This window comes from Methylovulum sp. (assembly GCF_028687615.1).
In the GTDB taxonomy this organism is placed as follows: Bacteria; Pseudomonadota; Gammaproteobacteria; order Methylococcales; family Methylomonadaceae; genus Methylovulum.
Genome location: NZ_JAQTZU010000008.1, coordinates 1 through 56,957 on the forward strand (window position 1 = coordinate 1; position 56,957 = coordinate 56,957).

Consider the following 56,957-nt stretch of genomic DNA (forward strand, 5'->3'; position numbering starts at 1 on the left):
ATGGTGTTCTTGAGTGGGGGAATGGACGATGCGGTAAACTGCTGCACATTGTAGCGTGTTGTCAACGGCGATGCTTCCAGGTCTTGCATGGCAACGTTGCTACGATACTGCGTGGCTCCAACCCAACACAACACAACACAACACGAAAATAAATCCCACAAAACATGAATTACCTTTATCCCGATGCCGTTTTAATGTTGTTTTGCAAAGCCCCTGTCCCAGGCCAGGTAAAAACCCGCCTAATGGCAACGTCAACCGCCCGGCAAGCCGCCGATGTGCATTGTGAACTCAGCATCCACACTTTAGAGCTAGTCACCAAACATCCATTTTGTCCAGTGCAATTGTGGTGTACGCCATCAACAGGGCATCCGTTTTTTCACGCGGCGGCGACCAATTATAAAGTCACGCTTAAACAGCAACAGGGAGGGGATTTAGGGGAGAGGATGTACCAGGCTTTTGGTGAGGCATTGCAAGATTATGCCCACGCCCTGATTATCGGTTGTGGTTGCCCGTCATTGACTGGCGAAGATTTGGAACAGGCGTTGACCGCCCTGAGTGGTGGCTATGGCAGCGTGTTGGCTCCTACCGAAGACGGGGGTATAGTCTACTCGGCCTCAAGCAAGCGCATTCTGGCTTGTTCCAAAACATAAACTGGAGCACATCGCAAGTGTTGCCACAAACCCGTGGGGTGATCGCAAATTTGCAACTTGGACATTATGAATTGCCTCTGCAATGGGACGTGGACACGCCAGACGATCAGGCAAGGTATCGGCACCAAAAAACGCTAGGGTAGATAAATTAATCGTTTCATAAGTGCTTGCACAAAAGATGTGCAAATTTTCACTCAAATCATTTCGGCAAGCACTTATGAAACGATTAATAACTTATTGAATAGGCGTATGTGTGTCCAATATGTTCTTGCATAGTACACTCGATACGACTGTGCGAGAACATATTGCACAATTACTATTAGGTGCAGAGTCGCAGGTGAAGCGGCTCTGCAAGTTTGGGAGAAGGCTATTAGAATTTGAAATTGCCAAAAAAGATGGTGAAAAACATGATAGTCACCACCACCAGTCCAAATATCCAATAAAACCTTAACTCATCAAACGGTTTTTTTAGTTGTTTCATTATCGAGTACCTCCCGACGTCATCAGATCCTGGGAGCCATCCGACCGGGTGAGGCTAAAATCCACTAGCCATCCTTTTCCTCAGGCTTTGATTCCCTGTGCATTTCAGTCAACTCATCCGGTGTTAGTGCCGCCTGCTCTTCAATAACTGTTTCAGTCACACCATCAAGCAAGAGTGTTGTTAATGCCGTCAATTTTTCAGCATCAACATGACCTGTTTTATAGTGCTTTTTCAATAGTTTAACGAAAGGGTGCAGCACGGGGTTAATCTTTATCGTCGGTTGCGGAGGTTTCTTCTGCTCCGGCGGCAAAGCCTTGCGTCCACGTTTGTCTTTTTTCTTAGTCATATCCATTCACAATTATTAAAAAGTAACCCTAGTATATCAAGCATGGGTCGATATGCAACAAATAAAAGTAACCTTTTAAAAAATATCTGATGGACATGGAAGCAGTGATTTGCACGAAGGGTGGATACTTGTCAAATGGATTGTAGTGTAGCGGCTACTACCAAATCGGAAAAACTGTTGAAACCCGTCTTAGTTTTTTTGAATTAACTATTGTAGGTAGGGAATGTTTTTGTTTTACACTATCAGTCCTACTCCCATCTTACTTTGAAAACGTACAACTTTGAAATAACTGGACACCTTGTAAGTCAAGGGTTGCAGTCATACAAAAGCATACGATTTTTCACTCAGATGGGAGTAATTACATGAATTCATGATGCCCCATAATTCTTCTTTAAGGTAAGTAAAAAATGAAAGCAAATAACATCTTGGAAACCATCGGCAATACCCCGCATGTGCGTATCAATAAATTGTTTGATAACAAACATGAAGTCTGGATCAAACTGGAAAAGACCAATCCCGGTTCCAGCATCAAAGACCGTATTGCCTTGTCGATGATAGAAGACGCGGAACAAAAAGGCCTACTGGACAAAGACAGTGTCATCATTGAGCCAACCTCCGGCAATACCGGAATAGGCTTGGCATTGGTTGCCGCCGTAAAAGGCTACAAAATTATTTTGGTCATGCCTGAAAGCATGAGCATTGAACGCAGGCGTTTAATGTCATTGTATGGTGCCGAATTTGTCTTGACCCCGCGTGAAAAAGGCATGAAAGGCGCGATTGAAAAAGCCGCCGAACTGGTTGCACAAACCCCCAATGCCTGGATGCCGCAACAATTTGATAACCCGGCAAACACCCAAGTCCATAGGCAAACCTCGGCAGTGGAGATATTGAATGATTTTCCCGATGGTTTGGATTATTTAATCACCGGTGTCGGCACAGGCGGTCATATCACCGGCGTTGCCGAAGTGTTAAAGCAGCATTTCCATAACTTGAAAGTATTTGCCGTGGAACCGGATTTGTCGCCAGTATTAAGTGGCGGCGCCCCAGGCCCACATCCATTGCAAGGCATAGGCGCGGGATTTATCCCTTCCATCTTGAATAAAGAAATATTGGATGGCGTAATACAAGTAAGCAAAGACGATGCCTTTGCCTATGCCCAAAGGATTGCTAAAGAAGAAGGTATTTTAGTCGGTATATCAACAGGCGCGGCCCTTGCCGCCGTGGCAAAAAAACTGGCGGAGCTTCAGGAAGGCGCGAAAGTGCTGACTTATAACTACGATACTGGTGAAAGATATTTATCTATCGAAGGTTTGTTTTAAGCCGCACAACAATGGCTGGGTTCTTGCGGAATCAGGAGGGATGTGGCTTTAATATTCCGGGTTCCGCAAGCCTAGTGCTTGGGAATGGGCATGGAACAGGTTAGTCAATGTAATTTTTCGGATACTACGACTGCCCATCCTTCAAGGACGCGCAGTCAACGTGTACCCTATAGCGTACCCAAAATGGATGTTAAAATATAATAAATATATTATTCAGTAGCTTATTATAACAAGCCATGTTCGGCGAACGAATAAGGCAGGCCGTCGCCGATGATGAAATGGTCAAGCACCCGTATATCAAACAAGGCCAGGGCTTGTTTGAGCTTGTCGGTGATGTGCCGGTCGGCTTGGCTGGGTTCGGCGATGCCGGAGGGATGGTTGTGTGCGAAAATGATGGCGGCGGCGTTGTGGTGCAAGGCGCGTTTGGCGACTTCCCTAGGATAAACGCTGGCCCCGTCTATTGTGCCACGGAACAGCTCTTCCAGTTGGATGACACGGTTTTGGTTGTCGAGGAACAGGCAGGCGAACACCTCGAAATCATATCCGCGCAACTGTGCACTTAAATACGCACGGGTGATGTCCGGGCTGGTCAGGGCGTTGCCGCGTTGCAGGATTTCCTTGAAATGCCGTTTCGCCATTTCCAACACGGCTTGCAATTGCGCGTATTTGGCTGATCCTAAACCGTGGGCTTGGCAAAAACGGCTTTGGTCGGCGTCCAGCAAGGCTTTTAAGGAACCGAAATCCGCCAATAATTCCCTAGCCAAATCAACCGCCGATTTGCCCGGTGTGCCGGTACGCAAAAAAATCGCCAGCAATTCCGCATCGGTCAACGCACCCGCCCCACGCTGCAATAGCTTTTCGCGCGGGCGGTCGGCTTCTTCCCAGTCTTTGATCGCCATGATTTTTACCTGTGCCGAATAAAAACCTAAGCATAGAGGAATTTGGGTGATTTGCTATGGGGCTAACGTGGAAAAATCTTCAATGCCGACTTGCACAAAACGTGCGGGCTGTTTTTGGCAACTGGCAATGGCGTTGTAATCGTCTTCTATCTTTTGCACAACCACCACATCAAAATATTGTTCGCCACAAAATGCACATTCAAGACACGGGACCTTTTCAACGATTAATAACTGCTGATGCTTCTGATAAATATAGCGGGTGGTTTTGCTATCAAGCTGTTGATTCCCACAAAATACACAATTATCGCCCATCATCAATTACCACGTCCGAATGGGGTTGTAAATTTGGGTGGAGTGGGGATGTAAACGGTGATTATGAGCAATATCCCACCCATACTACCGCATACGATATGGATCGGAACGTTATTGTCGGTAAAGCCTACGACCAGACACCCTTCACCTCGCCCTGAATCAGGATATTGTTCAATGATGCGCCCGTTAAGCAAGGTTTGGGTTATTTCCAGCAAACTGAAATCATCATTTTGCCGTTCTTGGTCAGCATGTCGTGAATAACGAAAGATACCGCTGCTGACCATTTCCTTTATCCATTCAATCGCCATCATGGATTTGAATTACCGGATTGTCAGTCCCTGATTGGCACCGGAGCCAGCACCACCCTGGAACCGTTGGTTTCGGCAGGACTGACAACGCCCGCCGCTTCCATATTTTCTATCAAGGTGGCGGCACGGTTATAACCCACTTTAAAACGCCGTTGCACACTGGAGATGGATGCCTTGCGTGTTTCCGTGACAAACTGCACGGCTTCGTCATACAAAGCGTCGTTTTCGCCGCTGCTGTCGCCATTGCTGCTGAAACCGCCGCTAAAGCCTTCGTTGCTGTCGCTGATTTCTTTGGTGATGTCGTCCAGATAATTGGCAGGGGCGGTTTGTTTTAAGAATTCCACGACGCGGTGCACTTCATGGTCATCGACAAAAGCACCGTGCGCCCGGATCGGTATGCTGGTGCCGGACGGCAAAAACAGCATGTCGCCGTTGCCCAGCAGGGTTTCGGCACCGCCTTGGTCGAGGATGGTGCGCGAATCTATGCGCGAAGAAACCTGGAATGAAATACGGGTGGGCACGTTGGCTTTGATCAAGCCGGTCAAGACATCGACGGACGGGCGTTGCGTGGCGAGGATCAAATGGATGCCGGCGGCGCGGGCTTTTTGGGCCAGGCGGGCGATGAGTTCTTCGACTTTTTTGCCGACGATCATCATCATGTCCGCCAACTCGTCGATAATGATGACGATGCTGGGCAAGGCGGTCAAGACCGGGTATTGCTCGTCAAAATCATCGGCAAAGGATTGCCCTGGTTGGAACATCGGGTCTTTAACCAACTCGCCGCGCTCCGCCGCATCTTCAATCAGTTGGTTGAAACCCGCCAGATTCCTCACCCCGACTTTCGACATCAATTTGTAACGCCGCTCCATTTCGCCAACCGCCCAACGCAGGGCATTGCTGGCTTCCTTCATGTCGGTGACGACCGGGGTCAGCAAATGCGGAATATCGGCGTAAACCGACAGCTCCAGCATTTTCGGGTCGATCATGATCAGGCGCACCTGTTCCGGTGTGGCTTTGTACAACAGGCTCAGAATCATCGTGTTGATGGCCACCGATTTGCCCGAACCGGTGGTGCCCGCCACCAGCGCGTGCGGCATTTTGCCCAAATCGGCGACCAGCGGCGTACCGGCAATATCCTTGCCCATTGCCAAAGTCAGCAAGGATTTGGCATGGACAAAATTGTCCGCCATCAATAAATCACGCAAATTGACCATTTCCCGTTGACGGTTGGGAATCTCCAAACCCACCACGGATTTGCCAGGGATAATTTCGACGATACGGACGCTGGTGACCAGCAAAGCCCGCGCCAAGTCTTTGGATAAGGTGCTGATGCGGCTGACTTTGACACCGGCGGCGGGTTGCAGCTCAAAACGGGTGATGACGGGGCCAGGATGGAAGCCGACCACGGCGACGGTGACGTTAAAATCGGCGAGGATTTCTTCCACACGCCGCGACATGGCTTCCAGGTCGCTTTGCGAGTAACTGACGACCTGCGATTCCCGCTGATCCAACAAATCCAGCGGCGGTAAGATGCCGTCGCCCATCGAATAAATCGGAACAGACGGTTTTTGCGCGAATCTGCTGATTTTCTCCGGTTTTTGCACGGCTTTGCCAACAAAATTTTCCAAGCTGTCGGCAGCTTCAATAACGGCAAGTTCCGTTGGTTTTTCTGTTTGGGACTTGACTGGTTTGGCGGGCTTTGCAGGTTTGTCCGCTAGCGGCAGGAAAATCGCCTGCGTTGGCAAACTAACTGGCAATTTGGCAGGTGTAAAGTTTAGTTTTGTGAAACCATTAAAAGCGGTTTTCACCAGCAAAAAAGTTTGCTTGCCGACCCAATCAACCAAGGCCAGCCAAGACACTTCAGTGGCAAGGGTAATGCCCGCCAGCAACAGGACGATCAAAAACAAGGTCGCGCCCGAATTGCCCAGCAACCTGTCGGCAAGCTCGCCGATTTCTTCGCCGAGTATGCCGCCGGTATCACGCGGCAAATCAACATGGACGCGTAGCACGTAAAGATGCAGCAAGGCGGTGCCTGACGTGAGGCTGGCAACCAATCCTAAGGTCTTGATGACGGCTTTTTCGCGGGTGATTTTTTGGGGTTTAAAGAAGGTATAGCTGTGCCAGCCAATCAGCACGGGAAAAAAATAGGCGGTCAGGCCGAAAAAACTCAGGCTAATATCCGCCAGCCAGGCACCGATCACGCCACAGGCGTTGCTGACGGTGGATTTGGTTCCGCTGTGCGTCCAGCCCGCATCTTCAAGGCTAAAAGTCACCAGGGAAATTAAAAAAAACAAAGCGCAGGCAAAAAAACTCAAGACCGCCACTTCGCGTAAGCCACGAAACGTTTTTTCTTCCATTACAGCAGACATAAGTATGATTTTATGAGGCGAAACCAGCTAAGTTGTGATTATAGATGAATCGTGGTTTTTTTTGCATTAATAAACTGGTGTTACGCGGCTTGGAACAAAGGACGTATCATTTTCGACATAAATACAAAACAACTTGATTTATGAACGGATTGTTTGATTGGGAATGTACAGGTTGCACAACAGCGATAGGATTAGCAGCCTTGCCGGATAGAGTTTTAACGGATTCGGTTTTTGGAGCGCGGTCATCTTGACCGCAACTGGCGGGCAGGATGCCTTTATATCCCAGAGAGATACGCCCTCCCACTAAAAACCGAAAACCTGACCGCTCAGGGTATATCAAGCCCCTTCACAACATCCGCCACCAATTCCGGCCCGCAGTAAATCAAGCCGCTATAAACCTGTACCAAACTCGCGCCAGCGGCGATTTTTTCCTGGGCATCTTCGGCATTTAATATCCCGCCAGCGGCGATGATGGGGACTTTGCCGCCCAATTCCGCCGCCAAGCCGCGCACGACGTAAGTCGATTTCTCTTTGACAGGCGCACCGCTTAAGCCCCCGGTTTCCTTGGCGAGCGGGTGGTTGGCGATGGCATCCCGTGCGATGGTGGTGTTGGTGGCGATGACGCCGTCGATGGCGTATTCGAGTAATAATCTGCCGATATGGCTTATTTCTTCGTCAGTTAAATCGGGGGCGATTTTGACGACCAGCGGCACATAGCGGCTATGTGCTTTTTGGAGTTTGAGTTGTTCTGCTTTCAATTGCGCGATGAGATTTTTAATCTCGTCGCCTTGTTGCAATTGGCGCAGGTTTTGGGTGTTGGGCGAGGAAATGTTGATGGTGATGTAGCTGGCGAGCGGATAGGCTTTGCGTAGGCCGATCAGGTAATCGTCGGCGGCGTTGGCGATGGGCGTGTCAAAGTTTTTGCCGATGTTGATGCCTAAGACACCTTGGTATGGTGAGTTTTTAACTTGTTCCAGCAGATGGTCTATACCTAAGTTGTTAAAACCCATGCGGTTGATGATGGCCTTGTGTTCGGGTAGGCGGAACAGGCGCGGTTTAGGGTTGCCAGGCTGTGGTCTTGGGGTGACGGTGCCGATTTCGATGAAGCCGAAACCCATTGCGGCGAGCGCGGCTATGTAATCGCCGTTTTTGTCCAACCCGGCGGCAAGTCCGACGGGGTTTTTAAAGGTCAAGCCCATGACGGTGACGGGCTTGTCTGGCAGGGTTGGATGGGTTAAGCGGCTTAAGCCAGTTTGGTGGGCGGTTTTGAGCAGTTTTAAGGTGGCTTCATGGGCGGTTTCGGGATCTAGCGAGAATAATAGCGGGCGGAGTAAGGGGTATAGGTTCATGATGGTTTTCTTAGATGTGTGGGGCGTTGATTTTAGTATGCTAGAAAATATAGGCAGGAATAAGTCATTCCGCGCCTAGCACTCATCGTTATACTCTGAACGGCCAAGTTTTCGGTTTTTGGAGCGCGGTCATCTTGACCGCAACTGGCGGGCAGGATGCCCGCGCTCCTTCCCGCTAAAAACCGAAAACGTGACCGTTTGAAGTATATACACAGGTCTATTCAAGGCTTGGATGTAGGGGCGGACGGTTGTCCGCCCTTTGTTATGGGCTGTACCTAAATCGGAAGCTATCAGGCAAGCCGCCTTTCGCCCCTACGGAAAAATCACCATCCAACCCGTCTCAATGTGCCGCCGCCAATTGGTAAGGCTCAGGCGCAACGCACGGTGTCCGCTTCAACACCAAATCCACCAGTAATTGCGCTGATGCCGGCCCCATGACCAAGCCGTTGCGGAAATGTCCGGCATTGATGCTTAGGTTGTTGATGTCTGGATGTCGGGCAATATAAGGTATGCCTTGAGTCGTTCCGGGCCGTAAACCTGCCCAGTGTTTAATGAGGGGATGGTTATGAAGTTCAGGAAATAAATGTAAGGCGAATTTCGAGAGCTTGTTTTTGGCGGCGGTTGTGGTGGTTTTGTTAAAGTCATCATGCTCTACTGTGCTGCCCACGAGAATTTTGCCATCGCGGCGTGGAATCAGGTAATGGTCGCCGTCCAGCACCATAAATGGCAAGGTGTCAGGCTGGGTGTCGAATAACAGCATTTGGCCTTTGACAGGGTGGATGTCGGGCAGATTTTTTGTGAGTCCGGTAAACAGCCGCTGGCATAACTCGCCGCTCCACGCACCACTGGTGATGACCAATTGGTTGACCGGCAACTGCCCGCGTGTCGTCCCAATAGAATCGATGCGCTGGTCGCGGCAATGTATCGCCGTCAGTTCACACTGTTCATAAATGGTGATGCCTTTGTTAAGCATATCTTGTTGCAGTGATTTCAACAGGCGAGGATTTCGCACTTGCGCTATATCCGGCAGCCAGAGGGGATGTTCGGCTGTGGTGTTGAGAAAGTTAAAAAAAGGCTTATCTGGCAAGCTTGAGGTGATGTGATGTGCGGTACACCAATCAATTGCTGCCTGATAATCTGGATTTTTAGTGATCAACATGCCGCAGGGTGTCCATTCTGGATCAAGCCCGGTGTCCGCGAGGAGTGCCGCCATCAATTCGGGATAGATTTTTAGGCTATGCAAAACTAATGCACTAATCGCTTCGGCCTGCCGCCACGGATAAATAGGCAGCAAAATACCGCCGCCCGCCCAAGAGGATTCCTGGCCGATCTGGTTTTTTTCGATTAAGGTGACGTTTGCTCCGGCGTTATGGAATTCTCGAGCGGTCAATAGGCCGATAATGCCGCCGCCGATTAGCGTGATGTCTGGGATTGTGGTCATGGATTGATATTGGGTGGCGCATATATTAATTGTTTCATAAGTGTTTGCATTGGGTATAGAATTTCCTGCCTTAAACTTTTTAGGCAAGCACTTATAAAACACACATAACGGATTGAATGGTTATTACAATCCCATAAGTTCTTGCTTTAGTATGGTTAGGACGTAGCGCAAGAACTGATGGGGTTGCAATATTTATCCGGCAGATGAATCTATTGGAGTTGCTGTGTCCGCTTTTAGTTAGGGACGATTATAAGCCAAACGGGTATTGTCCGAAAAAGTATTGATTGCCTGCCAATCTTCGATTGAGTTTTTGTTGTATTCCGCAGACAAAATATCGCTTTGGTCTGATTATTCATGTTAATTATTGATAAATAATGAATATATTGTTGACTAAAAGTTACATTAAAGCTTGTGGGGAAATAGTTTTACTGCTAATATGTGCCCTGTGACAGACATTTTGTTGTATTAAAACAAAAAATAACTAAAACAACCTTGCGAGGTAAATTCGATGATGAACAAAACTAAATTAGTCCTGGCTATCACCACAGCTACTTTAACAATGGCTGGTCTGTTAGTCGCTCCGCAAGCAGAAGCACATTCAAAAACTAAAAAACACAGCCACCATACTTCTACAAAAAGCTACAGCAGCACAAGTTCTGCTGAGCGTTTGGCTTCTGCTGCCAATAACCGTGTTGAAGCATTGGAACAACAACTGCAAGCCATGCAATATGAATTGCAAGCCTTACGGTCACAATCCAACCGCTCTGTTGATCCTGATAGTGCAAAGGTTCAAGAACTGGAACAATGGATGAATTCTGTTAAAGCTGCTCCAGTTTCTCCAAAACACGATAATGATATTTTCTTCCGTGGCGGTTTTGCCAGAAATGATGAATTGAGGAATGGTGTTTCCATTCAAAGTACAGCGGTACCAGGAATAGCAGGTAGCACTCAAGACCAATCTGATCAAGACGCTTGGTATATCGGTGCCGGCTTTGATTTCGGTTTGACTGACAACGTTTGGGGATTGATGGGCAACACTGAGGTGCTGGCTGAATTGATGTTTGAATATAAAAACTTTGGAAGTGCCAAAGGCAACTGTTTGGCACAAGATCCTACTTGTTTGGCAGCACTTGTTGGAGGAGCGGGCGGAGCACCAAGAGAGGTTACTGTCAACCAATTTACACTGACTGCTGCGCCTAAAATCAAATTTATGAAAGGCAGCAACATTAGACCTTGGCTGATTCCAGCCGGTTTAGGCATCCATGTCATCAGCCCACCATCAGAATCAATCACTGTATTGAATCCAGGTGTTATGTTTGCAGGTGGTCTTGACTACAGACTATGGAAAGACATTTTCGTTGGTGTAGACGCACGTTACCATTTGACTGGTGGTGATGCAGATGGCGTAAACACTAATGGCTTTACCGCTGGTGGTTACTTAGGTATCGGTTTCTAAGCTAAACACTTAAAACCAATCCCAAAAAGGAGGGCGTAAAACCCCTCCTTTTTTTGTGCCTGTCTTTTTCATAGGTGCTATACTTGGCACCAAATTTAGCCCAAAGTCCATAACGATGAAAATTTCCACCGACATCAAGCCCGTCAGTTATTTAAAATTACATTCCGCCGATTTATTGAAGCAAGTCAACGAAACTCACCGCCCCGTCATCATTACCCAAAACGGTGAGCCACGGGCGGTATTGCAAGATGCCGAAACTTACGAAAACACCCGCACCGCGTTAGGTTTGCTAAAGTTGCTGGCACATGCCGAGTCTGAAGTGCAAAGTGGCAATGTCACAGAACAAAATCAAGTCTTTGAAGCCGTAGAAGCATTGTTGGCGCAGTAATGCAGCAAGTCCCCGTTTACTGGAGCAAAGCCGCCGAAGCCGATTTGCTTGCCATTATCCGTCATATACGCAATACCCGACCACAAACCGCAACGCAAGTCTTTGCCACTATCAAAAACAAAGCAGCCGATTTGGAGATTTTCCCTGAACGTGGGCGTATTATTCCAGAACTATTAGCTCAAGGTTTGGCGCAATACCGGGAATTGATCATATCTCCTTGGCGTATTATTTACCGCGTCGCCGATGATGCCGTTTATGTATTGGCGGTGATAGATTCACGCCGCAATATCGAAGATATTTTATTGGATCGTTTAATTCGAGCTTAAGCATGAAAACCCTCTATCCAGAACTCCAACCTTTCCAAACTTTTTTTCTGGAAACTAATTCAGTGCACCAGGTGTATGTCGAACAAAGCGGCAACCCGGACGGCATCCCGGTTATTTTTTTGCATGGCGGCCCGTGTTCCGGCACCAAGCCCGATCATCGGCGGTTTTTTAACCCCGAAAAATACCACATCATCCTGTTCGACCAACGTGCTTGCGGGCAGTCGTTGCCGTTTGGCGAATTGGTCGGCAACACTACGCAGGATTTGATTGACGACATGGAGCGCATACGCCAGCAATTGAATGTCGAAAAATGGCTGGTGTTTGGCGGTTCCTGGGGCGGGGCGTTGGCCTTGTTGTATGCCCAGCAGCACACTGCGCATGTGCGTGGCTTGATTATCCGTGCGGTGTTTTTGGCGCGGCAACAGGATTTGGACTGGTATGCAAAAGACGGTGCGAACCGTTTGTTCCCCGAACAATGGCAAAAGCTCATCAACAGCTTGCCTGATTCAGACACGGATAATTTGTTAGATAATCTGTGTTCGGTGTTTTGGGGGGATGATGTGGAAGTACAAATACGGGTCGCCAAAGAATGGCTGGCATGGGGGGCGTTGACCGCTTTGGGGCATAGCTATCAAGCTAAGGACATGGAAATTACCGAACACAGCTTCAAGCAAATCCGCATGGAATTGAATTTTGCCATCCATCATTATTTTATCGGCGAAAACCAGCTACTTGACAATTGCGGCTTACTGCAACACTTACCCGCCCGTATCATCCACGGTCGCCAAGATTTCCTTTGTCCGATGGAAGCCGGAATGAAACTGCATCAAGCCCTGCCACAAGCCGATTATGTCATCCTGCCCAATGCCGGACATATTGCCCAACATGAAGAAATGATTGATGCTTTGGTGACGGCCACCGATGATTTTGCTGAAAAGGGTGGCTTTGGTGTGCCGTTATGACGGCTAAAAAACGCTTGATTATCGGCATGACCGGCGCGACTGGCGCGATTTACGGGGTCAGGATGTTGCAGGTATTGCAGCAGCAAGAACAATGGGAAACCCATTTGATCATCTCTTCCGCCGGAGCCGTCAACCTCAAACATGAGTTGGACATGAAACGCGCCGGGTTGTACGAACTTGCCGATGTCACCCACGGCATCAACGACATTGCCGCCAGCATTTCCAGTGGCGGTTTTAAGACCGAAGGTATGGTTATCGCGCCTTGCTCAATGAAAACGCTGTCCGCCGTCGCCCACGGTTTTGGCGACAACCTGATCGCCCGCGCCGCCGATGTCGTGCTGAAAGAACGCCGCCGCCTGGTGGTGATGCCGCGCGAAACGCCACTAAACCTGATCCACATCCGCAACATGGCCAGTGTCACCGAAATGGGCGGCATCATGTTCCCGCCCATGCCCGCGTTTTACAGCAAGTCCGATTCGATGATGGCGATGGTCGATGAAACCGTCGGGCGGGTATTGGATATGTTTGGCGTCGATGTGACGGGTTTATATACGCCTTGGGAAGGGCTGTAGGTGTTTTCTTGATATTTATAACTGATGTTACGCAGGCAGACGAAGAATCAATGACTTACAAAGCAAAAAAATAACTGTAAGTTATTGATAGTTCGTAGTCGGTGCGTAATATCAGATAGTAATCCAACTAATGTTTGCGAGATTGGAATGATGGCTTGTCCATAGATGTTTGGATTTGTATTCACGGGCCAGAAATTTAGGAAGGCAATTCATCCGCCATTTTTATGGCAATCAATACCAATTCTTCCCCCAACCCCTCGGCGGATGTCCTTAGCATTGTGGAGGCAATTTTGAATGACATTGATTTAATCCATTGATAGTTATGGGTTTCACCAGGAAGTCTGCTTGCCCTGATTTGTTGGCTTGCCAGTGAAAAATAAGCGGCAAAGGCACTGGTGGTAAACACATGGGCGACTTGTAAACCAGATTGTTCGGCACATGTTTTTAAAGCGGCTTGGGAAAAAAGCTGAAGATGGCGGGGCGGTTCCAGTCCACGCCAGTCGATCCCATAGAGATGGCGGCCTAAACTGTTGATATTGGGAGTGACCAGCACAAGTTGCCCGCCCGGTTTCAGAAGTCCTTTGCAAATGCTCAGCAGCTCGACGGGAGACGAGGCATGTTCGATGACATGCAACATGGTGATGGCATCAAAACTTTCTGCCGCCAACCCTAGTGTTTCAATTGCGCCAAGGTGGATGTCGCAGCCACTAAAATGACGGGCATTTTCGGCGGCTACTGGATCGACTTCCTGCCCAACCGCTGTCCAGCCAGCTTTAGCAAGCAAACGCAGGGTTATCCCGCCTCCACAGCCAATATCAAGTACCCTTCCTGGTGGGAGGCTATCAAGGTACATGCGTTGGCGAGTTTTCCTGGAGCGTGACAGCCATAGTGCTTTGGTCTGGATCAATTGCACCATTTGGCGGAGGATGTTGGGTTGCTTATTAGATGCCCCTCCATGAGTGTAGTAAGAGGCGTAAGCCAAGCCAATATCCGCATCAATAGGCCTAGGGTCTAGCCAGGCCAAGCCGCAATGGGGTTCGACGCAATGCCTAAACTGCCATTGGCCTGGAACATGGTATAAAAGATCGGTGATGAGAGGGGCTAAGAAGCTGTTGGGACTGCCGCATATTGGGCAGCTTGGGACTGCTTGTGTACGCAATTTAATCGGAGGTAAATGCATTATGGATTCCAGAGTTTATAAAAATGGCTGTTGGTAAACTTACGGTTTGGCATATTCATCAACCAACTTATTGGAGGGTATTGTCCATTAACGCGGGCGAAACAAGCGGGCTTCCCGGATCAAGCCTTTAATGTCCCCATGTATCAAATATCCGAAAGCCAGCGAAACGCCACGTTTAAGATAGCTTCCTGGCTGGCTTAACACTTGCCTTCCAGCTTGCCACACTGATTGGATATCTTGTGCCCAACGCATCGCGGAAGAGGGTGGTTCGGCTAAGGCGGCATCCTTCGCCATGGCCCAGAGAGAAAGATTGCCGCGTGTTGCTAGCTTATTAAAAAGGGCCGAACGTTCGATGTATTCCCAATCTTCATCTTTGCCGTAAGCTTCAAGGTTTGGTTTGGTGATAGGGGGGGCGATGTCCAATATATTGATCCGCGCTGGCATTGGCACAAACCGGATGCCAGGAGTCGCCAAAGCCATGGCCCCCAGCAAAGCACCATCCACGTCATATCGGTTCAAGGGAGTTTGGCGGATGGTTTCGCGCAAGGCTAGTGTAGGAATGATCAGTGCTGATAGCGGGAAGTGTCCGGCTTGAAAAATTGCCAGCATAAGCGCAGTGCTGTCTTGCAGGCGAGGAAGGGGGGCGTTGCTGGGGTTGGTGCAATATGTGCCGATCACCAACGCATCGGGCTTGCCGGCAACGGTCCGGGCAACAAAAGATAAGACATTAGGCTTGCAATTGACCGTCTCGGTGACAAACCAGAAATAGTCGTGAGGAAGACAGCGGAAAGCCTCTTGGACAATGCCACCCATGCCGCTGCCAACGGGTACTGATAGCAAGCCCGACATTTTTGCTGGTGCGCTGTCTGCATTAATCCCAATTTTGCTAATATCAAGCAAGTTTGCCATTTCAGGCGGAATTTCCAATGCTAAGGGAGGCGTAGGGTCTGGACGACAGTCGATAATTGCCAATCGGCAGATTTGCCCCTGTTTTGCTTGTGAGAGAGCCAAATCTTGAAGGCTACGCAAACTAGGCCGCAACGGAGCATCAACGTCTAGTTGCCCCGTAACCGCTTGCAACCCCAGCATTGTCGGAATGAAAGGATCTGAAAACCGTTCCCGAAAATAGCGTTGGAACAAGCTTGCATTGATGTATTGCCCATAAACGCCCCGATTGCCACCGGACAGGTGCACGGCACGCAAACGTCCGTCCGCCAACACCATCAAGCCTTTACGCAGGCATTCAAAAGAAAAAACCACGTCATAGCCGTGAAAACCTCCCAGGTCAGGAAACTCGCAACCTGCTTCCATAAACAGGCGTCGATTTACCAACATCAAATTGCCGTCGATACTGGCGACGGGTTCTGACCCTTGTGATAATTGTGGTACAGACCAAGGATCTTTGACATATACGCAAACCCTGCCATCGACATTGACACCAGCGTTGCCTACTACGCCCCAGTTAGGAAAAGTTGCCTCAAGCTCATTGAGTAAAGACTGGACGCGGTAAGCGAAATCCCTGCCGACAATGACATCGTCGTGGGCAATAACTAAGAAGGGGGACGGGCAATCCTCAATCGCTTTCTGTATGAAGGCGTACATTGAATCGAACCCCGTCCAAAAATGGAATTCAACACCAGGAATTTCAACCGCACGGGCTTTCCATTGGTCGATGCGGGCCTGGTTGCGGCATAACGCGTAATATCTTATGGATTGTTCGCTCATAACATCGCTTTAATGGTTGAGTATGAAGGATTGTCATATTAATCCTGTGGTGGCGCATAGGATGCCGTCGAGGTAACGGGTACATTATCCGTTAGTGATGAGCCTGCCCAATTTTCATCATATCGGGTTAGATTTGGGTTTTCAAGCGCAGAGATTGCAAGCTAGGCCAATCAACCTTAAACAATTCCCTTAAATAGATCGTCGTTGATCAAGGGCGGCAAGAATGAATCAGGAAGCAAGTCGCTAAGGAACAAGCACAAAATAATTTCGGCAACATAATGACTGCCAGTCCTCAAAGGACTGGCAGTCATGGCATCCACCGAGAGTACAAATCAACTTGACGAAGTTGTTTTATGCACATTCCTAAACAAGGGGGGGGATTTGCTTGGTAAATATGTCAAAACCACTAATCCATAAAACTGGTTCGCCAATATCATCCGAGTTGTTTTAGGCATCAGTGCCAATGGGCGAAAGGTTGCCCACGTTCGCCCCGTCGGGCTAGGTGCGGTTTATTCGGTTTGCATAGTTTCCTAATGGTTTACATTAATCCGGTGCTTTTTACCGTTTTGGGGATGGATTCCGGCCTGGTCGGATGCCGGCCAGATGCCAATATCGTCAAAATTCTGGTTTTTTGCCGTTTTATTGTGCCATTGATAGTAAACAATGCCTACTTAGGATTTGGCTAAAAATAACTTCCCGGAACCATTCTTGAAACCCTAGACCTGACAGGTTTCAAAAACCTGTCAGGTCTTAATATCGGGAAGTTATTAATGGCCAAATCCTTACAGCTTGGCCTTCAGTTTTTTGTCCAGCGTCAACAGCTCAAGGCCGGGGGCTTGGGCTGTGGCGGAAATGATGGCATCGGGTAGTTTTGCGCGGTGTTGCCGCCGGAATTGAATGGTCAGCTCTTCAATGGCAGGGGTAAGGCTTAAGTGGGTCATCCTGTCCAGCAACGCCTTTACCGTGCGTTCTTCATGATCGGTTATTCTTCTTGCCGCAGCCAACGACACTTGCCCGTAAGTGCCGATATTCATCACGCGTTGCTTGCCCGCGAACCGATAACTGGACCGCCAGACGGGAATCGTATCAACCCGCCTAAACCGTAAATACAAGCCGTCACCATCGCTACGAGCATCAAAGCGTTCGCTGTTTTTAACCCAAGTGCGTATCTGAATATCTGAAAGGCTGCCCATATCTATGGCCTAGTGGTGTGTACCCAAAAAATTGACAGTTAAGGTTGATGGGTACACGTTTGGGTGCACGGTTATTGTGCGGATAAATGACACGGTGTGCAACGGTATGGAATGGATAATGTTTTACTTTCAATGTGTTAAGCGGGTTATGGCACGGCTTGAAACGGTGTGGTACATCACTCGATATTTTGTATCTGCTCGCGCATTTGCTCTATCAGCACTTTTAGCTCAATGGCACAAGCCGTCATTTCCTTGTCCGCTGATTTGGAGCCTAGGGTATTGGCTTCGCGGTTGAGTTCCTGCATCAAAAAATCCAAGCGTCTACCAACGGGTTCGGGCTGGTTTAGGACGCGCAGGACTTCGCTGATGTGTGTGTCCAGCCGATCCAATTCTTCGGTGATGTCGAGCTTTTGCGCCAGCATCACCAGTTCTTGTTCCAGGCGGTCAAAATCGGGTTGTGCGACCAGTTCGACAATGCGATCTTGCAAACGGCAGCGGATCAGGCGCAATACTTCCGGCATACGGATGCTGGCAGCCCCGACAAAGCCTTGCATTTTTGTGCAGCGTTCTTCGATCAGGATTTTTAGTTGCGAACCTTCGCGTTGCCGGACTTCCAGAAATTGCGTCAGCGTTTGTTTGAGGAGTTTTTTGATGCCTGCGCTCATGGCATCGCGGTCGATGTCGGGTTCTTGCTGGATGCCAGGGAAGGCCAGAATATTGAGCGCGGAATACGACAAGGCGGCGGGCATCAGTTGTTCGATTTGTTCGGTGGCCGCCAGCAATGAGGATACGGCTTGCAGGTTGACGCTAAAACCGGTGCTGTCGCTGGCTTTTTTGTAATTGATCGCGCATTCGACTTTGCCACGGCTGATGTTTTCGGCAATCAGGCCACGCAATTCGGCTTCGATATAGCGCAAGCGGTCGGGTATTTTTACGTTGATGTCGCAATAGCGGTGGTTCACCGAACGCAATTCGCAGTTGATGGTCAGGTTGCCTATTTCCGCTTCCTGGCTGGCATAAGCCGTCATACTTTTGATCATTTTTCACCTGTTGTTTGGGTTTTTGGGGCTAGGAGCCGCAAGTCATTTTTAGCTTGCCACTATACTATGATCGCTAGGGAATTAGCAGATAAGCCTGTTGGCTTTTAATCTACGGAATCAGATGCTCTGGCTAAATTTGAGATTCAGTGTGAAAATTGCCGGATTATTGGTTACCTAAAGTCCTTTTGATTGACGATGTCCCTTTTTTCCGAACCCGGCCATAGCACCAACTTGATTGGTGTGGCGACCGCCTGTATTGCGAGCCATGTCTTTAATGAAAACCCCAAGCCCTTACGAATTGCCGGCACCCGCGAATCTGCTTCGGGTTTGTTTGAACAATTGGCGAAGCAGCCGGATTACGGGGCTTGCGGGCGGATTTTCCAAGATTATATGTGCGTCGTGTTTGGTTTTGAAACCGAGCAACGGCTAGGGACTGACCGTTTAGGAAGGCGGCGTTACCGCAACAGCTATCTAAGGCTGATCCAGGACTGGGGCCTGGATTCCAACAACGCCCAAGGTGCGGTGTTCAAAGGCTGGGTTGAAAGCCGTTTTGGGCTGTATCCGACTTACCATAAGCGGCAGCTCGCCAGTTTTGTGGGCAAGGATTGGGTCGGCTATATCGAAGAAAAAATGAACAGCCGCTACCACAACAACTGTATTTACATGCAGTTGGATTTGCTTTACGAATATTGCCAGTGGGCCATCGAACGCTACCAATATCCCGCCGCCACCCATAAAACCCTTTATCGTGGCGTCAATACCTTGGAGGGTTGGCAAGCCCAGGATACAGGCAATCAGCAGGGTATCATCCGCTTCAACAGCATTGTTTCGTTCACCGACCGCCGCAGTATCGCCAGCGAGTTTGGCGCGTACATCCTCGAAGTGGACGTGCCGATGGTGAAACTGGTTTTTTTTAATGACTTGCTGCCGCACCATGCTTTGCACGGCGAAGCGGAATATTTGGTGATCGGCGGCGATTATCGCGTCAAAGTGCAACGCTGACAGGGGGCAATATGACCGGACAATTATGGGATCGTGCTTTCGGGGCGTATTTGGGCCTTGCCTGCGGTGATGCCTTGGGCGCGACGGTGGAGTTTATGTCGCCTAAGCAAATCCAAAGACGCCACGGCCTACATAGCGAGATCATCGGCGGCGGTTGGTTGGGTTTGGAAGCGGGGCAAGTCACCGATGACACACAAATGTCGCTTGCCCTGGGCCTGGCGATTATTGACCATCAGGGCTGGAATATCCGCGCGGTCGCCGATAATTTTGTCGTCTGGCTGGACAGCAAGCCGCCGGACGTGGGCAACACCTGTAGGCGCGGCATCAACCGCTATCGGGAAAGCGGTGAACTCCACGGACTCTCAAGTGCCGACGAGGCGGGCAACGGCGCCTGTATGCGTAACCTGCCCGTGGTGCTGGCAACGCTGAACCGCCCGGATTTATTTGTCGAATGGAGCCTGCAACAAAGCCATATCACCCATCACAACCCCTTATCCGATGCGGCGACTTTGGCGTTGGGGCGGATGGCCGGACAGTTGATCAACGGCTTGGATATGGCTGTCTGCCAACAGGAAGCCGACCGTTTGCTTAGCCAACACGGCGAATTCGCCTACCATCCCTATCCCGGCAAAGCTTCTGCTTATATTGTCCATACCGTGCAGACGGTCTTGCATTATTTTTTCAGCACCGGCAGTTTTGAAGCCTGCCTGGTCGCCACCGTCAACCAGGGCGGCGATGCCGACACCACAGGCGCGTTGGCGGGTATGTTGGCGGGGGCAAAATACGGTGCTGGGCAAATCCCCGTGCGTTGGTTGGCAAAATTGGACGGGCAGGTGGTGCGGCAAGTGCATGAACAAACGGAAAAGTTGCTTGGCTTGGCGGGATGTTTGTAATGCTTGGTTATGTCGGGTTACGTTATCTCGCTACGCTCAATAAGCTAACCCGACCTACGCAACTGTACCAAACACCCGCCCCTGCTGACTCAGGACGGGCTGGTCACGGCCTATGGCTGCCTTTGCAAGCCACAAGATTTCCCTATCCGGCTCAAATTGACAGGCGTTTGGGAAAAATATCGGGGCATCAGATTAAAATTAACGCCCATTTACATCAGAATTACCGCCAATTCCGGTATACTGTGCGGTTTTTATTTTGGCGGAACAAAATTATGAGACCCAGCGGACGCAATCCCGATCAACTGCGAGAAATAACATTCACCTGCGGCTACACTAAACATGCAGAAGGCTCTGTGTTAGTTGAATTTGGCGACACCCGCGTGTTATGCACCGCCAGCGTTGACCGTAGTGTGCCGCGTTTTTTAAAAGGCAAAGGCGAAGGCTGGATCACGGCGGAATATGGCATGTTGCCGCGTTCCACGCATAGCCGCATGGGGCGCGAGGCCAGCAATGGACGGCAAGGCGGACGGACGCTGGAAATCCAGCGTCTGATCGGGCGTTCGTTACGGGCGGCGGTGGATTTGAAGGCCCTAGGTGAGCATACGCTGACGATAGACTGCGATGTCCTGCAAGCCGACGGCGGAACCCGCACGGCGGCGATCACCGGCGGTTTTCTGGCCTTGTCGTTGGCAGTCAAAACCATGATGAAGCGCAAATTGATCAAGTCCAGCCCCTTGTACGGTCAAGTCGCGTCCGTTTCGGTCGGTATTTTTAACGGCATTCCGGTGCTGGATTTGGATTATGCCGAAGACAGCAACGCCGAAACCGATATGAATGTGGTCATGAACGATGCGGGCGCGTTCATCGAAGTGCAAGGCACGGCGGAAGGCCATGCGTTCAGGAAAGAAGAGCTGGATGCCATGCTGGCGTTGGCGGGCGGCGGTATCGCCCAATTGATGGAAAAACAACGCCAGGTGCTGGAGACCTATCGTTGATGTTGTCTTCGGGCCAGCAAATTGTTTTAGCCAGCGGCAATGCCGGAAAAATCCGCGAAATCCAGGCGATTCTGGTGCATCAGGTGGTTGTGCCGCAGGCGGCGTTTAATGTTGTTGAATGCGAAGAAACGGGTGCAACGTTTATTGAAAACGCCATTTTGAAAGCCCGTAATGCGGCGGCCTATTCTGGCCTGCCCGCGCTTGCCGATGATTCGGGGTTGCTTGTCGATGCCTTAAACGGTGCGCCCGGGGTCAAATCGGCACGCTATGCGGGCGATGGCGCCAGCGACCAGGACAATGTGAAGAAATTGCTGCAAGCCTTGGATGGCGTACCTGACGGACAGCGCAGTGCGCGTTTTGTCTGTGTCATCGCCTTGCTTGAACACGCCGATGACCCTTGCCCGGTGGTTGCCCAAGGGGTTTGGGAAGGGCGGATACTTCATCAACCTATGGGCAGCCAAGGCTTCGGTTATGACCCGGTTTTTTGGGTACCTGGGCATCATTGTTCATCCGCGTTATTGCCTGCCGCGCTTAAAAACGCGTTAAGCCATAGGGGGCAGGCGTTGCGGCAATTGTTGGCGTTGCTGGAGGCAAGGGCGGGTGTCGCGGCGGGATAAGTTGGTTGTCGATGGCGGTTTGTTCCGGGTTTTCTTTGTTTAATAAATGATAGTGTGTTGATTGCTAAGCTAAAATAGCTTTTACCTTAACCCAAGTCCGGTTCCGAAAAATGCAAGGTCAAATCCAGCAGTTTTGGGATTTGACCTTGGCATCTAAAATTTTTTATAAACAGTCATTTTATGAAAACAAGAACAAAATATAGCTTAATCGTCTTTGGCCTATTTATTTTGGAATTTTTGCCTATCCCATTTTCTTCCATTTATAGTTTGTATGCGATCAGAAAACGCCCTGATTGGCTGCCGAATGCCATGGACAGGCTGTATGCAGACCATCCGAAACATGGCTTGGAGGGTGATGAGGCTAATTTGCACGAGGCTAATTTTAAACGCGTCCAAACCCAATGCACTATCGTCTTGGCGATGATGTTCACGGTTGATTTGTTAGTCCCCGTCGTCATCCCCACCGCATTTTATGTGGTGCGGGTGCGGCCTAAATGGTTTAAAAACTTGGTGCTGAAGTTGTATTCCGACAAGCTTGCCAAAAAGCTAAAACCAACACTGGCTTCAGGGATGAAGCAGCCCAGCTTTGAATATCAATTGGAATTGGAGAAAAAATTGGCTGAACTTAACAGATCAAATCATGATGCCGCCAAGTTGTTGGTGCTGAGGGGCGATAAGCGGCTGTTGCAATGACGCGGCCGTCTGCTTAAGGATCAAAGCAAAAGTTACCGGGCATTTAAAAATACCCGACAGGAGTGCAAACCTAGGTTTGCACTCCATAAATTCAAAACAAAAATGTCACAATCGCTTGCAAACGCCCCTGTTCGATAACCGGAATTGCCAGCATGGTGCTTAAATTATCCAGTTCTGGATTGTACTCGGCATCATGATCCCCGGTGATGATGGGCATACCCGTTAGCCAGACACGTCCTAATGCACCTTCGCCTTTTTTGACGGTGATGGTTTCAAAAATTTGCGCCAGTTCGTTGTTTTTTTTGCTGTAACCTTGTTGGCAAACCAGATGTTGGCCTTGGGCGTCAGGCATCCAGATTTGGATGCGCTTCGCCAACGGCGTGGCTTTGGCGGATAAAAAAGTCATCATGTAAGTTTGCTGCTTGTGATGGGCCACCGGGATTCCTAGGCAGGTGGTGATGCCGGCTTTTTGTGCCTCCACACCGCGGACAAACGTTTCCGGTTGCCCTATGTCCTCGATTAGCACGGGCATACCCGAAGCCCAAACTTGCCCAGGAATACCCTCGCCTTTGGACATTGCAGTTTGCCTCGAAAGCTGTTCAAAATCTTGCAAGGTGCCGTAATAGCCGTCCATGACACTGAGTTTGTCCGCTTCATGGTGGTTGCTCCATACTTCAATTGCGCCGGCATGGTCTTCATCGTCACCGCACAGGAACATGACCACCGCCAGCAAAAAATCACCGGAAAAAATAGGGATGGCGATGCCGCAGGTCAAGCCCGCTTGTTTGGCGGCGGCGGTGCGCTTGAAATACGAATGTTCAAATTCCGTCAGCATGACCGGATGGCCTTGCGCCCACGCTTTGCCAGGCAGACCTTCATCGTAAGCAAAATGTTGTTGTTCGCTGGCGGCTTTAAATTCGGTCAATGCGCCGTATAAGCCGGAACCAAACTCCAGTTGGGTGCGTTGTTTGTCGGGAATCCAAATTTCGGTGGCTTTGATGAACGTTTTCATGGGATTTTATTCATGGGGTCTTCGGCACTTAAGGTTTATTTGAGCAACGCCGCCATCGCAATGACGTTTTTGGCCATTTCACCCAACGTGATGTTACGGTCCATCGCCAATTTTCTGAGCGTGTGGTAAGCCTCGTTTTCGGTAAAGTTTTGGGTTTGTATCAAAATGGCTTTGGCCCGGTCTATCAATTTACGCTCTTCCAATTGGGCGCGGGCGTCCTCCAAAGCGGTTTTTAATCCTTGATGCTGGCGGAAGCGGGCTAAAGCGGCGTAGATGACGCTGGGGAGGCGGTCGCAGTCGAAACCATTGGCGATGTACGCGCTGATTTCGGCATTGATGGCTTGGTTGATGGTGTCGATATGCCCGTCGGTGGCGAACATCAGCACAGGAAGCGGCTGCTGTTGGTTGAGGCTGAGCAGGTCGGAAAGCAGGTTTTCCGAAGGGCTTTGCACATTAAAAATCAGTAAATCAGGTTTTATGTCACTGATTATGTTTAAAAATACGGTGCCATAAGCAATTCTCATGCAGTTGAAGCCATGTTGGATAAGGCTATGCTCCAGCAAGGCGTTATCGTTACCGCTGTCCATCAATAACACATTTAACATAACTGAAGCGTATTTCTGTAAGCGTTGAGTGGACTTCGGGTTGTTGAAATAAAAGCGTTGGTGCACCAACGGTGAGGCATTCAGGATTTTTAGACTTGTTTACCTATTAGCTATAAGCAGATTATATGCCATAAAATGATTGTTGTTTATGGCCTTGTTTGTCAGGGCAATAGGCTCGGCTTATGTCTACATTTGGACAATAACAAGCTGGTTGCACTTATTTGGGGCTTTTGAATGTCACAGTGCACCGAATAGGGTGGGTATGTCGCTAAGGAACGGGCATGGAATAAGTTCGTGGATTGAGACCTGTCAGGTTTCTTGTGCCCCAGAGGGTATTAAGACCTGACAGGTCTAGCGGGTAATTGCCAAAACTATTCCATGCCCATTCCTAAGTTATAGACTTCTTAGTGTATTTATCTGTGAGGTATAAATACTGCTTGAATTTAAATGACAAGCACTTTAGCAACAAATTGGCAACAATGTTGTTAATGGGGAGATGATAATAAACCGTAGCAATAATAATGCAATCGGGTATCCTTATATTAATTGTTTCATCAGTGCTTGCATTGGGCATAGAATTTCCTGCCCAAACTTTTTGGGAAAGCACTGATGAAACACACATAACGTATTGAATGGATATTACCATCCCATCACTCCTTGCTTTAGTATTGTTAGCACACGGTGCAAGAACTGATGGGATTGTGATATTTTTAAGGCAATTTCAATTCAATTTTTAACTACAGTGCAGGTAGCATTATGACCACAAAATATACACCCCTGAAAGACCACGACACACCGATCAAAGTGTTGTTCACTGGTTATCTTTGTACCGTTGGCATGGGGTATTTGTTTGCTTTGATGCAGATATTGTTCACCCACGGTATGGCGGATGGGAAATTCGGCTTGTCGATAGATGATATTGTTTACAGCTATTACGGCAACCGTTCCGGTACGGTTTTAGAGCATCAACTAAACGGCGGGATGAAAGCAAACGCCTCGGCACAAGAGCGTTTTAACATGATCGAATGGGTCAGAAATGGTGCCGATGAAGAAGATTACAAAAAAGACGGCATCGAAAAAATCATTGAAGAGCGTTGCGTGATGTGCCACAACGAAACCGCATCAGGGATACCGAATTTTAAAAAGTTTGAGCAGTTAAAAGCATTGACTACGGAAGATAGCGGGGCGACTTTTGCGTCATTGACCCGTGTTTCCCACATCCATTTGTTTGGTATCAGCTTTATTTTCATGTTCGTCGGGCTGATTTTCAGTTTTGCCGAAACCACCACGGTACAGTACAAATGTATCGCCATCGGTATGCCTTACGCCTTTTTGCTCGCTGACATTTTGTCGTGGTGGCTGACTAAAATCCATCCGATGTTTGCGTGGCTGGTCATTTTTGCCGGTATGGGCATGGCGGTTTCGTTTATGTTTATGTGGGTCACGTCAATTCTGGAAATGTGGCTGTTCAAGCCCGTGTTTATAGATGGCATTGGCGCACGCTATTTGCAGCGGCGCGATAGCACGGAACCTTCTATCGTGGATAGGTTGTTGATTGGGCTTAAGATGCTGTCCGAGCAAGCCAAGCCTGTTGCGGTTTGGCTGATGGATCGTGTCTTGACCGAATTAAAGGGCCTGTTTAATAAAAAATAGCGTTTGTTATTGTTAGAGCAGCAGCGGGCCATCAATCGCGATAAAGCGGTTGCTGGCCTGTATCAGTGACGGTGCAGTCAGTGCCTTCACACCGTAAACTTCGGTGGTGGTGCCATGTACGGTTCGGGCTTTATTGAGCAACAGGTCAAAATCACCGTCTCCTGAGACCAAAATAATCACATCAACTTGTGGTGCATAATCAATCACATCCAGAGTTATGCCCACATCCCAATCACCTTTTGCCGAGCCATCGCTGCGCTGGATAAAAGGTTTCAGTTTCACGTCAAAGCCAATCGTCTTCAAAATCTTCTGAAACCCTTGTTGTTTGCTGTCGCCTTTGTCGATGGCATAGGCAAACGCGGCAACCACCGTCCGGTTTGCCGACGCTTGCGCCCAAAAAGCATGGTAATTGAAATGCCGTTGAAAACATTGCCGCGTGGTGTAGTAAATGTTCTGCACATCAACAAAAATGGCGACTTTTTCCATTGCTTAACTAAGAAAAGAACAGCAATAATCGGTGGCTGCGGTGACTTTGACGGTAAATTTGGCGTTGGCTGGCACATCGAAAGATTCACCGCCTTTGATCGCTTGCCATTGCTCTGTGTCCGGCAATAACACTTCCAGCCCGCCATCAAGGATTTCCATAATTTCGGCGGCTCCGGTATTGAACGTGTATTCGCCAGGCAACATAAAGCCCAAAGTTTTGCTGGAGCCATCGGCAAAACGGATGGTGCGGCTGCTGACATGGCCACCAAAATAAACATTGGCTTTTTTGACGACGGTGACGTTGGCGAATTCTGACATGACGTTTTTCCTGATTATTGTTCTTGATAAATAAAGTTCTTGATAAATAAAGTTGTGGGTAAAAAGCTTGGGTAAAAAGCCGCCGAATCATAGCAGATTAATCGGCTAATTTTGGGAAGCCTGTACAAAAAAACCAGGTTTTGGTTGACAGTTTTTGGTTTTTAAATAACAATAATTCTTATTTATGTAATATCTATTTGTTTATATTACAATAATTTTATAGGAATCACCGCCATGCACCTTAAGCCAATACTTCCAGCCACGTTGTTATGCCTTAGTTTTACCGTCCATGCCCAACCGGAACTTACCGACGGGCAAGCCTTGGGCAAACGTTTGTACAATGACAAGGATTTGTCCGCAAACCGCAACCAATCTTGTGCCACTTGCCACAGTTTAAAAATCATCAACGGAAAAGCCCCGGCTTTTGTCGATCCTATCAACGTCAAACATGGTACGCCTGTTTCCTTGGGTTCGATTGAATTTGCCACTGGTACGCTGAACGCGCCCAGTGCCGCTTATGCTTCGTTTAGTCCGGCGTTCCACTGGGACGATAAAGAAGGCCTTTATGTGGGGGGACAATTTTGGAATGGACGCGCTAGAGATTTAGCCGAACAAGCGGAAAAACCTTTGTTAAATCCGGTGGAAATGGCAATGCCCAGCCAATGGGCGGTGGTCAGTCGTTTGAAAGAAAACGTCGCTTACGTCAAAGCGTTTTACCGGCTCTATCAACTGGATTTGGATGCCGTGCCGCATATTAAAGACGCGCAATTCCAGCAGCCGACACCGCAAGTGGTCGATGACATTTACCAGAAAATGGCGCAAGCCATTGCCGAATTTGAAAAATCGCCCGTATTCAGTAAATTCAATTCCAAATTCGATTATGTCACGGCGGGGAAAACCCAATTCACAGAATTGGAGGCTCAGGGGATGAAATTGTTTAACGGCAAAGCCGGCTGTTCGGTTTGCCATATCAGCCAACCTGGTCTTGACGGACAAGGCGGCAAAGCGCCGGCACTGTTCAGTGATTTTACTTACGACAATATCGGTTTGCCGAGAAATCTTAAGATTCCTGGCGATCCCAAACCGAACCTCGGTTTGGGCGAACGCAACGACTTAAGAAAACTCGATGCTGACAAGGCTTTGTGGGGCAAACATAAAGTCATGACGCTCAGAAATATCGCCATTACGCCGCCTTACGGACATAACGGCGTGTTTGCAACGCTTGAACAAATCACCCATTTTTACAATACCCGCGATACGCTAGGTTTCGTACCGGACAATTTAAGCCCCGATTTCGGCGTGTCCGGTTGGCCTAAGCCGGAAGTGGGCAAAAACGTCAACCATGATGAACTGGGCGATTTAGGCCTGACCCCCGCGCAGGAAAAAGCCGTGGTCGCGTTTATGAAGACGCTGACCGACGATTATCCCGAATGGGGCAATGACCCTTCAGTGCCGTCGGGGACACCATCGCCGTATGCGGGTGCGGGTTATTGAGTCCCGTTTCAGCGGTGTATTCATCGTTGAGTGTGTTGAACTTGCTCGTTTGTTATCAATTGGACGTTAGTTTTCAAACCACCCAAAGAGTCCAAACCTAAGTTTGCGCTCCTGTTTTAATTTATCCCTTTATGACTGTGTCATTACAAAAAGCAAAATAACACCGCCGACAATGCAGGCTGAGTAAAAAAGTGAGGGTATTAAATTCACCTTGCACACCCAAAGGAATAGGTAACAAAAATAAAAACAAGATGATAACAACAGTAGCCCAAATAGCTGAATGTACTCCGCTATGACTTCAAATCCAGAAGAGATATGCCAAGAAGAAAGTATGGCAAACGGAGGGATGAGACCAATCAAAAACCGAATGAAAATATAGACAAACGGGGGTTTTTTACTTTTTTTCAGCCCAAGAAGTGCTTCGTCATATTGGGTTGTTGCGGTTATTTCTGCTTGCCTTGCCGCTGCAAACGCAATTTCTTCTGGTGTCCAATCGTCATCGTTCATAAATTGTACTCTTGTGGTGTGACCTAACCTAATGTGAAGCAGGTCGGAGTCATGCTAAGGAATGTGCATGGAATAAATTCGCGAATCAAGACCTGTCAGGTTTTCAAAACCTGACAGGTCTGACTATAGCCGGTGCGGAAATTATCTCATGCCCGTTCCTAAGGGCATAAAGGCCCTAGTACCCAGTCAGCATTGTTTTGACGGGTGAGGTCTGTAAGACCTTGCTCGACATTTCAAGAATGACGAAGTACTAGCGTAACCCGACTGTATTCCCATTTACCCCCAACTTCTCAACTCATTCAAATAAGCATCCACTTTGCTGAGTATCACTTGCTGCCGTTTTTCCAAATAAGAAGCCGCCAGCAATACGACCAACCCTAAGCCAATGGAACTTAACCAAGGCGCGTGGTTGTAAGCATCAATCGCGTAGCGGCAATAAAACAAGATGCCGCTTAAAAAACACAAATGCCCGGCGAAGAAAGGTGTTCTCTCACGGCATCGTAATCCCGCCAAGCTTAAGGCAATGCCGGTCGCCAAAGCCAATAATGGCGCGAAGGATTGTCCGTCCAGCAGTGCCCCAGCCACCAAGCCTAGTGCCAATATCGAGCCGAGGAAACGGTAATTGGTGGCGTAATAATCAATGTATGCAGACAAAATGAACAACAACAGGCTGAGCGGCAACAACAAGCCATAATGCCAGCGCCCAACCCCGCTTACGCTATCGGCAACGATCAGCCAAGCGACCAAGGCGGCGATTGAGCCTAGGGATTGCCCAAGGTAAATGGCTAAAGCCGAATGGGTGTAGCGTTTGATGTCGATGACACCGATCACGGCAATCATGCTGGTCAAGGCCACAACCAAAGTGATTGATACCGGATGCAACACGCTTCGTCCCAGCAAGATCAACAACGGCAAGCTGATTAACACCCGTGCCGCAAGGCCTTCAAACAAGTGCATGGCACTGTCTTGCCGCAACCGTTGTTCGCTTGCCCGTAACACAAAAAACAAGCAGGCGATAAGCAACGGAATCCAAAAACCATCACGGACGGGCAGCAACAATAAACCATTGCCCAGCAACATGGCCGCCATCAGGGTTTTTACCTGCCGCCGTGCCAACATGGCAAAGCCCGTGTAACTGACCAACACCAACAACACGGCGGTGATGGCAAAATCGACGGCGATTAACGACGGCTTGACCTGGCTAAATTGCAGCCAACGGTAAGGCAGTTGCAAGGCCAAATCGCCTTGGCTAAAGTTGTAAATCATCGCGCTGACTTGCGAGGCTTGCACGGGCAAAAACGCCACGCCCAAAGCAAAAAAGAGTCGCGCCCCGGTGGTTTCTTTAAGCCCGTAAGCGCAAATCAGGCCGCCCAAACACAGCAGCAAGGTAAACGCCAAGCCCAGCCAATAACGGTAGGCGGGCAACAAATCGGCATGGCCTTGCAGCATAAAGCCAATGGCGGAGATGACGATTAACACCGTGCCCGCCCAACGCAGATAGCGGATGATTTGCCGGGCAGTGGATGGGGACGCGTCTTTTGGAGCGTCGGGTTGCCAAGCGGTTGGCTGGCTGTCAAATTTATAAGCGGACATATCAATTCCCCTGTTCTGGATCAGTTTTAACGGCGACGTTTTTTGCCGGACTGGCCTTAGCCGTCAATTCATCCAACAGTATTTTCAACGCCAAAGCATCTTCTTCTTGGGCGAAACTATCGGCAAACGGGTCGGTGTTGATGGGTTCGGGGCTGGTCAATTCCGCGCCAGTGATGGCTTCTTCCCAGCGGTTGAAGATTTTCTGCGCTTGTTCGACCGGATTGTCGCGCCCGCTTTTTAAGCCGGACTGTAACTGAATGCGGTTTTGCCGCGCCGCGAACACGGCTTTTTGGGTGCTTAAGGTGTGCAACTGGTTTTGGATGCTGGCTAAATCGGTTGCCAATTGCGCATGTTGTTGTTGCGTGGCTTGCAATTGCGTGGCAACCAACTTGCTTTGCTGCTCTGCCCGCACCATACGCCTGACGCATTCCAGGGCTTTTTGTTCGTCGGTTTCCCGCGCTTTCACGGCGCGTACCGACCACATCGCCGCCTCGGTCGCCAATTCTGCCAGTTGGCTTTCAAATTGCGCGATCATTTTTTGCAAACGGTGTTGATGGATGCGGGTTTGGCTACGCCAGTCTTCCAAATCCTTAATCGCCACACCCGCGACGGCCTCGTGATTTTCAAAATCGTCAACCATGCCGTCAATCTGGGTTTTTACGGTGATAAATAAGCGTTTTAAGCTGTACATGTCTTGCTCCTGTTCCGGTTAAAGTCTTAATGACAATTGCAAAACAGAGGCCAGTTTATAAGTGCTTTAAAAATAAATAGTTAGCTGTTATTTTTTGTAATACCTATAAAAATTGTACAAATTTTGCCGACACATAAAAACAAAAAATGTATATTAGGTAGGGTGTACCCTACAATCATCAGCTAGCCCATACCACCAAAATATGTACAAACTCACTGCTGAACAAAACCGTTTTTTCGCCCAAATTGCCGATCTGGCCTTTATGAACCCATTCAGCATCGAGCGCGAACAAGCCGACTGGCAGGTGCTGGATTTAACCCCGGAAGCCATGAATTTTGCTGACCGATTGACCTTAATCGAAGCCAAATTGGAAGCGCAATTCCAAGAATTGCAACGGCAACGCAGTTTCAACATCGGCGATTACCCAGGCAAAACCCAAGAAAATATGCGCTTGGCGTGGCTGTTTTATGTGTTCCACAGCTATCGCCAACCATTGAACGACCATATCAAAGCCCAGCAACAAGCGGGCGATAAAACCGTGGAATTGCCATTTGCCCGCGCCCTCATCAGCCAGTTTGGACAAGCCGGCTTCACGCCGCCAGAAACCGCGCACTACATTGCGCTGTTGTTCCAAGTGCAACGGGCGTTTTCATTTATTGACGAAGCCGTTTCCGGCGATTGCCCGGCGATTTACGAACTGCGGATGCGGTTGTGGAACAATATTTTCACCTTTAATCCGGCGTGGTATCTCAACCACTTGTTTGAGCGCATGGAAGACTTTTCCTTGTTGCTGTTGGGCGAAACGGGAACGGGCAAAAGCTGGGTGGCGAAAGCCGTGGGCTGTTCCGGCTACATCCCGTTTGATCTGGCAACTCGGCGATTTGTCGAAAGTTTCACCGCCTCGTTTCGGGCGATTAACCTGTCTGAATATTCCACCAGCTTGCTGGAATCGGAATTGTTCGGGCATAAAAAAGGCGCGTTCACCGGCGCCATCGACAACCATCCGGGCTTGTTCGCCAAATGTAGCCGCCACGGCTCGGTGTTTATTGATGAAATCGGCGATGTAGATATACCTGTCCAAGTGAAATTGCTCAACGTCATCCAAGACCGCGTCTACAGCCCCGTAGGCAGCCACGAAAAACACCGCTTCGAAGGCCGCGTCATCAGCGCCACCAACCGCCCGATTGCGCAATTGCTCGAACAAGGCTTGTTCCGCGCCGATTTGTATTACCGCCTGTGCTCCGATGTCATCACCCTGCCCAGCCTACGCCAGCGTATCCGCGAAAACCCTAACGAATTGCATAGCCTGATCGCCCGCCTGCTTAACCGCGTCATCCCAACACCCGACCAAGATTTACTAAGCCGCATCGAAGGCAAAATCCGCACCACCGTACCGTCCGACTACCACTGGCCCGGCAATGTGCGCGAACTGGAGCAATGTATCCGCCGCATCTGCCTGACCGGAAGTTATCAGGCCAAACCGTTGGCGACGGTGGCTCAAGATGATGTTGCGGTATACCGCACGGGAGAGGGCGGCTACCTTTCCGCACAACAGCTCATGCAAAACTATTGCCGGTTTTTGTATGGGGAATTAGGCGGGTTTGAGGCGGTGGCTAGGGTGGCGGGGGTGGATAGGCGGACAGTTAAGAAATATATGGATTGGGATGAGTAGGAGTTGAGGATTTTTAAAACCGGTTAAAAGACTTATAACCAGGTCTTTTAAATTCTTGGTGAATAATGACCTATCCCGTATTAACAGAAATTGTCGCCAGCATTTCCGAATTAAAAGCCCATCCCATGAAAGTGCTTGCCAGTGGCGAGGGTATGCCCGTTGCCATCTTAAACCGCAACCCCCCCGCTTTTTATTGTGTGCCAGCAGCGGCTTATGAAGCCATGATGGAATTGATTGACGACATGGCTTTGTTGGAAATCGTCAAACAGCGGCGGCATGAAGAATCCATCGCGGTTTCCTTTGTCGAGTTTTTACGCGATGGATGTGCCTCCTGTCGTCGGCGCATCCTATCGCTATATTATTGAAATATAGCGATAAACTCTTAACTTAATGGCAGTGGCTGGCGGGGCGGCTAAATTGCCGAATGGGATGGCCTGGAAATACAGGTTTGCGGCTTTAACACATCGATTTTACTCAGCCGCTATCCTGGAAAACCAGTTATCGGCAATATGTCCGTGCAAGCCACCGAGTTTGTTTTGCAGGTCGTCCAAAATAGCGCGTAACTGCAATTGTGTGGCTTGGTGGGTATCAATGTCTTGGACATAATCTTCCAACTCGACCACCCGATCCGGCAACGCGTCATTGTTCGGCAATTCGTTGATGCAATCTGAAACTTCCAACAGGCAACGGGCGACGGAGCGTGGCAGATTTTTATCCAGCAACAAATAACTCAGTACATCATCGCCTTTGACGCGGCTACGCATATGCTGGCGGTACATCAACAAGGCATTTAACGCGGTGAGGATATTTATCCATAAAATCGTTTCATATTGGCGCAACTCATCACTGCGTGACTCGGCAAGCAACAAAGAAGCCAGATCGAGGATACGGCTGGTCATATCGGCGCGTTCCAGATTCCTGCCCAAACGGATAAAACGGTAGGGATGATTATGGCTCATGTAGCCGGACAACAGGCCGCTAAACCGTTGGCAACCCTCGATGATTTTTTTCAGGAACAAGACACGGCTACGGCGGTTGGAGACGGCTTCCGGGTCATTTTTGGTGAACAGGTACATTTCATTGACCTGTTCCCAGGCTTCGTCGGGCAATAATTCGCGGGTCGTGCGGATATTTTCCCTGGCCGAGGTCAGCGATGAAAACAACGAACTCGAATAGCTGGCGTCGGTGAGCATAAAACGGGTGACGTTGCGTTCATTGGCGACTTTGTATTTTTCGTAGAATTCCGCTTCCGAACCGTTGATGCGCAACAGTTGCTGCCAGCCCATTTCCACGCCCCTGGGCAAATCCATTAATAAGTTCATGTAAACACTGACCAGTTTGGCCATGTTTTCCGTGCGTTCCATATAACGCGCCAGCCAATACAGGCGTTCTGCTGAACGAGATAACATTAGTGTCCCTCCATATTGATGATCCAAGTGTCTTTACTGCCGCCGCCTTGCGAAGAATTCACCACCAGCGAGCCTTTGCGCAAGGCCACCCGCGTCAAGCCACCGGCGGTCACGAAGGTGTTTTCGCCTTGCAGGATAAACGGGCGCAAATCGATATGGCGCGGTTCCAATTTACCTTTGCACAAAGTCGGTGCGGTCGATATGGCTAAAGTCGGTTGGCCTATGTAGTTGCGCGGGTCGGCCTGGATGATTTTGCGGAACGCATTGACTTCTTTCGCGGTGGAATGCGGGCCTACCAACATGCCGTAACCACCGGATTCATTGGCCGGTTTTACCACCAGCTCGGCGAGATGCTCCAGCACATAATCCAAGTGTTCCTTGTTGCTGCATAAATACGTCGGCACATTCGGCAAGATCGGCTCTTCGTTCAAATAATAACGTATCATTTCGGGGACATAAGCATAGACCACCTTGTCATCGGCAACCCCTGCCCCAGGCGCATTCGCCAGGGCCACATTGCCCGCCTTCCACGCCCGCATCAAACCATGTACGCCTAATGTCGAATCTTTGCGGAAAACTTCCGGGTCGAGGAAATCATCGTCAATACGCCGATAAATCACGTCGACTTTCTCCAGTCCTTCAATGGTGCGCATGTAAACGCAGTTATCTTCCTTGACCACCAGATCGCTGCCTTCCACCAATTGCGCACCCATTTGTTGCGCCAGATAAGCGTGTTCAAAGTAAGCCGAGTTGTAAATGCCGGGTGTCAGCACAACAATCAGTGGTTTGTGGGTGTTGACCGGCGCAATCGACGACAACATGTCTTGCAATTGGGCCGGGTAATCGTCTATCGGCAGAATATCTATGCCTTGCAGCAATTCAGGGAACACCCGTTTGGTGATGACGCGGTTTTCCAGCATGTAGGAAACGCCGGACGGGACGCGGAGATTGTCTTCGAGCACGTACATAATGCCGTCTTTGTCACGCACCAAATCAGTGCCGCAGATATTTGCCCAGACGTTGTGGCGGGGTTTCATCCCCACGCATTCCTTGCGGAAGTTTTTTGAGCTGTTGATGGTTTCGCCGGGAATTTTGCCTTCTTTGATAAAGGCCTGTTCGCCGTAGACATCGCTGATGAAATGGTTTAGTGCGGCTAGCCGCTGTTTTAAACCTTTTTCAATGATCCGCCATTCCCGGGCATCCATGATGCGCGGGATAATGTCGAAAGGCCAGGCGCGGTCGATATTGCCTTCGTCACTGTAAACGGTGAAAGTGATGCCCATTTCCATGATCGCCAGTTCCGCCGCTATCTTGCGCTTGTCGATATCGGTTTTTTTCAGCGAATTCAGGTATTGGCACAAACTGTGGCTGACCGGACGCGGCTGGAATTCGCAATACATGAGTTCGTCGTAAGCATTCTCGGTTGTGTAGTTTTCCCAGATTGATTTCATAGCTTTTTTAATAGTTATTAATTTTTCATTATCATTAATTAAAGCATGAAGCATGAAGTATGCCACCATTTCACTGGCATAAGTTGCCATTTACCGGCAGATCAATGTGTTTAAGCAAGATAATACCGCTAATGTCTAACTCATATCCATTTAAAATTGGCGGGTGCGGGATTAAATAACTGTGCGGACAACAGTGCAACAAGAAAGGAAATGCGTTTTATCAAATCGGCAGCCTATAGCTACGCACCAAATTAATGCTGGGCGATTTAAATCGGTGCAAGACGGGCGACAGGGGATTGTCAATCGGTGGCGGGTAGCCTATGTTTTGAAGAACAAATGCTATTGTGGTGATGTTGCGTCACCTGACTAACCACCGCAATGCGCTATGGTTAGCTCAAGTAACGGGCAAGAATAAAAGCGTTTATTTAATTTTCGCTTCTTTGTACATGACGTGTTTACGGACAACAGGATCAAATTTTTTGATCTCCATTTTCTCAGGCATGGTTTTTTTATTTTTAGTGGTGGTATAAAAATGACCCGTGCCTTCGGTAGAAATTAATTTAATTTTATCGCGCATGGTTTATCCTCTTAAGCTTTGATGCCGTTTTTACGCAAGTCCGCCAATACAGCGTCTATGCCTTTTTTGTCGATGATCCGCATCCCTTTGGTGGAAATACGGAGGCGAACCCAGCGGTTTTCGCTTTCCACCCAAAATCTGTGGTGTTGCAGATTAGGTAAAAAACGTCTTTTGGTTTTGTTGTTTGCGTGTGATACGTTATTGCCGACTATCGGCCTTTTTCCTGTGACTTGACAAATTCTGGTCATATTTACCTCTTTCGATGAACCTTAACAATGCTAAATAGCCGAGCTTTATACCAAAATTTCTTTGCAAGGTAAACTGCAATCTATAAAATAAACCTGATACCCCTTAATAAGGAAACAATAATGCCTATAAAACTGGGTATGGTGATGGATCCCATCAGCCATATCAACATCAAAAAAGACACCAGTTTTGCCATGCTGTTGGAAGCGCAAGCCAGGGATTGGGAACTGCATTATATGGAACTCAACGACCTGTACATGCGTAACGGCAGAAGCTACGCCAGGACCCGCACCCTAAACGTACAACGCAATCCGGGTAATTGGTTTAGCTTTAGTGCGGAACAGGACATCCCGCTGGATGAATTGGATGTCATCATGATGCGCAAAGATCCTCCTTTCGATCAGGAGTATATCTATGCGACCTATCTATTGGAACGCGCTGAAAACTTGGGTGTTTATGTCGTCAATAAACCGCAATCCTTGCGGGATGCCAATGAAAAATTATACACCGCTTGGTTTGCCGATTGTTGCGCCGATACGCTGGTCACCCGTGAACCCGCCAGAATCCGGGATTTTTTACAAGAGCATCAGGAAATCATCTTAAAACCTCTGGATGGCATGGGCGGCACGTCGATTTTCCATTTACGCTTAGGCGACCCTAATCTCAGCGTCATTATGGAAATCATGACGCAATACCGTAGCCGTCATGTTATGGCACAAAAATATTTGCCAGAAATCAAAAATGGCGATAAACGTATTTTAATGGTCAACGGGGAGGCGGTCCCGTACTGCTTGGCAAGGATTCCGGCGCAGGGCGAAACCCGTGGCAACCTCGCGGCTGGTGGTCATGGCGAGGGGCGTCCATTGACTGAACGCGACCAGTGGATTGCGAAACAAGTCGGTCCCACGCTACGCGAAAAAGGGCTGGTTTTTGTCGGTCTGGATGTGATCGGCGGCTCGCTGACCGAAATCAATGTCACCAGCCCGACTTGCGTACAGGAACTTGACAGCCAGTTTAACCTCAATATTTCCGGGCTGTTAATGGATCATATTGAAACCAAGATTCAAGCATGACAAAAAAGGCGGCTTTCAGATCCTCGCCGGTGATAAGCAATAACGATGCGATAATCATCGCCTTGTTTATTGCGGCAATCATCCATGTGATTGTGGTTTTGGGGGTTAATTTCACCAGCCCTAAACCGGAAAAGTTTAATCGCTCCATTGATATTACGCTGGTCAACACACCAGCGAAAAAAGCACCTAAAGCCGCTAGATTTTTAGCACCCGAACATCAAGTTGGTGCCGGCGACGCGGTGAAACAAACCGTACTCCCTAAACAACAATTGCCTAGCCTGGGCAACAGCGAACGTAAAATCATAAAAAAACCGGCGGAAATACAAAATAAACCCAAGTCTGTGGAAAAAATCCTGACCCAAAAAGCCGCCCCGCAAAAAGTTGATACGGACATCAATCCCGAAGAGGGTGATAACACAGAACGCCCCCATTTGACGGAAGAAACCTTGCTTAACCAATTGGCGCAGCTAGGCACAGAAATAAGGTTGAGCCAGCAAAGCTCGGACGATAGTAAAATTAAATCCGTAAGCCAGGTCAGTGCGCATCAATTTATCGCGGCGCAATACCAAAAAGATTGGGAAGCGAAAGTGGAGCGCGTCGGCAATATGAATTACCCCGAAGTGGCCGCCCAAAAAAACTTTTCTGGACGCTTGACGATGGAAGTGGGCATCCGCAGTGATGGCGGTATTGACCATATCTATATCAGCCGGTCTTCGGGTAATCCCGCATTGGATGAAGCCGCAAAAAATATTGTCAAAATGAGCGCTCCTTTTGCCCCGTTTTCAAGCGAATTACTGAAAGAAGTTAATGTCTTAATCATTACCCGCGTATGGAAATTCTCTGATGAATCCGGTATGAGCACCCATTAACGACAGCCAACGCAACCTCTATTTGTGATTTAAGCCGTATGAATGAAGCCACTTATTTAAACAATCAATTCATCATCGCCATGCCAGGTTTGGCTGACCCGATTTTTTTCCACACGGTCACGTTTTTGTGCCAGCACAATAAAGAAGGGGCGTTGGGTATCGTCATCAATCGTTCCACCGACATGAAACTGGGTGACATTTTCAAGCAAATGAACATCCACTTTACCTCGTTGGCCGCTGCCGAGGCCCCCGTTTTTGCCGGTGGCCCGGTACAGCAGGAGCGTGGCTTCGTCCTGCATACCCCAGGTGGAGATTGGCATGCGACCTTGTCGGTCTCTGACAGTATCTCGCTGACCACTTCGCGTGATGTGCTGGAAGCCATTGCTGTCGGCGAAGGCCCCGAACATTATTTGGTCGCCTTGGGTTATGCGGGCTGGGGTGAAGGCCAGTTGGAAAAAGAGATGATCGCCAATTCCTGGCTCAATACCCCGTACGGGCAAGACGTGTTGTTCACCACGCCAATAGACATGCGTTGGAGTGCAGCGGCGGGCCAGATTGGCATCGACATCAATAAACTGACGACGCTGGCGGGTCATGGCTAAGCTTGACCCGCTCGCAGCCAAAACAAGCAACGGCACTTATCTAGGCTTTGATTTCGGCAATAAAAAAATTGGCGCCGCCGTTGGTGAAGCCATCACCGGAACCGCCAGCCCCTTGCAAACCATCCGTTCAATCAACCAAAACCCTGATTGGCAAACCATCGGCAAATTGATAAACGAATGGCAGCCCGCTGGCTTGGTCGTCGGCATCTCCAGGCAAGCAGACGGTACCGACAATCCCATCACGCCGCGCATGTTAAAATTTTGCAGGCAATTGGAAGGCCGCTTCCAATTGCCCGTGTACCAACAGGATGAAACCTTGTCCACCTACGAAGCCAAGCAGCTTTTGTTTGATGAGGTCAATGTCAACGCCACCAAGCTTTGGGCCGTCCAGGACCGATTGGCGGCACAGCTTATCCTGCAAAGCTGGCTTAACGATTTTACGAAAAGGACTATGTAGTGTTAGACATCAACGCATTGCTCGACAACCTTGAAAGCAGTTTGAACACGGTCATCATCGAAAGAAAGCTGAACCATCCACTCATGATCGGGTTACGCACCGGTGGGGTCTGGGTTGCTGAGCAACTGCATCAGCGGCTTCATATCGGCGAACCCCTAGGTTTGCTGGACATCTCTTTTTACCGCGACGATTTTTCGCAGATTGGCGTACACCCGAATGTCAAACCTAGTTGTGTGCCGCCAAACATCGAAGGCCGGGATATTATTTTGGTTGACGATGTTTTTTATACCGGACGGACAGTCCGCGCGGCACTCAATGAAATTTTTGATTATGGGCGTCCCAATCAAGTCATTTTAGCGGTGTTGGTTGAACGCAATGGCAAACAAATCCCTATCACACCAGACTGCGCCGGTGAGCGCATTACCCTTGCCAGCAACCAGCGCGTCAAACTTACCGGCCCTGATCCATTAAAAATCCACATCATCAATACCGCCAGCCATGACTGATAATTTGCAAGTAAATGCAGAAGGCAAACTGAAGCATTTTTTGACTATTGAAGGCCTTAGCAAAAAATTGCTGACCGAAATCCTCGACACCGCCGAATCGTTTGTCGGTGTTTCTGACCAGCAAATCAAAAAAGTGCCTTTGTTGCGCGGTAAAACCATCGTCAATTTGTTTTTTGAAAACAGCACCCGCACCCGCACGACTTTCGAACTTGCCGCCAAACGCTTGTCTGCGGATGTCCTGAGCATGAGCATCGCCACCTCTTCCACGTCCAAAGGCGAAAGCCTGCTCGACACCATCCGCAACCTGGAAGCGATGTTTGTCGATATGTTCGTCGTGCGCCACGCCATCAGCGGCGCGGCGCATTTCATCGCCCAGCATACCGCACCGCATATCAGCGTCATCAATGCGGGTGACGGGCAACATGCCCATCCGACCCAAGCCATGTTGGACATGTTCACGATCCGCCAGATCAAAAAAGATTTCGCGCCGCTGCGGGTGGCAATCATTGGTGACATCCTGCATTCGCGGGTCGCCCGTTCACAAATCCAAGCCTTGAACACGCTAGGCGTCGCCGAAGTGCGGGTGATCGCCCCAAAAACCCTGTTGCCCGCGCATGTGGAGACGTTAGGGGTCACGGTCTCCCATAATTTGCCAGAAGGTTTACAGGATATCGATGTCATCATCATGTTACGCCTGCAAAAAGAGCGCATGACGTCGGCCTTGTTGCCGAGTGAAAGTGAATATTTCAAATGCTTTGGCTTGACCGAAAGCAAGCTGAAAATCGCCAAACCCGATGCGATAGTCATGCACCCAGGGCCAATCAATCGCGGCGTGGAGATTGAGTCCAAAGTCGCCGACGGGCAGCAATCCGTCGTCTTAAAACAAGTCAGCAACGGCATTGCCGTGCGTATGGCAATCATGTCGATGGCTATGCAGCCGCAGGGAATTTTATGATGGATAGGATACACATCAAGCAGGGGAGGGTTGTTGATCCCGCCAATGAAATTGACCGCATCGGTTCGGTTTATATCGCCGAGGGCAAAATTGTTTCCGTCATCAATGCGCCAGCCGACTTTACCGCCGATATCGTCATTGATGCCAGTAGTCAAATCGTCTGCCCAGGCTTTATCGATTTGAGCGTGCGGCTGCGCGAACCCGGACAAAGCCGCAAGGCCACTTTTAAAAGTGAAACCCTGGCGGCCGCCAGTGCCGGAGTCACGAGCATGTGCCTGCAACCGGACACCAAACCGGTGATTGACACCGCCGCCGTTGCCGAATTGATCAAGGAATTGGCGGACAAAGCAGGGTACCCGCAAATTTATCCTATCGCCGCCCTGACACAAAAGTTGGAAGGCAATGAATTAAGTTCGATGCTGGCACTGAAAGAAGCGGGCTGTATCGCTGTCGGCAACGCCAACCAACCGATACGCAATTTACTGATTTTAAGGCGGGCGATGGAATATGCCGCCAGCCATGATTTGTTGCTGATGTTCCGCCCTAACGACTATTGGCTGGGCAATAACGGTTGCGCCCATGAAGGTGCGGTCGCCACGCGCTATGGTTTGCCCAGCATTCCCGACGCAGCGGAAACCATCGCGCTCGACCAATGTCTGGAATTGGCGGAATTGACCCGTTGCCGGGTGCATTTCGGGCAGATAAGCTGTAAACGCTCGGTCATCAAAATCCATCAGGCTAATAAATATGGCCTGAATGTCAGTGCTGATGTCGCCATCCATCAGTTGCACCTGACCGAAAATGATATAAAACCGTTTGACAGTGCGTATCATGTCCTGCCGCCTTTACGCACCGAAGCCGACAAGCAATATCTTAGGCAAGGATTGGCTGGCGGAACCATCACCAGCATCTGCTCGGATCATCAACCACACGATATAGACGCTAAATTGGGTGCATTTCCAGAAACAGAACCGGGTGTTTCATCGCTGGAAACCCTATTGCCATTGACGCTGAAACTGGTCGCACAACATGCCATCACGCTGGAACAAGGCATTGCCGCGTTAAGCCAGCATCCGGCGCGGATTCTTAAATTGCCACGCGGTGCCTTGACTCCTGGATTTTCCGCCGATGTGTGCATTTTTGATCCCGAACTGGATTGGCAGGTTAATGGCGCCAATTGGCTAAGCCGTGGTATCAACACACCGTTCTGGAACCAAAGCTTAAAAGGCCGGGTGACCTATGCCTTACAAGCGGGCAAATGTATATTTTCTTTGCAGGCCAGTTAAGGGCAAAGGATTTTGAGGTCGAACCCTAGGCCATGTTATTAAGCCGAGGCGTGCCCGGCTTTCAGTCGTGATCTTAACCCAACCGTTTTAGCCGGTGGTTGTTTAGTCTGTAAGCTTCTGAAAATATCCCGAATAATCCCCAAGGCAAGCCTATGGCCCCGCCAAACGTTTACGCCAACCCAAACAGTTCCCTTAAATTTAAGCGTTATCAATTGGATTGGGTGGATGGCTTTTGGGTTTAACCCAAACCAGTGTCAGCTTTTTTAACAAATAAAACGCCACAAATTGAGTTTGAGTCTATCGTAAACCCAGCAATCGTTAGTTTTGTTGGTGATAGGGTAAGGGGCTGGATGCCCCTGTCCCCACAAGAGGTAAACTCCATTACCCCGCCGCAACAACCCCTCCCATACCCACAAAACTAATTGTCACATAGACGATTTAGTGGCACGAATGCCAAAACAATACGGCACAAGAAGAGATTTACTAGCAAGTAATCACAGCCCGCCTTAATTTTATATTTGAAAATCCATTCCTATTACGCCAATAAAAACATAAATTTAAAACATTTCAAGGTGTCGATTGTTTTTACAAACAAGCAATTGAAAACAAAACCCAAATCCAGTAACTTATTAAATTGAAAATATATTAATTTTTTTGGCATATATAATGCTCATGGCGTATAAAGTTGTGTGGCAAAGCACCTGTGCAATGTTGTGCTGAATAACCCATCGCTTTCACAATGTTAATTAACAATTTTTAGGACGCTTCCCATGCCAAATCTCATGAAAATAAACTTGGCAATTATTAGCGCCGTGATGCTATTGCTGTTCGGGTTTATAACCCCGGCAACGGCTACAACATTGACCGTGACCAATGTCAGGCTGCCATCAGGCACACCGTTTGATTTAAAAATTACGGGAGGGATTTTTGGCTCCAATGTACGTTCGGTCACCCATCCTTATGCAGGGCAAATTTTATTGGACACCCAAGAATACGGCACAGTAGCCACTTGGTGCGTGGATGATTTGCACGCTATTTATCTGGGCGGTCATTACAGCTATACCACGGGTATATTGCAAACAGACAACAGCGGTGGCACCGTAAGTGGTTCAAATCCGCTAAGCGGGCAGCAAATCCATGATGTCATGGCTTTGGTGAGCTATGGCAACAATTTGTTATATTCCACGCCAGCAGGGCCAAATCATGATTTGATTTCAGGCCAGATCCAGGCGGCTATTTGGGGGGTTATTTACGCCGCCACGGTTACCGCCATCAGCGGAACGGATCCTGTGGGTGCATTGGCTTTTAGCCAAGGAGTTGTAGGCTTAAGGGCATTGGCACCAAGCTTGTCGCCCGGCAACGCTTTCGCTTTATTCAACTTAGACGCCAACGGACTGATACTTAGCCAAGTATTGATGGGGTCTTTCGTTCCAGAACCAACGACCTTGGCATTGTTGGGGATTGGTTTGGCAGGTGCATTTTTGCGTAGACGCCGTATCGCTTAAGCAAGCGGCTCAAAAAACCAACATAGTTAAAAAAGGCCGCTATTGCGGCTTTTTTTTGCATCCAGCCTTACAAAAACAAGCTCTTACGGCAAATATAGCAAGACATACACCGCCCCGGCCCCTCCATCTTTGGGGGCGGCAGAACAAAATGCCTGCACATCTTTATGTTGCCTTAGCCATAAATTGATATTGTTTTTTAATATCGGATACTGACCTTGAGAGCGATAGCCCTTGCCGTGGACAATATGGACACAGTGGCAACGCGCTTTGACGCACTCACGCAGGAAACCTAGCAGCTCGCTTTTCGCTTCAATACTGCTCAATCCGTGAAGGTCAATTTCCGCTTCCGGCGCAAAATATCCTTGACGCAACTTCAGTAAGTTGTTTTTAGGTATGCTCTGGTGGGCATAACTAATTTCATCTTCGTTTCCAACCACCGGAACGGCTACTTCGAATGAATGGTCCAGATGATCTTCAATATCCACGAGTTTAGGCCTTGGGAAGGGCTTGGGTTTGCTTTGCCCAGAATCATGCACATTGTCATTTTTTACTGAGCGTACCTTCCCAATTGCCCGCCGGAATAAATCCCGATCTTCTTCACTAAGGAATTTTTTTGTCACGAAAGCTGATTTTGTTGGCTATAGTTGCTAGTATGTTCGATTTTATAGCTTATTCTGCATCAGGGCGATAGGTAATGCATATTTTGTTAAGTAATGATGACGGCTATTTGGCTGAAGGCCTTTCTGCACTAGCCAATGCACTACGGGAACACGCAGATATTTCCGTAGTCGCCCCCGACCGTAACCGGAGCGCGGCCAGCAATTCTTTAACCTTGGAAATGCCTTTGCGGGCATATCATGCCCATAATGGCTTCATTAAAGTAGACGGGACACCTACCGATTGTGTGCATCTAGCCATCACTGGCCTGCTCGAACAAGAACCGGATATGGTGTTTGCCGGCATTAATCATGGTTCCAATTTAGGTGATGACGTGCTGTATTCCGGCACGGTTGCCGCCGCCACTGAAGGGCGTTTTTTAGGGCTTCCGGCCGTTGCCATCTCCCTGGTCGGCAGCAATCCTGTACATTTCGATACGGCGGCCCAGGTTGCTGTGACATTGTTAAAAAATTTGCTTCAAAAACCACTGCCCCAAGACACCATTCTCAATGTGAATGTACCAGACCTACCCTTGGGGGCTATAAAAGGCTATCAAGCCACCCGCCTAGGGCAACGGCACAAAGCTGAACCCGTGGTAAAAAGCCAGGATCCACGAGGCCGGACCCTTTACTGGGTTGGTCCCCCTGGTGCAGAACAAGATGCCGGAGCGGGTACCGATTTTTTCGCTGTTGCCGAAGGCTTTATCTCGGTCACCCCCTTACAGCTCGATTTAACTTGGTATGAACGCATAAACCAACTAAAAGCCTGGTTGCCCAAGGAGCATCGCCCATGACCTTAGATTTGCAAGGCATAGGGATGACGTCGCCGCGCACCCGCAAACGCATGGTGCAACGTTTAGAAGAACAAGGCATTACCGACAACAGCGTTCTTGAAGTTATGCGCAACACCCCCCGGCATATTTTTGTCGATGAAGCACTCGCTAGCCGTGCTTATGAAGACACCGCACTACCGATAGGCTTTAACCAAACCATTTCACAACCTTATATCGTTGCCAGAATGACTGAATTGCTTTTGCTATCGGGGCGATTATCCAAAATTTTGGAAATTGGCACGGGTTGCGGTTACCAAACGGCAATTCTGGCGCAATTGGTTGATCATGTTTATTCGGTGGAAAGGATTCTCGCGCTACAAAAAAAAGCCAAGGACATCCTTTGGAATTTGAAACTCAAAAATATCAGCTATCTTTACGGGGACGGTAATTTGGGTTGGGCGGATTATGCGCCCTTCGATGGCATTCTGGTTGCCGCCGCAGCAGATGAAGTTCCAGAATCATTATTACAACAACTGGCAATTGGCGGCGTACTGGTCATGCCCGTTGGTGAAGCGGGCGGCCTACAAATTTTGCAACGGGTCACGCGGACTAGCATCAATTACAAAACGGAATATCTGGAGGCTGTTTCTTTTGTTCCTTTTTTACCAGGCAAAGAATAAGGCCGTCATTTTTCATTCAGCTCCATCGACAACCGGGTTTTATCTAGGGCGTTTTCCCAACGGGCGGCAACCACGGTAGCTACCCCATTACCGATCAGATTGGTCAAGGCGCGGGCTTCGGACATAAAACGGTCTATCCCAAGAATCAATGCCAAGCCTTCAACGGGTATCGTCGGCACGGCGGACAAGGTTGCTGTCAAGGTAATAAAACCACTGCCCGTAATACCGGCAGCCCCTTTTGATGTCAGCAACAACACCCCCAGCAAGGTTAATTCTTGGCTTAATGTCAGTGGCGTGTTGGTGGCTTGCGCGACAAAAACTGCCGCCATCGTCAAATAAATCGAGGTGCCGTCAAGATTGAAAGAATATCCGGTAGGAATGACTAAACCCACCACCGATTTCGCACAGCCCAGCCGTTCCAGTTTAACCATGATACGTGGCAGTACCGATTCTGATGAAGATGTACCCAGCACAATGAGCAATTCATCTTTGATATAAACGATGAATTTGATCAGATTAAAGCCATTCCATTTGGCAATCAGTCCTAAAACCCCAAAAATAAACAACCCGCAAGTCAAATAAAAACTGCCCATCAATTTCGCCAATGGAACCAACGAATCCACTCCGTATTGGCCTATCGTAAAAGCCATCGCTCCAAACGCGCCGATTGGAGCCAATTTCATAACCGTCTCGACGATACCAAACAAAACCTCTGAAATTTTGCTGATAAGGGCTTGCACTTCAGTTCCCTTATCACCCAGGACGGCGAGTGAACAACCAAACAACACAGCAAACAGCAGCACTTGGAGTATGTCGCCTTTGGCAAAGGCATCAACAGCACTAACCGGAATGATATTTAGAAGAAAATTGACCGTCCCCTGAGTTTTAGCAACTTCGGTATAACTTTTAATGCCTTGGGTATCCAGGGTACTGACATCAATATTCATGTCGGCACCCGGTTCGATGATATGCACCACCAGCAAGCCGATTAGCAATGCCAGGGTACTGGCCACTTCAAAATACAACAGCACTTTAACGCCGACACGCCCAACCCGCTCCATGTTCTGCATACCGGCAATACCCGTCACCACGGTGCAAAAAATGATAGGTGCGATCAGCATTTTGATCAGCTTGATAAAGCCATCACCCAGCGGCTTCATGGCTGTCGCAGTCCCAGGATAAAAATATCCAAGCACAATCCCTAGGGCAATGGCGGCGAGAACTTGGACATATAAGTAGCGATGGAGGTTTTTCATGATAACCAATCAATAAATCGGCTATGGCTAAAATTTTTATTGCCCAACCCTGTTACGCCATTTAATTGATTAGGGTATTTCTGGCAACAACCCTGTTTTGCATCACAACATAAATTATCTTGATTCATCAATAATCCGGCCAGCTTCTTCCTGCAAAGCCGCTATTTCTTCCGGTTTAAGGCGTCCTTCCACCTGATCACGGGCAATCGCGGCTTCCATCAAACCTTGCCCTGCAGCTAGGGTAAACCACAGATAAGCACGTTTATCATCATTTTCCACGCCTGACTTGAAACGGTAAATATTCCCCAAATCATATTGAGCTTTCATGTGGCCGATACGCGCCGCTTTTTCGATCCAATAAATGGCCTCTTTATAATTTTGTAATACGCCAACACCTTTAAATAATGAGTTACCGTATTGATATTCCGCCTCAACATTGCCATGCTGAGCACCTTTCTTAAACCATTGCGCCGCTTCTTTATCATTTTTAATAACTCCTCTACCTTCACTTAACAACAGGCCGACTTGCAATTCAGCTGCGCCATCGCCGCCTGCGGCGCGTTCTTTAGCTCGCTCATAGAAGGCTATGTCCCGCGCTTCCAACTCAGGGACAGCAAATTGCTGTACCGTCCAGGCTAGCAGCATAAACAACGAAAGGCCAACAATGATCGAACTCCAAGTTACGATGATCGTATTGATAAGAAAAAAACGGTGGCGGCATTTTTTACAACGATAGGCTTCATAAAAAGTTCTAATTAAGAAAGGATCATTGGAGCGGAAAGTCGTCCGGCGAAATTCATCATAACCACATTGAGGACATTTTGATGAGGATGACGCAACTTCACTTTGTTTTTGTTTAAGCTTTATCATGTTATGTTTTCTATACTCAATGCACATCAAAAAACGCTAAATCAATATCCCTTCCTTTAGAAACCTTAATGTCCATTGATAAAATGATATGGGAATACAGTAAAAAGACATTACAGATTGGCAGGCATGACGACCTATCAATCAAAAATAACCTGAAATAGCTTGCGCGGAGATTTTCAAAATTTATTAACTGGATGATAATATCGCCTTAATTGTTTTTATGCAATTATGGTATTGGTATGCCCCAACTTTGCGCGCCAAGCAAAAAAAGCATCACTAAAATAGCAATAGCTTGATTTTATGTATGTTCAGACAAAAAAAAGGGGGCTAAACAGCCCCCCTCGAATGAGCGCACCTCAAACTTGTCTAGCAGGCTTATTTTTGTTGATGTTCACTTTTGTGATGGGTTTAGCCTCAACTTTTTCCTGTTTGCTGAAATTAGGTTTATTAAAAACATCACTATCATCTTTAGGTGGTTCAGGGTCTTTTCCTGCCATCATCGCTTCGATTTGGTCTTTATCAATGGTTTCCCATTTCATCAATGCGTCTGCCATCTTATGCAAGATACTGATATTTTCTTGCAACAAGGTTTCGGCGCGTTGGTAGTTACGGTCTATTACCGCCCGGATTTCTTCATCAATCTGCTGGGCGACATTATTTGACACGGCACTACCTTGTGATTGGTAGCCCATAAACGGTTGGCCTTGTTCTTCGCCATACACCAATGGCCCGAGCTTTTCAGAAAAACCCCAGCGTTTGACCATGTTACGGGCCAATTCGGTAGCCCGCTCGATGTCATTGGACGCGCCAGTCGTGACACGGTCGCCACCGTAAATCATCAGCTCGGCAATACGGCCGCCGAACAAGCTGGCGATTTGGCTTTCCAATTTACGTTTGCTGGCACTGTACTGGTCTTGTTCGGGCAAGAACATGGTGATGCCCAAGGCCCTTCCGCGCGGCATGATGCTGACTTTGTAAACTGGGTCATGGTCGGGCGACAATTGTCCGACGATGCAATGTCCTGCTTCATGGTAAGCAGTCAACAATTTGTCATCTTCACTCATCACCATCGTGCGTCTTTCGGAACCCATCAGGATCTTGTCCTTCGCTTTTTCAAGATCTTGCATCGTCACTTCTTTTTTGTTGCTACGCGCCGCAAATAACGCCGCCTCGTTTACCACATTGGCAAGCTCCGCCCCTGAAAATCCGGGTGTGCCTCTGGCGATATATTTCAATTCGACATCAGCGGCAACAGGGACTTTTTTGATATGGACATTAAGGATTTGCTCACGTCCGCGAACATCTGGCAAACCGACATTTACCTGACGGTCAAACCGGCCTGGTCTTAATAATGCCTTGTCGAGAATGTCCGCACGGTTGGTGGCGGCAATGACAATGACGCCTTCGTTACCGTTGAAACCATCCATTTCCACCAATAATTGGTTCAAGGTTTGCTCGCGTTCATCATTGCCACCTCCGATGCCGGCACCGCCACGTTGGCGGCCCACCGCATCAATTTCGTCGATGAAAATAATGCAAGGGGCGTGCTCCTTAGCCTGGGCAAACATGTCCCGAACCCGCGACGCACCGACACCGACAAACATTTCGACGAAATCTGAACCTGAGATCGTGAAAAATTTAACCCCCGCTTCACCGGCAATGGCCCTGGCAATTAAGGTTTTACCAGTTCCTGGAGGGCCTACCATTAAGATACCGCGTGGGATTTTGCCGCCCAGCTTTTGGAATTTTTGCGGGTCAGAAAGAAAATCGACCAGTTCCGAGACTTCTTCTTTGGCCTCTTCACAGCCCGCGACATCATCGAAAGTCACGGTCATTTTGTCTTCTTCGAGCATTTTAGCTTTGCTTTTGCCAAAGCTATTGCCACCACCCATACCGCCTTGCATTTTGCGCATGTAGATTATCCATACGCCAATCAACAGCAACATAGGGAACCACGAAATAAATATCTGCATTAGCAACGATTGTTGTACTGGCGGTGTAGTCCTGATCTGGATTTTGGCATCCAGAAGATCATCGATCAAATGTGGGTCACCAGGATTGAAGGTTTCATAATTTTGCCCATCGGTCGTGCGAATTTTTATCAATTGCCCATTGACTTCGACACGATCAACGAGGCCTTTCTTAACTTTGGTAATAAAATCGGAGTAGGCTAAAGAGTCTTGTACTGGCGGCGCGGTGTTGACCCGATTGTAAATCAAGAAAGCACCCGTAAACACAACCCCCCAAAGCAGCGCGTTTAGTATATATTTTTTCATTTGATAATCTCCTGACCTTTAGCAAGGTCATCTGTTAGACGTTTGTTTATTACGATACTTATCGCCATTCAAAACCCGACGCCTCCACGCCGCCCTAATAGATTGATATTAATTGTCCTTTGCCAACCCCATTCATTTGGCTTCGTTACAATTAAACCACCTTTACCCCAAAAAGTCTTTTATTAACAATGGCTTTTAATTTTGTTTACAAACCCCTTTAAATCCATTTAAGTAATTGTTTTAAAATATAAAACTGTTTTTTTACCTAAATAAACGCTTTTAAACCCACGCCATAAGCTAAGTTTTTATAAAAAACACATTAATTGCTGGCCAAAATTAAGTTTTATTTTATTTAAAGCCATCACCTGGATTTGCCTGACCCGCTCCCTGGTCAGATTCAGTTCGGAACCAATTTCTTGCAAAGTCATTTCCTTGTCGGTATCCACGCCAAAATGGCTACAAATCACTTTCGCCTCGCGAGAATTCAGCGAATCTATCGCTTCACCAAGCAACCGCTCAAGATCGGCGTCGGCAATCGAACTAAAGGCATGGGTAAAAATCCGTTGCTCAAGGAAATCAATTGGCGCAAAGGCATCTTCTTCATTTTCCGGTCCTTCCAAAGACATCACGGTTTGAGAAATGGACATGATCATATTGATGTCGTCGCTAGATAGCTTGGTGTATTCAGCCAGCTCCTTGACGGATGGCTCCAGTCCGGTACGTGCCATCAATTCATTTTTTGCGCGATAAACTTTATTGATGTTCGCCACTTGGCCACAAGGGACCCTTACCAATCGTTCGCATCTGGACAATGACCGTGATATGGCCTGCCGAATCCAATAGCCCGCATAGGTTGAGAATTGAAACCCCAGGCGATAGTCAAAGCGGTCAACGGCTTTCAACAAGCCTGTTTGTCCTTCTTGGACCAAATCTTCAAAATCCAGAAAACCGGCTTTGTATTGATTGGCGATAAACAACACTAATTTGTAATTCGCCTCCGCCAATTGCTGTCTGGCAGCCAGCCAACGGTGTTCAGCGATGATTATTTCAGCAAAATAGTTATGCATCTCGACACGGGACAAAAACAAGAATTGTTCATCATAAACATCCCTGTCTTTAAACAAATCCATCATTTTGGCTACACTGGCGCGGTTACGGTGTTTATTGCCTTCCAGACGCTTAATAATCAAATCAGCGGTTTTGCTATTCGATTCTTGTGCCGGCTGATAGCAAAGCCCCCGAATTTTATAAGCGTAAACAATCACTTCAGTAATTTTTTTCAGCTCTTCAAAAGAAAAGGGAAAGGCTTGTAATGCGGACACTAAATTTTGTTTGTGTTGCAAATAAACAGGGTCATTTGGACCTACAGCCAACAGGGCTTTATTGGCTTCCACATAGCCCTTCTTTATATCGCTTAGCGCGGATGCCAGATCTGATACTAAGGATATTTCTTCATCTTGTTCTGATATATCCGCCATTTTTTCATGGGTATTTAGCACTAATAGCGCAGTCACTGGAAACTGCGACAAGCCATTTATCAATTTGAATTTTTCGGCATTTAATTTACGGGCAATTTCAAAATTGCCGTGTTCATTAATCACTTGTGCCGGGCTAACGCTGCTGGCAGGCTGTCCGGTTGCCATGTCGATATTGCCACTGTTGGCCACAACACCTTGTTCTTGTCTTGACAAATTTTCAGTTAAATAAGCCATGTCACCCATTCCTCGCCAACGAATCGTCTTAAATAAAAAATCAACACCCAAAGTATCGGGGATGAAATCAATTAATAGTTCATACGCATTTTTTATGTTTACAGTCTTCAAAACTGACTAATTTTCTCTTTATTGTCCATCTATAAGAATCAGTCTGTTTATTCATTGCCTTATGGCACTGTAACAATAACCTTTGTTTTCGTCAATATATAGCTTTACAAAACATGAACAAAAATAAACTTGTTAAGATAATAGTTGTATATTGTCTAGTTATTTAGATTATTATCTTGATCAATCGGCTATATCCAACAATAGCAACTACAAATAAATAGGTTAAATAACCATAATAAACCTATTGTTATTTATGCTATTTTAATTATTTATCTGTACTTTCAATAGCATGAGTCCATTAATTTAACAGATTTATCGGTTGTCTTAGCTAATTATAAAAAGAGCCGCCAACTAAGGCATAAAGATTTTGTCTAACTTGCAAATTGCCAGAGACTGCCTTTAAGTTGGAATATATACTCGTTACCTAAACCGTTGCTGAATGGAAGTAAAAATTCTTTTCCCCTTTTCAACGGCTTCAGTAAATCCAAGTATTGCAGTTGGTATTTACTTTAAAATCCTGGTCCAGCCAGCATGACGGCGTCATTTAGCTGCAACTTGATAACATTAGTTATCGGGATTTATGCACTGACTACGCTCTGGTCAGGTAAAATATGGCAACCCAACACACATTCCACAGATCGTTTTGGACTGTGGATGCACTATTGTGAATTTTTAGATTAGTTATTGACGTGAAACCACTATTAGAAGACCTTGTACAAACGCCCATTCCAACCCGGCATGGCGAATTTATCCTGCATTACTACAGCAATTCGCTTGACCGTAAAGAACACATCGCCTTGGTTAAAGGGGAGGTCGCCCATCAGGACAATGTGCCGGTGCGTATCCATTCCGAATGTTTTACCGGCGATGTCCTAGGTTCCAGACGTTGCGACTGTGGTGAGCAGTTAGACATGGCGATGCACCTAATTGACCAAGCCGACTGTGGCGTATTGATTTATCTACGCCAGGAAGGACGCGGGATTGGCTTGTTGAAAAAACTCCAGGCTTATAATTTGCAAGATCAAGGCATGGACACGGTTGATGCCAACCTCCATTTAGGCTATCAAGCTGACGAAAGGGAATACGGCATAGCCGCATTGATTCTGGAAAGCCTCCAAATCCAATCGATTAAATTGATCACCAATAACCCTGAAAAAATAGAAGGCTTAAAAAAACTGGGGGTCAATATCGCTGGCCGCATACCCATTGAGGTGATTGCGAATACCGATAACTTGGGTTATTTGCAAACCAAGGCAAAAAAAATGGCGCATTGGTTGTTTCAAACCCAAAATGAACAGGATTAAACGGCCAAGCTTATCCTTCATTGCCATCCTTCATTGTCATTAAACACAGACGCATGAAAACAGGTTTTTCATGCGTCTGCACCTAACCTCCGCACAATCTTCCAGAAGCAGACTTTTGTTTGTAAATAAACCCCTTTTAGGACAATTGCTTAGTGTGTGTTTTAAAAGTCTCGATTTAGTAAAAATTGGTCACAATCAACTGGGTTGCCCGAACGTAACATTGGAAAATTGGATGAAACCACCTTGTTTCAAGATGAGTTTGATCTAAAAAACCTCAGTTTTCACCACCGCCGTACTTTTAAAACACACACTTAACTCCTTGGCACGAAAGGCTATTTTGCGCATTTCAAAAAACACGTTTTGGCAAGTGCTTTCCAGGCAAAAATATTTCTGCCAATTTAACTTCAAACTACTATATATTGTGCTAATATATCTAAAAATATCTACATATAGTTTTAGAGCCATTTTTTAGCCTATTCTTAAGGTACTGATTTATGGCTTGTTTTTCCGCCTTATTCCATTAATCCTTGAGGAAGCCCATCAATGCCAGCACAACTCCATGCCATCACCAACACCGTGACCGAAATCCCGTTTCAAGATGCGTCCATGGATATTTGGGACACCAAATACTGTTTAAAAACGAAGGAAGGCATTGCCATAGATACGTCGATTGACGGCACTTATAAACGGGTCGCCAAAGCCCTGTCCGAAGTCGAACAAGACAAAGCCAAACAAGACCAACAATACAAAGATTTTCTTTGGGCTTTACGTCAAGGCGCCATCCCGGCAGGGCGCATTGTTTCGAATGCTGGCGCACTGGAGCATAAACCCGCCACGTCCACCATCAACTGCACCGTATCCGGCATCATTGCCGATTCCATGGACGACATCCTCCATAAAGTCCACGAAGCGGGCCTGACCTTGAAAGCGGGTTGCGGCATCGGTTATGAATTTTCAACACTGCGTCCTAAAGGCGCGTATGTATCTGGCGCGGGGGCTTACACTTCCGGCCCGCTGTCGTTCATGGACATTTATGACAAGATGTGTTTCACCGTGTCATCCGCAGGCGGGCGGCGCGGTGCGCAAATGGCGACGTTTGACGTCGGGCATCCTGATGTCATCGAATTCATCCGCGCCAAACGTGAAGACGGACGCTTGCGCCAATTCAATTTGTCGCTGCTGATCACCGCCGAATTTATGCAGGCGGTCAAAAACGACCAGCCTTGGGCCTTATCTTTTCCGGTCACAGAAAAAGAAGCGCAAGCTGATAATCTCGACCTCAACAATAAAGAACAGATTATCTGGCGTGATTTTCCCAACAAATGCAAATACATCACCAACGATGACGGCCTGGTCGCCTGCCGTATCACTAAAACCCTGCCTGCCCGTCGTTTGTGGGACATGATCATGAGTTCCACCTACGACTACGCCGAACCGGGCTTCATCCTGATCGACAAAGTCAACGAGATGAACAACAACTGGTTTTGCGAGAAAATCCGTGCGACCAATCCGTGTGTGACGGGCGACACTTGGGTGCAAACCGGACAAGGGCCTCGGCAAGTCAACGCCTTGCTAGGCCAGGCCATTAACGTGCTAGTCGATGGCGAACTGTACCAATCTGGATCTGAAGGTTTTTTTAAAACCGCAACTAAACCGGTCGTTAAGCTACGCACCAAAGAAGGTTACAGTTTACGGCTAACCGAAGATCATCGGGTGCGGAAAATTACGCGCTTGGATCGCCATAATACAGAAACCGAATGGTGCGCCGCAGGGCAGCTTCGTACTGGCGATCAAGTTTTATTGAACAATCACCGCCAACTTGCGCACTGGGCTGGCAAATACAGCCAAAATCAAGGCTATTTGATGGGGTTATTGTTAGGCGATGGCGCGTTGAAAGACGATAAGGCGGTGCTGTCGGTTTGGAAAAACGCCCAAGTTGCCAATGGGAACACCTACGGCATGGGCGTGGAAGCCGTTATGGCAAAAGTGCTGGCCGCCGCCGGAGAATTCACTACCCGTAGCGATTTTAAAGGTTGGTACGAAATTTCAGGCAGAAACGAATACCGATTAAGTTTCGCGGGCTTGAAAAACCTAGCCGAAGAGCTTGACCTGTCGCCAGGAAACAAACGTATCAGTGCAAAAATGGAATCAGCCTCCAGTGCTTTTTACCAAGGTTTTTTACAAGGATTTTTTGATGCGGATGGTTCGGTGCAAGGCTGTCAAAATAAAGGTGTCAGCATTCGTCTGGCGCAATCTGATTTACCGCGCCTGGAAGCCGTGCAACGGATGTTGCTGCGTTTGGGCATCAATTCCACTATCTACCGAAACCGCCGACCTGCTGGCATTAGCAAACTGCCCGATGGCAAAGGCGGGGTTGCCGATTACCAAATCTTGCCGCAACACGAATTGGTCATTAGTGGCGACAATCTTGCCATCTACCAAGAAACCATCAATTTCAGTGATGGCGATAAAGCCGCCCAATTGGCTGCCGCATTAAAGAACTACCGCCGCTCGTTGAACCGTGAACGGTTTGTCGCAACTGTTGAATCTATCAATCCTGATGGTTGCGAAGATGTGTTTGATATACAAATTCCCGGCATCAACACTTTTGATGCCAATGGCTTACATGCCCATAACTGCGGCGAGCAACCGCTGCCACCTTACGGTTCATGTTTGCTAGGCTCGATCAACCTCACCCGTTTCGTGCAAAAACCATTCACTAACAAAGCCTATTTTGACTGGGACGCCTACCGCAAAACCATCAAGATTTTCACGCGTATGCTCGACAATGTCGTCGAACTCAATGGTTTGCCACTAGAAAAACAGCGTGGAGAAATCACCAGCAAACGCCGCCACGGTATGGGTTATCTCGGTTTAGGCTCAACCGTCACGATGCTGGGCATGAGATACGGTGATGAGGGTTCTTTAGAATTTACCGAAGAAGTGACCAAAGTGCTGGCAATCGAAGGTTGGAAAGCCGCACTGTCTTTGGCAAAAGAAAAAGGCGCGGCACCGATTATGGAACAAGTGTTCACCGTCACCGGCGAAATGCTCCACCAACGCCCTGAAATGATTGCCGATGGCTATAAAGTGGGCGACCCAGTGGCGGGCAAAATTCTCCACGCCAAATACAGCCGCTACATGCAGAAAATCGCCCAAGTCGAGCCGGAACTGGTGCAACAACTCGCCGAAATCGGGGCACGCTTTACGCACCACAGTTCCATCGCGCCAACGGGCACCATTTCCTTATCGCTTGCCAACAACGCCAGCAACGGCATCGAACCTAGCTTCGCGCACCATTACTCGCGCAACATCATCCGCGCCGGTAAAAAGTCCAAGGAAAAAGTCGATGTTTTTTCATTTGAATTGCTGGCCTACCGCCATACCGTCAACTCCAAGGCCATGCCCTACAGCGATGACCCCAAACAACAATTGCCCGATTATTTCATCGCCGCCGATGATGTCACCCCCAAACAACATGTGGACATCCAAGCCGCCGCGCAACGTTGGATAGACTCCTCCATCAGCAAAACCGCCAACGTGCCGACCGATTACCCGTATGAAGATTTCAAGTCGATTTATCAATACGCCTACGAACAAGGCTTAAAAGGCTGCACCACCTTCCGTTTCAACCCCGAAGTGTTCCAAGGTGTGCTGGTGAAAGAATCCGATTTGGAAAACACCACTTACCAATTCACTCTGGAAGACGGCTCGGTAGTGGAATTGAAAGGCAATGAAGAGGTGGAATACGACGGCGAAATTCATTCCGCCGCGAATTTGTTTGATGCGTTGAAAGAGGGGTATTACGGGAAGTTTTGATGTGATTGGCTTCTTGC

Annotated in this window: 55 protein-coding genes; 28 read left to right on the forward strand and 27 right to left on the reverse strand. The window is 48.3% G+C overall.

Features of this window, described 5'->3' with window-relative positions:
* The first annotated feature begins 164 nt into the window (after positions 1-164).
* Positions 165-650 (forward strand): TIGR04282 family arsenosugar biosynthesis glycosyltransferase, encoded by a 486-nt coding sequence (locus PHH59_RS06210; protein ID WP_300012829.1) that lies wholly within the window; start codon positions 165-167, stop codon positions 648-650.
* A gap of 545 nt (positions 651-1,195) precedes the next feature.
* Here PHH59_RS06210 and PHH59_RS06215 read toward each other — a convergent pair.
* On the reverse strand, positions 1,196-1,477 hold the full coding sequence (locus tag PHH59_RS06215) for a hypothetical protein (RefSeq protein ID WP_300012832.1): 282 nt from the start codon (positions 1,475-1,477) through the stop codon (positions 1,196-1,198).
* A gap of 407 nt (positions 1,478-1,884) precedes the next feature.
* Here PHH59_RS06215 and cysK point away from each other — a divergent pair, with 407 nt between their 5' ends.
* On the forward strand, positions 1,885-2,796 hold the full coding sequence (gene cysK, locus PHH59_RS06220; RefSeq protein ID WP_300012835.1) for a cysteine synthase A: 912 nt from the start codon (positions 1,885-1,887) through the stop codon (positions 2,794-2,796).
* A 224-nt stretch (positions 2,797-3,020) separates the two neighbouring features.
* Here the strand turns inward: cysK and radC are convergent, their stop codons facing one another.
* The 6 genes from radC to thiO form a co-directional block, all read right to left on the reverse strand.
* Complete coding sequence (gene radC / locus PHH59_RS06225; RefSeq protein WP_300012838.1) at positions 3,021-3,695, reverse strand: DNA repair protein RadC; 675 nt, start codon at positions 3,693-3,695, stop codon at positions 3,021-3,023.
* A 54-nt stretch (positions 3,696-3,749) separates the two neighbouring features.
* Positions 3,750-4,007 (reverse strand): type II toxin-antitoxin system MqsA family antitoxin, encoded by a 258-nt coding sequence (locus tag PHH59_RS06230; RefSeq protein ID WP_300012840.1) that lies wholly within the window; start codon positions 4,005-4,007, stop codon positions 3,750-3,752.
* Between the two features lie 2 nt (positions 4,008-4,009).
* Positions 4,010-4,318 carry a DUF4258 domain-containing protein gene (locus tag PHH59_RS06235; protein ID WP_300012843.1) on the reverse strand — a complete coding sequence of 103 codons (309 nt, stop codon included), beginning with the start codon at positions 4,316-4,318 and terminating at the stop codon, positions 4,010-4,012.
* Positions 4,319-4,338: 20 nt separating this feature from the next.
* Positions 4,339-6,684 carry a DNA translocase FtsK gene (locus tag PHH59_RS06240; protein WP_300012847.1) on the reverse strand — a complete coding sequence of 782 codons (2,346 nt, stop codon included), beginning with the start codon at positions 6,682-6,684 and terminating at the stop codon, positions 4,339-4,341.
* Between the two features lie 326 nt (positions 6,685-7,010).
* Complete coding sequence (locus PHH59_RS06245) at positions 7,011-8,033, reverse strand: quinone-dependent dihydroorotate dehydrogenase (protein WP_300012850.1); 1,023 nt, start codon at positions 8,031-8,033, stop codon at positions 7,011-7,013.
* Between the two features lie 340 nt (positions 8,034-8,373).
* Complete coding sequence (gene thiO, locus PHH59_RS06250) at positions 8,374-9,474, reverse strand: glycine oxidase ThiO (protein WP_300012853.1); 1,101 nt, start codon at positions 9,472-9,474, stop codon at positions 8,374-8,376.
* A gap of 508 nt (positions 9,475-9,982) precedes the next feature.
* Between thiO and PHH59_RS06255 the strand changes: the two genes are divergently transcribed.
* The 5 genes from PHH59_RS06255 to PHH59_RS06275 all read left to right on the forward strand — a co-directional run bounded on the left by PHH59_RS06255 (position 9,983) and on the right by PHH59_RS06275 (position 13,178).
* Positions 9,983-10,930, forward strand: coding sequence for a porin family protein (locus PHH59_RS06255; RefSeq protein WP_300012855.1), 948 nt, complete (start codon positions 9,983-9,985; stop codon positions 10,928-10,930).
* Positions 10,931-11,045: 115 nt separating this feature from the next.
* Positions 11,046-11,318, forward strand: a complete 273-nt coding sequence (locus PHH59_RS06260; RefSeq protein ID WP_300012858.1) for a type II toxin-antitoxin system Phd/YefM family antitoxin — start codon at positions 11,046-11,048, stop codon at positions 11,316-11,318.
* A complete protein-coding gene (locus PHH59_RS06265) occupies positions 11,318-11,644 on the forward strand; it encodes a type II toxin-antitoxin system RelE/ParE family toxin (protein ID WP_300012862.1) in 327 nt (108 codons plus the stop codon). Before PHH59_RS06260 ends, PHH59_RS06265 begins: the two co-directional genes overlap by 1 nt.
* A 2-nt stretch (positions 11,645-11,646) precedes the next feature.
* On the forward strand, positions 11,647-12,606 hold the full coding sequence (pip, locus tag PHH59_RS06270; protein ID WP_300012865.1) for a prolyl aminopeptidase: 960 nt from the start codon (positions 11,647-11,649) through the stop codon (positions 12,604-12,606).
* Complete coding sequence (locus tag PHH59_RS06275) at positions 12,603-13,178, forward strand: UbiX family flavin prenyltransferase (RefSeq protein WP_300012868.1); 576 nt, start codon at positions 12,603-12,605, stop codon at positions 13,176-13,178. Before pip ends, PHH59_RS06275 begins: the two co-directional genes overlap by 4 nt.
* Positions 13,179-13,374: 196 nt before the next feature.
* Here the strand turns inward: PHH59_RS06275 and PHH59_RS06280 are convergent, their stop codons facing one another.
* The 4 genes from PHH59_RS06280 to PHH59_RS06295 form a co-directional block, all read right to left on the reverse strand.
* Positions 13,375-14,358 (reverse strand): class I SAM-dependent methyltransferase, encoded by a 984-nt coding sequence (locus PHH59_RS06280; protein WP_300012872.1) that lies wholly within the window; start codon positions 14,356-14,358, stop codon positions 13,375-13,377.
* Positions 14,359-14,445: 87 nt separating this feature from the next.
* Positions 14,446-16,083: a hypothetical protein gene (locus PHH59_RS06285; RefSeq protein ID WP_300012875.1), complete on the reverse strand. Its 1,638-nt coding sequence runs from the start codon at positions 16,081-16,083 to the stop codon at positions 14,446-14,448.
* A 782-nt stretch (positions 16,084-16,865) separates the two neighbouring features.
* Positions 16,866-17,276, reverse strand: coding sequence for an integrase arm-type DNA-binding domain-containing protein (locus PHH59_RS06290; protein WP_300012878.1), 411 nt, complete (start codon positions 17,274-17,276; stop codon positions 16,866-16,868).
* 176 nt (positions 17,277-17,452) lie between these two features.
* A complete protein-coding gene (locus tag PHH59_RS06295) occupies positions 17,453-18,316 on the reverse strand; it encodes a YicC/YloC family endoribonuclease (protein ID WP_300012881.1) in 864 nt (287 codons plus the stop codon).
* A gap of 195 nt (positions 18,317-18,511) precedes the next feature.
* Here PHH59_RS06295 and PHH59_RS06300 point away from each other — a divergent pair, with 195 nt between their 5' ends.
* The 5 genes from PHH59_RS06300 (at position 18,512) to PHH59_RS06320 (ending at position 22,516) form a co-directional block, all read left to right on the forward strand.
* The gene (locus tag PHH59_RS06300) at positions 18,512-19,318 is read left to right on the forward strand and encodes an NAD(+)--dinitrogen-reductase ADP-D-ribosyltransferase (RefSeq protein ID WP_300012884.1); all 807 of its coding nucleotides are present in this window, start codon (positions 18,512-18,514) and stop codon (positions 19,316-19,318) included.
* 11 nt (positions 19,319-19,329) lie between these two features.
* A complete protein-coding gene (draG, locus tag PHH59_RS06305; protein WP_300012887.1) occupies positions 19,330-20,211 on the forward strand; it encodes an ADP-ribosyl-[dinitrogen reductase] hydrolase in 882 nt (293 codons plus the stop codon).
* 272 nt (positions 20,212-20,483) lie between these two features.
* On the forward strand, positions 20,484-21,206 hold the full coding sequence (rph, locus tag PHH59_RS06310) for a ribonuclease PH (RefSeq protein ID WP_300012890.1): 723 nt from the start codon (positions 20,484-20,486) through the stop codon (positions 21,204-21,206).
* On the forward strand, positions 21,206-21,823 hold the full coding sequence (gene rdgB / locus PHH59_RS06315) for an RdgB/HAM1 family non-canonical purine NTP pyrophosphatase (RefSeq protein ID WP_300012893.1): 618 nt from the start codon (positions 21,206-21,208) through the stop codon (positions 21,821-21,823). The genes rph and rdgB overlap by 1 nt, the downstream gene beginning before the upstream one ends.
* Before the next feature lie 180 nt (positions 21,824-22,003).
* Positions 22,004-22,516 carry a hypothetical protein gene (locus tag PHH59_RS06320; RefSeq protein WP_300012896.1) on the forward strand — a complete coding sequence of 171 codons (513 nt, stop codon included), beginning with the start codon at positions 22,004-22,006 and terminating at the stop codon, positions 22,514-22,516.
* A 91-nt stretch (positions 22,517-22,607) separates the two neighbouring features.
* Here PHH59_RS06320 and PHH59_RS06325 read toward each other — a convergent pair whose 3' ends face one another.
* Both PHH59_RS06325 and PHH59_RS06330 read right to left on the reverse strand, forming a co-directional pair.
* The gene (locus tag PHH59_RS06325; RefSeq protein WP_300012898.1) at positions 22,608-23,528 is read right to left on the reverse strand and encodes a GAF domain-containing protein; all 921 of its coding nucleotides are present in this window, start codon (positions 23,526-23,528) and stop codon (positions 22,608-22,610) included.
* Between the two features lie 35 nt (positions 23,529-23,563).
* Positions 23,564-24,133: an ANTAR domain-containing protein gene (locus PHH59_RS06330; RefSeq protein WP_300012901.1), complete on the reverse strand. Its 570-nt coding sequence runs from the start codon at positions 24,131-24,133 to the stop codon at positions 23,564-23,566.
* Between the two features lie 756 nt (positions 24,134-24,889).
* On the opposite strand from PHH59_RS06330, the gene PHH59_RS06335 reads away from it, so the two are divergent.
* The gene (locus PHH59_RS06335; RefSeq protein WP_300012904.1) at positions 24,890-25,786 is read left to right on the forward strand and encodes a hypothetical protein; all 897 of its coding nucleotides are present in this window, start codon (positions 24,890-24,892) and stop codon (positions 25,784-25,786) included.
* Between the two features lie 12 nt (positions 25,787-25,798).
* On the opposite strand, the gene PHH59_RS06340 is transcribed toward PHH59_RS06335, so the two are convergent.
* Entirely contained in the window at positions 25,799-26,272 is a 474-nt protein-coding gene (locus tag PHH59_RS06340) for an NYN domain-containing protein (RefSeq protein WP_300012907.1), read from the reverse strand.
* A gap of 3 nt (positions 26,273-26,275) precedes the next feature.
* Positions 26,276-26,590 (reverse strand): pyrimidine/purine nucleoside phosphorylase, encoded by a 315-nt coding sequence (locus PHH59_RS06345; protein WP_300012910.1) that lies wholly within the window; start codon positions 26,588-26,590, stop codon positions 26,276-26,278.
* A 234-nt stretch (positions 26,591-26,824) separates the two neighbouring features.
* On the opposite strand from PHH59_RS06345, the gene PHH59_RS06350 reads away from it, so the two are divergent.
* Positions 26,825-28,084 carry a cytochrome c peroxidase gene (locus PHH59_RS06350; protein WP_300012913.1) on the forward strand — a complete coding sequence of 420 codons (1,260 nt, stop codon included), beginning with the start codon at positions 26,825-26,827 and terminating at the stop codon, positions 28,082-28,084.
* Between the two features lie 129 nt (positions 28,085-28,213).
* Here PHH59_RS06350 and PHH59_RS06355 read toward each other — a convergent pair whose 3' ends face one another.
* The 3 genes from PHH59_RS06355 to PHH59_RS06365 all read right to left on the reverse strand — a co-directional run bounded on the left by PHH59_RS06355 (position 28,214) and on the right by PHH59_RS06365 (position 30,875).
* Positions 28,214-28,591 carry a hypothetical protein gene (locus tag PHH59_RS06355; protein ID WP_300012916.1) on the reverse strand — a complete coding sequence of 126 codons (378 nt, stop codon included), beginning with the start codon at positions 28,589-28,591 and terminating at the stop codon, positions 28,214-28,216.
* Positions 28,592-28,867: 276 nt separating this feature from the next.
* The gene (locus tag PHH59_RS06360) at positions 28,868-30,184 is read right to left on the reverse strand and encodes a hypothetical protein (protein WP_300012918.1); all 1,317 of its coding nucleotides are present in this window, start codon (positions 30,182-30,184) and stop codon (positions 28,868-28,870) included.
* Position 30,185: 1 nt separating this feature from the next.
* Positions 30,186-30,875 carry a hypothetical protein gene (locus tag PHH59_RS06365; RefSeq protein WP_300012921.1) on the reverse strand — a complete coding sequence of 230 codons (690 nt, stop codon included), beginning with the start codon at positions 30,873-30,875 and terminating at the stop codon, positions 30,186-30,188.
* A 202-nt stretch (positions 30,876-31,077) separates the two neighbouring features.
* Between PHH59_RS06365 and PHH59_RS06370 the strand changes: the two genes are divergently transcribed.
* Positions 31,078-32,547 (forward strand): sigma 54-interacting transcriptional regulator, encoded by a 1,470-nt coding sequence (locus tag PHH59_RS06370; RefSeq protein WP_300012924.1) that lies wholly within the window; start codon positions 31,078-31,080, stop codon positions 32,545-32,547.
* Positions 32,548-32,612: 65 nt separating this feature from the next.
* A complete protein-coding gene (locus PHH59_RS06375; protein ID WP_300012927.1) occupies positions 32,613-32,912 on the forward strand; it encodes a type II toxin-antitoxin system Phd/YefM family antitoxin in 300 nt (99 codons plus the stop codon).
* 105 nt (positions 32,913-33,017) lie between these two features.
* Here the strand turns inward: PHH59_RS06375 and PHH59_RS06380 are convergent, their stop codons facing one another.
* The 4 genes from PHH59_RS06380 to rpmB form a co-directional block, all read right to left on the reverse strand.
* On the reverse strand, positions 33,018-33,956 hold the full coding sequence (locus PHH59_RS06380; protein ID WP_300012930.1) for an alpha-E domain-containing protein: 939 nt from the start codon (positions 33,954-33,956) through the stop codon (positions 33,018-33,020).
* The gene (locus PHH59_RS06385; RefSeq protein ID WP_300012933.1) at positions 33,956-35,407 is read right to left on the reverse strand and encodes a circularly permuted type 2 ATP-grasp protein; all 1,452 of its coding nucleotides are present in this window, start codon (positions 35,405-35,407) and stop codon (positions 33,956-33,958) included. Before PHH59_RS06385 ends, PHH59_RS06380 begins: the two co-directional genes overlap by 1 nt.
* Positions 35,408-35,828: 421 nt before the next feature.
* Positions 35,829-35,984, reverse strand: coding sequence for a 50S ribosomal protein L33 (rpmG, locus tag PHH59_RS06390; RefSeq protein ID WP_019866713.1), 156 nt, complete (start codon positions 35,982-35,984; stop codon positions 35,829-35,831).
* A gap of 11 nt (positions 35,985-35,995) precedes the next feature.
* The gene (rpmB, locus tag PHH59_RS06395) at positions 35,996-36,232 is read right to left on the reverse strand and encodes a 50S ribosomal protein L28 (protein ID WP_300012944.1); all 237 of its coding nucleotides are present in this window, start codon (positions 36,230-36,232) and stop codon (positions 35,996-35,998) included.
* Positions 36,233-36,352: 120 nt separating this feature from the next.
* Here rpmB and gshB point away from each other — a divergent pair, with 120 nt between their 5' ends.
* From gshB to PHH59_RS06435, 8 genes are all read left to right on the forward strand, one after another.
* Positions 36,353-37,303, forward strand: coding sequence for a glutathione synthase (gshB, locus tag PHH59_RS06400; RefSeq protein ID WP_300012947.1), 951 nt, complete (start codon positions 36,353-36,355; stop codon positions 37,301-37,303).
* Entirely contained in the window at positions 37,300-38,172 is an 873-nt protein-coding gene (locus PHH59_RS06405) for an energy transducer TonB (RefSeq protein ID WP_300012950.1), read from the forward strand. Before gshB ends, PHH59_RS06405 begins: the two co-directional genes overlap by 4 nt.
* A gap of 38 nt (positions 38,173-38,210) precedes the next feature.
* A complete protein-coding gene (locus PHH59_RS06410; RefSeq protein ID WP_300012953.1) occupies positions 38,211-38,774 on the forward strand; it encodes a YqgE/AlgH family protein in 564 nt (187 codons plus the stop codon).
* Positions 38,767-39,231: a Holliday junction resolvase RuvX gene (ruvX, locus tag PHH59_RS06415; RefSeq protein WP_300012956.1), complete on the forward strand. Its 465-nt coding sequence runs from the start codon at positions 38,767-38,769 to the stop codon at positions 39,229-39,231. The genes PHH59_RS06410 and ruvX overlap by 8 nt, the downstream gene beginning before the upstream one ends.
* Positions 39,231-39,737, forward strand: a complete 507-nt coding sequence (pyrR, locus tag PHH59_RS06420) for a bifunctional pyr operon transcriptional regulator/uracil phosphoribosyltransferase PyrR (RefSeq protein ID WP_300012959.1) — start codon at positions 39,231-39,233, stop codon at positions 39,735-39,737. Before ruvX ends, pyrR begins: the two co-directional genes overlap by 1 nt.
* Complete coding sequence (locus PHH59_RS06425; protein WP_300012962.1) at positions 39,730-40,692, forward strand: aspartate carbamoyltransferase catalytic subunit; 963 nt, start codon at positions 39,730-39,732, stop codon at positions 40,690-40,692. The genes pyrR and PHH59_RS06425 overlap by 8 nt, the downstream gene beginning before the upstream one ends.
* A complete protein-coding gene (locus PHH59_RS06430) occupies positions 40,692-41,978 on the forward strand; it encodes a dihydroorotase (RefSeq protein ID WP_300012965.1) in 1,287 nt (428 codons plus the stop codon). Before PHH59_RS06425 ends, PHH59_RS06430 begins: the two co-directional genes overlap by 1 nt.
* A gap of 770 nt (positions 41,979-42,748) precedes the next feature.
* Positions 42,749-43,483: a PEP-CTERM sorting domain-containing protein gene (locus PHH59_RS06435; RefSeq protein WP_300012968.1), complete on the forward strand. Its 735-nt coding sequence runs from the start codon at positions 42,749-42,751 to the stop codon at positions 43,481-43,483.
* 83 nt (positions 43,484-43,566) lie between these two features.
* Here PHH59_RS06435 and PHH59_RS06440 read toward each other — a convergent pair whose 3' ends face one another.
* On the reverse strand, positions 43,567-44,103 hold the full coding sequence (locus tag PHH59_RS06440) for a Smr/MutS family protein (protein WP_300012971.1): 537 nt from the start codon (positions 44,101-44,103) through the stop codon (positions 43,567-43,569).
* Positions 44,104-44,177: 74 nt separating this feature from the next.
* Here PHH59_RS06440 and surE point away from each other — a divergent pair, with 74 nt between their 5' ends.
* Both surE and PHH59_RS06450 read left to right on the forward strand, forming a co-directional pair.
* Positions 44,178-44,933: a 5'/3'-nucleotidase SurE gene (gene surE / locus PHH59_RS06445; RefSeq protein ID WP_300012974.1), complete on the forward strand. Its 756-nt coding sequence runs from the start codon at positions 44,178-44,180 to the stop codon at positions 44,931-44,933.
* Entirely contained in the window at positions 44,930-45,592 is a 663-nt protein-coding gene (locus PHH59_RS06450; protein ID WP_300012977.1) for a protein-L-isoaspartate(D-aspartate) O-methyltransferase, read from the forward strand. Before surE ends, PHH59_RS06450 begins: the two co-directional genes overlap by 4 nt.
* 5 nt (positions 45,593-45,597) lie before the next feature.
* On the opposite strand, the gene PHH59_RS06455 is transcribed toward PHH59_RS06450, so the two are convergent.
* The 4 genes from PHH59_RS06455 to PHH59_RS06470 form a co-directional block, all read right to left on the reverse strand.
* The gene (locus tag PHH59_RS06455) at positions 45,598-46,848 is read right to left on the reverse strand and encodes a dicarboxylate/amino acid:cation symporter (protein WP_366145453.1); all 1,251 of its coding nucleotides are present in this window, start codon (positions 46,846-46,848) and stop codon (positions 45,598-45,600) included.
* Positions 46,849-46,962: 114 nt separating this feature from the next.
* Positions 46,963-47,718, reverse strand: a complete 756-nt coding sequence (locus PHH59_RS06460) for a hypothetical protein (RefSeq protein ID WP_300012983.1) — start codon at positions 47,716-47,718, stop codon at positions 46,963-46,965.
* Between the two features lie 356 nt (positions 47,719-48,074).
* A complete protein-coding gene (gene ftsH / locus PHH59_RS06465) occupies positions 48,075-49,994 on the reverse strand; it encodes an ATP-dependent zinc metalloprotease FtsH (protein ID WP_300012986.1) in 1,920 nt (639 codons plus the stop codon).
* Positions 49,995-50,299: 305 nt separating this feature from the next.
* Positions 50,300-51,706 (reverse strand): RNA polymerase sigma factor RpoD/SigA, encoded by a 1,407-nt coding sequence (locus tag PHH59_RS06470; RefSeq protein WP_300012989.1) that lies wholly within the window; start codon positions 51,704-51,706, stop codon positions 50,300-50,302.
* 800 nt (positions 51,707-52,506) lie between these two features.
* Between PHH59_RS06470 and ribA the strand changes: the two genes are divergently transcribed.
* Positions 52,507-53,121 (forward strand): GTP cyclohydrolase II, encoded by a 615-nt coding sequence (gene ribA, locus PHH59_RS06475; RefSeq protein WP_300012992.1) that lies wholly within the window; start codon positions 52,507-52,509, stop codon positions 53,119-53,121.
* A 543-nt stretch (positions 53,122-53,664) separates the two neighbouring features.
* Positions 53,665-56,940 (forward strand): LAGLIDADG family homing endonuclease, encoded by a 3,276-nt coding sequence (locus PHH59_RS06480; RefSeq protein WP_300012995.1) that lies wholly within the window; start codon positions 53,665-53,667, stop codon positions 56,938-56,940.
* Positions 56,941-56,957 lie beyond the last annotated feature (17 nt).

Excerpts from the sequence above, each read along its gene's own strand:
- PHH59_RS06210 (WP_300012829.1), top strand. The coding sequence starts at position 165 with ATGAATTACCTTTATCCCGATGCCGTTTTAATGTTGTTTTGCAAAGCC.
- PHH59_RS06215 (WP_300012832.1), bottom strand. The coding sequence starts at position 1,477 with ATGACTAAGAAAAAAGACAAACGTGGACGCAAGGCTTTGCCGCCGGAG.
- cysK (WP_300012835.1), top strand. The coding sequence starts at position 1,885 with ATGAAAGCAAATAACATCTTGGAAACCATCGGCAATACCCCGCATGTG.
- radC (WP_300012838.1), bottom strand. The coding sequence starts at position 3,695 with ATGGCGATCAAAGACTGGGAAGAAGCCGACCGCCCGCGCGAAAAGCTA.
- PHH59_RS06230 (WP_300012840.1), bottom strand. The coding sequence starts at position 4,007 with ATGGGCGATAATTGTGTATTTTGTGGGAATCAACAGCTTGATAGCAAA.
- PHH59_RS06235 (WP_300012843.1), bottom strand. The coding sequence starts at position 4,318 with ATGATGGCGATTGAATGGATAAAGGAAATGGTCAGCAGCGGTATCTTT.
- PHH59_RS06240 (WP_300012847.1), bottom strand. The coding sequence starts at position 6,684 with ATGTCTGCTGTAATGGAAGAAAAAACGTTTCGTGGCTTACGCGAAGTG.
- PHH59_RS06245 (WP_300012850.1), bottom strand. The coding sequence starts at position 8,033 with ATGAACCTATACCCCTTACTCCGCCCGCTATTATTCTCGCTAGATCCC.
- thiO (WP_300012853.1), bottom strand. The coding sequence starts at position 9,474 with ATGACCACAATCCCAGACATCACGCTAATCGGCGGCGGCATTATCGGC.
- PHH59_RS06255 (WP_300012855.1), top strand. The coding sequence starts at position 9,983 with ATGATGAACAAAACTAAATTAGTCCTGGCTATCACCACAGCTACTTTA.
- PHH59_RS06260 (WP_300012858.1), top strand. The coding sequence starts at position 11,046 with ATGAAAATTTCCACCGACATCAAGCCCGTCAGTTATTTAAAATTACAT.
- PHH59_RS06265 (WP_300012862.1), top strand. The coding sequence starts at position 11,318 with ATGCAGCAAGTCCCCGTTTACTGGAGCAAAGCCGCCGAAGCCGATTTG.
- pip (WP_300012865.1), top strand. The coding sequence starts at position 11,647 with ATGAAAACCCTCTATCCAGAACTCCAACCTTTCCAAACTTTTTTTCTG.
- PHH59_RS06275 (WP_300012868.1), top strand. The coding sequence starts at position 12,603 with ATGACGGCTAAAAAACGCTTGATTATCGGCATGACCGGCGCGACTGGC.
- PHH59_RS06280 (WP_300012872.1), bottom strand. The coding sequence starts at position 14,358 with ATGCATTTACCTCCGATTAAATTGCGTACACAAGCAGTCCCAAGCTGC.
- PHH59_RS06285 (WP_300012875.1), bottom strand. The coding sequence starts at position 16,083 with ATGAGCGAACAATCCATAAGATATTACGCGTTATGCCGCAACCAGGCC.
- PHH59_RS06290 (WP_300012878.1), bottom strand. The coding sequence starts at position 17,276 with ATGGGCAGCCTTTCAGATATTCAGATACGCACTTGGGTTAAAAACAGC.
- PHH59_RS06295 (WP_300012881.1), bottom strand. The coding sequence starts at position 18,316 with ATGATCAAAAGTATGACGGCTTATGCCAGCCAGGAAGCGGAAATAGGC.
- PHH59_RS06300 (WP_300012884.1), top strand. The coding sequence starts at position 18,512 with ATGTCCCTTTTTTCCGAACCCGGCCATAGCACCAACTTGATTGGTGTG.
- draG (WP_300012887.1), top strand. The coding sequence starts at position 19,330 with ATGACCGGACAATTATGGGATCGTGCTTTCGGGGCGTATTTGGGCCTT.
- rph (WP_300012890.1), top strand. The coding sequence starts at position 20,484 with ATGAGACCCAGCGGACGCAATCCCGATCAACTGCGAGAAATAACATTC.
- rdgB (WP_300012893.1), top strand. The coding sequence starts at position 21,206 with ATGTTGTCTTCGGGCCAGCAAATTGTTTTAGCCAGCGGCAATGCCGGA.
- PHH59_RS06320 (WP_300012896.1), top strand. The coding sequence starts at position 22,004 with ATGAAAACAAGAACAAAATATAGCTTAATCGTCTTTGGCCTATTTATT.
- PHH59_RS06325 (WP_300012898.1), bottom strand. The coding sequence starts at position 23,528 with ATGAAAACGTTCATCAAAGCCACCGAAATTTGGATTCCCGACAAACAA.
- PHH59_RS06330 (WP_300012901.1), bottom strand. The coding sequence starts at position 24,133 with ATGTTAAATGTGTTATTGATGGACAGCGGTAACGATAACGCCTTGCTG.
- PHH59_RS06335 (WP_300012904.1), top strand. The coding sequence starts at position 24,890 with ATGACCACAAAATATACACCCCTGAAAGACCACGACACACCGATCAAA.
- PHH59_RS06340 (WP_300012907.1), bottom strand. The coding sequence starts at position 26,272 with ATGGAAAAAGTCGCCATTTTTGTTGATGTGCAGAACATTTACTACACC.
- PHH59_RS06345 (WP_300012910.1), bottom strand. The coding sequence starts at position 26,590 with ATGTCAGAATTCGCCAACGTCACCGTCGTCAAAAAAGCCAATGTTTAT.
- PHH59_RS06350 (WP_300012913.1), top strand. The coding sequence starts at position 26,825 with ATGCACCTTAAGCCAATACTTCCAGCCACGTTGTTATGCCTTAGTTTT.
- PHH59_RS06355 (WP_300012916.1), bottom strand. The coding sequence starts at position 28,591 with ATGAACGATGACGATTGGACACCAGAAGAAATTGCGTTTGCAGCGGCA.
- PHH59_RS06360 (WP_300012918.1), bottom strand. The coding sequence starts at position 30,184 with ATGTCCGCTTATAAATTTGACAGCCAGCCAACCGCTTGGCAACCCGAC.
- PHH59_RS06365 (WP_300012921.1), bottom strand. The coding sequence starts at position 30,875 with ATGTACAGCTTAAAACGCTTATTTATCACCGTAAAAACCCAGATTGAC.
- PHH59_RS06370 (WP_300012924.1), top strand. The coding sequence starts at position 31,078 with ATGTACAAACTCACTGCTGAACAAAACCGTTTTTTCGCCCAAATTGCC.
- PHH59_RS06375 (WP_300012927.1), top strand. The coding sequence starts at position 32,613 with ATGACCTATCCCGTATTAACAGAAATTGTCGCCAGCATTTCCGAATTA.
- PHH59_RS06380 (WP_300012930.1), bottom strand. The coding sequence starts at position 33,956 with ATGTTATCTCGTTCAGCAGAACGCCTGTATTGGCTGGCGCGTTATATG.
- PHH59_RS06385 (WP_300012933.1), bottom strand. The coding sequence starts at position 35,407 with ATGAAATCAATCTGGGAAAACTACACAACCGAGAATGCTTACGACGAA.
- rpmG (WP_019866713.1), bottom strand. The coding sequence starts at position 35,984 with ATGCGCGATAAAATTAAATTAATTTCTACCGAAGGCACGGGTCATTTT.
- rpmB (WP_300012944.1), bottom strand. The coding sequence starts at position 36,232 with ATGACCAGAATTTGTCAAGTCACAGGAAAAAGGCCGATAGTCGGCAAT.
- gshB (WP_300012947.1), top strand. The coding sequence starts at position 36,353 with ATGCCTATAAAACTGGGTATGGTGATGGATCCCATCAGCCATATCAAC.
- PHH59_RS06405 (WP_300012950.1), top strand. The coding sequence starts at position 37,300 with ATGACAAAAAAGGCGGCTTTCAGATCCTCGCCGGTGATAAGCAATAAC.
- PHH59_RS06410 (WP_300012953.1), top strand. The coding sequence starts at position 38,211 with ATGAATGAAGCCACTTATTTAAACAATCAATTCATCATCGCCATGCCA.
- ruvX (WP_300012956.1), top strand. The coding sequence starts at position 38,767 with ATGGCTAAGCTTGACCCGCTCGCAGCCAAAACAAGCAACGGCACTTAT.
- PHH59_RS06425 (WP_300012962.1), top strand. The coding sequence starts at position 39,730 with ATGACTGATAATTTGCAAGTAAATGCAGAAGGCAAACTGAAGCATTTT.
- PHH59_RS06430 (WP_300012965.1), top strand. The coding sequence starts at position 40,692 with ATGGATAGGATACACATCAAGCAGGGGAGGGTTGTTGATCCCGCCAAT.
- PHH59_RS06435 (WP_300012968.1), top strand. The coding sequence starts at position 42,749 with ATGCCAAATCTCATGAAAATAAACTTGGCAATTATTAGCGCCGTGATG.
- surE (WP_300012974.1), top strand. The coding sequence starts at position 44,178 with ATGCATATTTTGTTAAGTAATGATGACGGCTATTTGGCTGAAGGCCTT.
- PHH59_RS06450 (WP_300012977.1), top strand. The coding sequence starts at position 44,930 with ATGACCTTAGATTTGCAAGGCATAGGGATGACGTCGCCGCGCACCCGC.
- PHH59_RS06455 (WP_366145453.1), bottom strand. The coding sequence starts at position 46,848 with ATGAAAAACCTCCATCGCTACTTATATGTCCAAGTTCTCGCCGCCATT.
- PHH59_RS06460 (WP_300012983.1), bottom strand. The coding sequence starts at position 47,718 with ATGATAAAGCTTAAACAAAAACAAAGTGAAGTTGCGTCATCCTCATCA.
- ftsH (WP_300012986.1), bottom strand. The coding sequence starts at position 49,994 with ATGAAAAAATATATACTAAACGCGCTGCTTTGGGGGGTTGTGTTTACG.
- PHH59_RS06470 (WP_300012989.1), bottom strand. The coding sequence starts at position 51,706 with ATGGCTTATTTAACTGAAAATTTGTCAAGACAAGAACAAGGTGTTGTG.
- PHH59_RS06480 (WP_300012995.1), top strand. The coding sequence starts at position 53,665 with ATGCCAGCACAACTCCATGCCATCACCAACACCGTGACCGAAATCCCG.